Genomic DNA, 57098 nt, shown 5'->3' with positions numbered 1-57098 from the left:
GCGCTGGGGCGTCGTCCTCACCCCGACCTCCCCGAACTCGAGTACGTCGAGGTGGCCACGGAGCCGGTCGTCGTGCAGCAGATGGACGCCGGCGGCCTGGCGCTCGCGATCCTCGACGGTGAGGCGGTGCCCGCCGGCGGACTCGGGATCGCCAAGCAGATGAAGGACGAGATCCGCGACTGCCCGCCGCTGATCGTGCTCACCGGCCGTCCGCAGGACGCCTGGCTGGCCACGTGGTCGCGGGCCGACGGTGCGGTGCCGCACCCGATCGATCCGCTGCAGCTCGCCGAGACGGTGATCTCGCTGCTGCGCTCGCGCGTCCCGGCCTGATGAGCTGGCCCGACGTCCTCGGCGCCCTCGTCGCCGGGGAGGACCTCCAGCCTGCCCAGGCCCGCTGGGCGATGGGCGAGATCCTCGCGGGCGAGGCCTCGCCCGCCCAGATCGCGGGCTTCGTCGTGGCGCTGCGCGCCAAGGGCGAGACGGTCGCGGAGCTCAGCGCGATCGTCGAGGCGATGTACGAGGTGATGACGCCGATCAGCGTGCCGGGCCGCCTGCTCGACGTCGTCGGCACGGGCGGCGACCGCTCGTCGTCGGTCAACATCTCGACGATGTCGGCCATCGTGGCCGCCGGCGCCGGCGCTCGGGTGGTCAAGCACGGCAATCGCTCGGCGTCCTCGCAAGCGGGCACCGCCGACGTGCTGGAGAAGCTGGGCGTGCGCCTGGACCTGCCCGCCGAGCGGGTGGCGGAGGTGGCGCTGGAAGCCGGCATCACCTTCTGCTTCGCAGCCGCCTTCCACCCGGCGATGCGCCACGCGGCGGTCCCGCGCCGCGAGCTGGGCATCGGCACGGCGTTCAACGTCATCGGCCCGCTCGCGAACCCGACCCGCCCGGCGGCCCAGGCGATCGGCTGCGCCGACGCCCGGATGGCCCCGGTGATGGCCGGCGTGTTCGCCGGGCGCGGTGTCGACGCCTGGGTGTTCCGTGGCGACGACGGGCTCGACGAGCTCACCACCACGACGACCTCGCGGCTGTGGGTCGTCCACGGCGGCGAGGTCGTCGAGACCACGCTCGACCCGTCGGACCTCGGGCTGGCCCGGGCCACGGCCGAGGACCTCCGCGGCGGCGACGCCAGTCACAACGCCGATGTCGTACGACGGCTTCTTCAGGGCGAGACCGGTCCGGTGCGCGACGCGGTGCTGCTCAACGCGGGCGCCTCGCTCGCTGTGTACGACGCCCCGGGCGAGCCGGTGCAGGAGGCGTTGGCCGCCGGTATCGCGCGTGCCGCTGAGGCGATCGATTCGGGCGCGGCACGGGCGACCCTCGAGCGGTGGGTCGCTGCGTCGTCCTGATCGAGCGGCGCAGGCGGCGCGGGCGGCTCAGCTGGCGGTGCCCTGCGGGGGCACCAGCAGGAGCCAGGTGCCAGCGCGCTCGGACGTGCGCCAGCCGGTCACGGTGAGGGCCTCGGTCAGCGGCGCGGTGCGGGGCAGCACCGCCACACGGGGGTCGAGCCCACGCAGGGTGGTCCGCCAGCCGGGCGCGAGGCGGGCGAGCGCGTCGTAGCGGTCGAGCTCGCGGTCGGTGTACATGTCGCCGTAGGCGTGGATCGCGACGTCGAGCCCGGGATGGGTGTGCAGCAGGATCGTGCCCGCCTCGCGGTCGGTGAGCACCCGGCTGCCGGCTGGCAGCGCGGAGAGCCGGGCGTCGAAGGGTCGGAGGGCGTCGGCCGGCGCCCCGCGCTGCGGGAGCAGGGGAGCGGCGACGACGACGGCTGCGACGAGTGCCAGCCCGACGAACGTCTCCCGGGGTCCGACACGCGGAGGCCCCGGATGCTGTCGGCGACGCTCGCGGGCGGCGAGCACCACCGTGACGAGCGTGAACAGGGCGAGCGGCAGGGTGCGCGTGGAGTAGACCGCCAGGCCACCGCCCAGCGCGAGGAGCGCGACCTCGTACGGCGGCACCGCGCGCTCGACCACGAGCGCCAGCACCGCGAGCGCGAGGACGAGGGCCACCGGCGCCCCCGTGGCCGAGAGCAGCTCGGGCGCGCGCCACTCGTCGAAATGGCTCGCCCGGCCGTTGACCGTGACCACCTGGGCGAGCAGGGCGGGCCCGGCAGGGGTGAGGAGGGCGACGGCTCCCGTAGCTACGGGCACCGCGACCAGGGCGCGGGTGTCGCGTCGGGTGAGGCCGGCGCCCCGGCGCTGGGCGGCGACTCCCACCGCCAGCACGACGCTCGCCCCGACGCCCACGATCCACATGCCGTGACACATCGCCCAGACCCAGGTGAGCGGGACCAGCCACCACAGGCGCGCCGTGGAGGTGGCGCCGAGCGCGACGCCGCGCCACAGCGCGAGCAGCAGCGCCGCGAACAGGTAGCTGAGGACCTGCGGGCGCAGGGAGAGGAACGGCAGCGAGCCGAGCACGACCACCGCGGTCGCGACGGCGGCGCCGGCGGGAGTGGTGATGCGGCGCAGGGTGAGGTGGCACACGAGCGCGTAGGCGCCGACGAGCAGCGCCAGCAGCGCGGACAGCCCGGGATCGCCGAGGTGGTCGTCGATCCAGGCCAGGGCGGCCTCGGGGAGCCACTGGGTCGGCACCCACGCGGCGGTGGAGGCGACGCTCGGCTGGCCGGGCGCGCTGATCGACCAGCGCCCGGTGAGGAACTCCTCGCCGAGGCGCAGGTGGAAGTAGGTGTCGACCGCCCGGAACGGCGAGCGCGCCAGGGTGAGGACCGCCGCCGCGACCACGAGGCCGACCAACGGCGCGACGGCGCGGGCCAGCAGGGGGAAGCGGGGCGAGGCGTCGTCCGCGGGGAAGGCGGGGGGCACGGCCGGGCGGCCAGGCTCAGTCGAGGCCGAGGGAGAACGCGGCCTCGAGGTCGTGGCGCGAGTAGGCGCGGTAGGCGATGTGGGTCTCGGTGTCGACGACCCCGTCGACCTTGTTGAGGCGGTCGGCGACCACCGTGGCGACGTCGTCGTGGTCGCGCACGCGGATGAGCGCGATGAGGTCGATGCGACCGGTGACGGAGTAGACCTCGCTGACGCCCTCGAGCGCGGCGATGGCCTCGGCGACCTCGGGGATCCGCGCGGTCTCGGCCTGCACGAAGACGATGGCGGTGATCATGCGCTCACCCTAGGCCACCGCGAGGACGCCGAGCGGCCGCTGCGAGCGGGTGCCGTGGCCTCGGCCAGCACGTCGAGGTGGCGGCCCGCGCCGGCCACCGGGCACGCCCACTCGCCCTCGACGTCGACCAGCCGCACGCCCGGCGACTCCAGCCAGCGCAGGATGCGTTCGGACTCCTCGGCGCTGGCCGCGGGGGTGGGGCCGATCGCCGGCAGCACCGTCTCGGCGCTCGCGCGCAGCTGGTCGGTGTAGGCGAGGGCGTCGTGGCCGGGCGGGATGACCCCGGCGGCCGCCAGTCGGCCGTGCCGCACCACGTGGACGGCCCAGCGGCCGTCGTCCTCGCGGCGGGCCGCGACGACCTCGGGGCAGGCGGTGAGTGCTCGCAGGCGTTGCGAGCGCGCGGCCGCCCGGACGAAGGCGGCGAGGCGGTCGCGTTGCTCGGCGGCCTCCTCGAAGCGCTCCTCCTCGGCCAGCGAGCGCATGCGTGCGGAGACGAGCTCGACGAGGTCGTCGGGACGGTGGAGCAGGTTGTCGCGCACCTGGCGCACGAGTGCGGCGTAGCTCTGGAGGTCGACGCTGCCGTCGCAGGGGGAGAGGCAGCGCTGCATCTCGGCCAGCACGCAGGCCGTGCGCCGGGGCGAGCGCCCCAGCCGGTCGGTGCAGCGGCGCAGGGGGAAGACGTCGTGCAGCGCGGCGACCGCCTCCTCGGCCACGCGGCGCGACGAGAACGGCCCGACGTAGTCGGCGTCGTCATCGAGCACGCGGGGGACCAGCGACAACCGCGGCCACGGTTCGCGGGTGAGCTTGAGCCAGGTGACCTTCTCGGGGAAGCGCGAGCGGCGGTTGTAGGGCGGTTTGTGCTGGGCGATCAGGCGCAGCTCGCGCACCGCCGCCTCGAGGGGGGTGGCGCACGCGATGCCGTGCACCTCGCTGGCGAGTCGCACCATCTCGCCCATGCGGCTGCGCTTCTCGGAGGCGGTGAAGTAGGTGCGCACGCGGGTGCGCAGGTCGCGGGAGGTGCCGACGTAGAGCACCCGCTCGCGCTCGTCGCGGAAGAGGTAGACCCCGGGGGCGTGGGGGAGGTGGTCGGCGAGGTGGCGCTTGCGGCGGGTGGCCGGCGCGACCTTGGCCGAGTAGCCCTGCAGCTCCTCGAGCGTGTGGACGCCGAGCGTGCCCAGGCGCCCGATGAGCCCGTGGAGGACGTCGACGGTGGCGCGTGCGTCGGCCAGCGCGCGGTGGTTGGGCGTGGTGGAGGCGTCGAAGAGGCGTGCGAGCGTGCCGAGCTTGTGGTCGCGCACCTCGTCGCGCCCCACGACGTGGCGGGCCAGCTTGACGGTGTCGAGCACGTCGGGCTCGGGCCAGGCGATGGCGAGGGAGCGGGCGGCGTGGCGCAGGAAGCCGACGTCGAAGCGGGCGTTGTGGGCCACCAGCACGCTGCCCGCGGCGAACTCGAGGAAGGCCGGCAGGGCTGCGTCGATGCGGGGCGCGCCCGCCACCATCGGGTTGGTGATGCCGGTGAGCACGGCGATGAAGGCCGGGATGGCCGCGCCGGGGTTGACGAGGGTCTGGAACTCCCCGAGCACCTCGCCGCCGCGGACCTTCACGGCCCCGATCTCGGTGATGGCGTCGCCGTCGGCCGGCGACCCGCCGGTGGTCTCGAGGTCGACCACGCAGAAGGTGACCTCGTGCAGGGGGCGGCCCAGGGACTCGAAGGTGCGCTGCTCCTCGAAGCGGCGATGGGCCGTGCTCATGGCGGTGACGTTAGGCGGGACCTCCGACGCAAGGTCGCAGGCGGGCGTCGGCGGGTCGCTGGCCGACGTCGTCCGCGCACTCGTGTCGGACTTGTGTCGGAGGGTGTCGGCAGGCTGCCCGCCATGACGACGAGGATCGATTGCGACAGCTGCGTGATGCGCTCGCTGGCCTGCCACGACTGCGTGGTGACGGTGCTGCTCGGGCCGCCGCCCGAGCTGATGATCGACGATGAGGAGCTCCGCGCGCTCGACGTGCTGGCCGAGGGCGGCCTGGTGCCGCCGCTGCGGCTCGTGCGACCCGTCGACGGGCCGCCGCAGGTCGAGTCCGCCTGAGCGACGGCTCCGGTCGTGGCGGCGTGTGGGGCCGTCGGGATCGGAGCCATCCCCCGCGAGGCTGGTGTGGCAGGTGGTGCTGCTGCGGCTGGCGGTGCTCGTGTGACGTGAGGATCCGTCCGTCGCGCGGTGTGGGCGACGACACGCCCGATGCGGGTTTGGACCGCTCGCAGGGCGCCGTTAGGCTCAGCCGCCAGGTGTCTCGTGGAAGTGGACCGACCGGTCCGCGCGAGCACCGCGCTGAGTCCTCTGGCCGTCCGCGGTCCGAGGAGCCGGGGAACCAACCTTCCTGGGGTCAATCCCGCACGAGGCGCGACCAGCAGGCCCCACCGGGCCCGTCGGCGTCGCGAGGAGTGCGGGACGGGCGATGTCGTGTCCGAACCCGTCAGCTCACCCGGTAGGCGTACGACGAGACCGAAGGGGACCGCCAGCTCGTGCTGAACGGCCGCAACCGCATCACCGCATCGCTCGCTGCCCTCGCTGTCGCCGGCTCCATCGCCGTCGGCGTCTCCTCGGTCGGCTCCCCGGCCCAGGCCGAGCCCGACGTCGCCACCGTGCGCGACCGCGTCGAGAAACTCTTCCACCAGGCCGAGCAGGCCTCGGAGCGCTACAACGACGCCCGGCTCGAGCTCGCCGACCTCGACCAGGAGCTCTCCTCGCTGCAGGCCGACCAGGACCGCCAGGCGCGTCGTCTCGCCGGCGTGCGCTCCGAGGTCGCCGACGCGATCGTCGGCCGCTACAGCGGCGGTGAGCTCGGCGCCGCAGGCGGGCTGCTGTCCTCCGACAGCAACGACTTCCTCGACCAGGTCACGACCCTCGACACCGTCGACGGACTCCAGGAGTCGCTCCTCGCCGACTACGGCGACGAGCTGAAGGCCTACGAGATCCGCCGCGACCAGACCGAGGAGCGCCGCGACCGCGTGGCCGACGTCAAGAGCGACCTCGCCGCCGAGAAGAAGTCGGCGGACGACAAGCTGGCCGAGGCCAAGGGGCTGCTCGAGCGGCTCGAGGCCAAGGAGCGCGAGGCCATCTTGTCGCGCGGCTCCGAGCGGGTCCCGCTGTCCTCCATCCCGGCCTCCGGTCGCGCGAAGGCGGCCATCGCCTACGCGATGGCCCAGGTCGGCGACGCCTACGTCTACGGTGCCGCCGGCCCCAACGCCTTCGACTGCTCCGGGCTCACGATGATGGCCTGGGGACAGGCCGGCGTCGGTCTCCCGCACTCCTCGCGCGCGCAGTTCGCCGGCGGTGCCAAGGTCGCCAAGAGCGACCTGCAGCCGGGCGACCTCGTCTTCTACTACAGCCCGATCAGCCACGTCGGCATGTACATCGGCAACGGCCTCATCGTGCATGCGGCCAACCCGGGTGCGGGCGTCAAGGTCTCCAGCGTCGACGAGATGCCGTACGCCGGTGCGGTCCGTCCGGGCTGACCCCTCCGAGCCTGCACCGCGGGCAGGTCGTGCCGCCGGGCGTCGCCTGGCGGCGCTCCCGCTCGCGCTGATCCTGGCCGTTTTGGCACCGATGGTGGCGGCGTGCTCCTCCGACGAGTACGTCGCGCCGGTGCCTGCGGCCGTCTCCTCCGACGGCGTGGACGCCGCTGCTGCGGCCGGCACGCTCGTCGGCCTGCAGCGGGCCTGGACGGCCGGTGACGCCGAGGCCGCACGATCGCTCGGTGTCGGGCCGGGCGCCGAGCTCGCCGCGGCGGTGGCCGACAACGTGACGCGCATCGGCCTCGGCGACGTCACCCTGCGCTACGTCACCGAGACCGGTCGCACGAGCGGCACCGGCGACACCGCCGGCTGGGACGCCCTCGTCGAGGTGACCTGGCGCGTCTCCGGCATCGACCGGGCCTCCGCCCGCGTCGAGGTGCCGTTCTCCTTCGCCGACGGCGGACGACGGGTGGCCGCGTTCGGAGCGAATCCCACCACCGCAGCGCCGTCGGGCCCGAGCAGCGGGGTCTCCGGTGCGCCGGGGTCGAGCGCGGGCGGTGCCGCGAGCCCGACGGCGCTCGCCACCGGTCGCGTCCCCCTGTGGCTCGCGGGAGCGGCTCGCGTCGTCCGCGTGCCCGACGGGGTGGTCTACACCAACGACCCCGGACTCGACCTCGCCGCCTACGGCCGCTGGGCCCGCACCGCGGTGCGCAGTGCGCGCGCCGTGGTGGGCGGCGACGCCGGTCTCGTGGTCGAGGTGCCGGCCGACGGCAGCCAGCTGGATCGCGCGCTCGGTGTCGGGCCGGGCGCCTACGACGGCATCGCCGCGGTCACCGCCCCGGTCGACGGCTCGCGCGCCCCGGGCAGCCCGGTGCACGTCTTCGTCAACCCCGACGTCTTCAAGGGCCTCGATCCCACCGCCGCGCAGGTCGTCATGACGCACGAGTCGGTGCACGCGCTCACCGCGGCGCCGCTGTCGACGTCCGCGCCGCTGTGGTTGGTGGAGGGCTTCGCCGACTACGTGGCGCTGCGCGACGTGCGGCTGCCCCCGAGCCGCACGGCCGGGCAGATCCTCGCCCAGGTGCGCGCCGACGGGCCACCGAAGACCCTGCCGCCCGACACCGAGTTCGACACCGTCGGCACCCACCTCGGCGCCGTCTACGAAGCGGCCTGGCAGATCACCGAGGTGCTCGCCGAGCGGCGTGGCGAGCGTGCGCTCGTTCGGCTCTACGACGACGTGCTCGGCGGTGCGAAGCTCGCGCCCGCGCTGCAGTCGGGGTTCGGGTGGAGCCAGGCGCAGTTGACCGCGGCCTGGCAGCAGCGGCTGCGGTCGCTCGCGGCCGTGACCGGCTGAATCCTCATCGACGCCTCAGGCAGGGGTGTCAGGCTGGGACCGTGGAGCAGGTGACGGGCCGTCGGTCGGAGCACGCGGCGCAGGGCCGAGGTTCGACGAACGACTCCTCCGTCACCCGCACGGTCGCCCTGGTGACCGTGGTCGTCGGTGCGATGGCCTTCGCCGTCATCGCCGCCCTGCGCGTGCCGTGGGACGTCGTGCCCGGACGCTTGCCCGACGTGCGGCCGGGGGAGGTGTTCACCTCCGCCCAGCTGCGCGAGGCCGACCACCTGGCTGGCTGGTCGAGGGCCTGGAGCTGGTCGTCGCTCGCCGTCTCGCTGCTCGTGGCGCTCTGGCTGGGCTTCGGACGTCGGGGGCGGGCGGCGGTCGAGCGCCTGCGTGGCCCGTGGCCCGTGCGACTGGTCGTGGCGGTCGTGGGTCTCACGCTCATCGGGACGCTCGTCACGCTGCCCTTCGGCATCGCGCTGCGCCAGCTGCGCCTCGACGCCGGCCTGGCCGCGGGCAGCTGGGCGGCCTGGGGGGTCGACGTCCTCACCGCCGACCTGGTGCGCGTCGTCGCCACGACCATCGGTCTCGCCGCGCTGATCGGGTGCGCTCGCGCGCTGCCGCGCCTGTGGCCGCTGGTGGCCGGACTCGGGGCGGCCGTGCTCGTCGTCCTCGGGTCGTTCGTGTACCCCGTGCTCGTGGAGCCGCTGAGCAACAACTTCGACTCGCTGCCCGAGGGCCCGCTGCGCCAGGACGTGCTGGCGCTGGCCAGGGCCGAGGGGGTGAAGGTCGATGATGTGCTCGTCGCCGACGCCTCGCGACGCACCACCACCCTCAACGCTTACGTGTCGGGCTTCGGCGACACGCGGCGCGTCGTCCTCTACGACACGCTGGTCGACGGCACGCCGCGGTCGGAGGTGCTCACCGTGGTCGCTCACGAGCTCGCGCACGCGCGCTACGACGACGTGCTCACCGGAACGGCCCTCGGGGCTGCGGGCGCGATGGCGGGGGTCGGACTGCTCGGCCTGCTGCTCACCGGGCGGCGGCGGGGGATGAGCCCAGCGGAGGTGGCCGCAGTGCCGCGTGTGCTGGCGCTGGTGGCCGCCGGTTCGCTGCTCGCGCTGCCGCTGCAGAACACGATCAGCCGCCAGCTCGAGATGCGCGCGGACCGCACCGCGTTGGAGTACACCCGCGATCCCGCGGCGTTCTCAGCGATGCAGGATCGGCTCTCGACGCGCGCCAAGGCCGACCCCACCCCGCCCGCGTGGTCGCAGTTCTGGTTCGGCTCCCACCCGACCGTGCTGCAGCGGATCGGGCTGGCTCGGCTCCTGGCGTCGTCGGGCGACGCCGGCGACTGACGAGGTGTGGCCCATCCGGGCACTGGAGAGGACGGGCGCTGTCCCTCCCGCTGATCGAGGAGGCGCGTCAGCGCCGTCTCGAGATCCGTCTGGCGAAGCGCGACCTGTCACCGGTCGGGCTTCGAGACGGCCGTGGCCGGCCTCCTCAACCACCGGTGGTGGCCCCCGTTGGTGGTCGAGGAGGCGCGCCAGCCGGGGTCCCTGCTGGTGGTCGCTACTGGTGGTCGAGGAGGCGCGCCAGCGCCGTCTCGAGACCCGGTGACCTGTCTAGGAACCTGCTTGTCCACAGAGTTCTGCGGGATGTTCGGGTTGTGTCGGAGGTCCGTGCCACCATCTTGATATGACTCTCGGGGATGGGTTCGACGACGTGAACGGTGGCGTGGACGACGGTCCGCACGCGCCGTTCGACGGCGTCGCATCGTCGGTGCTGTTGGGCGTGCTGGTGGGTGAGGAGCAGGCTCGTCAGGCCTCCGAGGTCCGCACCTGGCAGGGCATCGTGGCGTGGGCAGAGCGCAACCTCCACGACGAGGCTGAGAAGCCGGTCGAGGACGTCGTCGCCGCCCTCGACACCGGTGTCAGGCTCGCGGGTGACGGCGCGCCGTTGGTGGCGGAGTTCGCGCTCATGGAGCTGGTCGCGGTGCTGGGCCGCACCCCGGATGGTGGACGCCGTTACGTCGCGCGGATCCTGGAGTGCGCGTGGCGGCTCCCGCACGTCTACGCCGCTGTCGTTGCGGGCCGTTTGGCGCCGTGGCGAGCCGCGAAGATCGCCGAAGCCACCGTGCAGCTGAACGCGCAGGCCGCCGGATTCGTGGACCGGCAGCTGTTCGCCGCTCACAAGGTGTCGTGGGCCCAGCTGGACCGGCTCATCGATGAGGCGATCAAGCGTTTCGACGCCGAGCTGGCTGAGGCGCAGCGTCAGCGTGAGTGCGAGCAGCTGGGGGTGCGGTTCTCCGACCCGACGCCGGACGGCATCGCCTACCTCGATGCCACCCTCGACGCCGGCGATGCCGCCGACCTCGAAGCCGCTGCGAAGCGGCGGGCGGCGACGCGGGCGCAGTTCGGCGATGAGTCCTCCCACGACGTCCGCATGGCCAGATCACTCGGCGACATGGCGCGTGCTGATCTCGAGCTCGACCTGACCACGGTCGATGAGGGCACCGGCGAACTCATCACCGCCTCCGTGGGCAGGAAGGCCGAGGTCGTCGTCCACGTCACCCCCGAATCCTTCACCGGCGACAACCCGGTGGGGCGCTGCAACAACCGCCCCGTCGCCACGGCACAGATCAGGGAGTGGTTGCAGCAGGCTTCTCACATCACCGTGCGCCCTGTGGTTGACCTCGCCGGGTGTGACCACGTGGATGCCTACGAGATCCCGGACCGCCTGCGCCGCCACACCACCTGGCGTGACCACACCTGCCGCTTCCCCGGCTGCACCATCCCCGCCACCAGCTGCGACCTCGACCACCGCGACCCCTACGACCAGGGCGGCGCCACCTGCCCCTGCAACCTCACCCCACTCTGCAGACGCCACCACCGGGCCAAGACCCACAGCCGCTGGCGCTACACCGCACTCGCGCCCGGCATCTACCGGTGGACCAGCCCCCTCGGCCACCGCTTCCTCGTCACACCCACCGGCACCTACCCCCAGCGCGAATAGCCACGCCCCGTCACCGGTCGTTGAGGAGCCTGCTCCGCAAGCGTCTCGAAACGCCCCCGGGCTCACTGCCGCCTGACACCACGGGGGTCTCGAGACGGCGCTGGCGCGCCTCCGCGCCCACCGGTCCCGGCGACCCACCGGTCGGGGAGGAGGCCGGCCACGGCCGTCTCGAAACGCCCCCTGCTCGCTGCTCGCCTGACACCACACGGGTCTCGAGACGGCGCTGGCGCGCCTCCTCGACCGCTCGTTCCGGTTGCGCGCTGGCGCGCCTCCTCGACCGCCGGAGGCGCTAGCGCGCCTCCTCGACCGCCGGAGGCGCTAGCGCGCCTCCTCGACCGCTCGTTCCGGGGCTGACCACTGGTCGTTGAGGAGGCCGGCCACGGCCGTCACGAAACTCCCCGGTTCACTGTCATCGATTGCTCAACCGGACGGCACGGTTGCGCCGGGTCAGAAGTCGACGGTGGAGAACAGGCTGACGACGTCGCCGCCGAAGGCGATCACGACGCCGACGATCACGGCGGCGATGAGCGAGACGAGGAGGGCGTACTCGACGGCAGTCGCGCCTCGTTCGCTGGGGTGGGCGAGGAGGTCATCGAGGGGGAGGGTCACGGCTGACTCCGTTCAGGGGGTGGGAGCAGGAGGTGCACGCGCCGCGACCGCGTCGCCCGAGGTGGGCGACGCGGTCGCGGGTGGTGGGTCAGGTCGGGATCATCCGGCGTCGGTGCCGATGCTGTTCTCGACCGAGTCGAAGGCGTTCTTCACGTCGGTGCCGAGGAAGCCGACGATCGCGATGATCGCCGCGGCGATGAGGGCGACGAGCAGGCCGTACTCGACCGCCGTGGCGCCGCGCTCATCACGCTGACGGGCCCGCTCGGGACGTGCGGCGTCGAGCAGGATGGCGAGGTAGGTGATCACCTGGAGATCCGAACGTTCTCGAGGTCTTGATCAGCCCTGGCTGCCGCCGATGCTGTTCTCGACCGAGTCGAAGGCGTTCTTCACGTCGGTGCCGAGGAAGCCGACGATCGCGATGATGGCGGCGGCGATGAGAGCCACCAGGAGGCCGTACTCGACAGCCGTCGCGCCGCGCTCGTCGCGACGGTCGAAGCGGGCGATCTGGGCGTCGAGCAGGATGGTGAGGTACTGGATCATCGGGGTGTGCTCCCTAGGAAGTGAGGTGTGCCGTACGTGTCCCCGGGGATGTCTCCCCTTCGAGGAGAACTCTGCCGTTCGCACGGACCACGGCGGATCGGGAAGTCGTCTCCTCGCCGTTAGTCACTTCGGACTAGCCGTGAACCTCCCCGGGGAGGACCCGTCCCAGGGCCCCGCCACCCCGGGTGGTCCAACGCCGACGAGGCCCGACCGACAGCGTCAGTCGGGCCTCGTCCGGGCCGGTGTTGGGGGCCCTCAGCGCGCCGAGGGCTGCACCGTGGAGAGCAGGCCCACCCGCATCGCGGTGACCAGCGCCTGAGCGCGGTTCGCGGCGCCGAGCTTCTGGTAGATGCGGGCGATGTGCGACTTGGTGGTCGACTCCGAGAGGTAGAGCTTCGCGCCGATCGCGGCGGCATTGAGTCCCTCGGCCAGCAGCAGGAGGACGTCGTGCTCGCGTTCGGTGAGCGCGGTCGACTCCGCCGACTGTCGGCGCATCATCGCGCCCACGAGGCCGGCGCACACGAACGCCTTGGGGGAGACCGCCGCGTGGCGAGCGGCCTTGATGACCTCGGTGGAGGGGGCGTCCTTGCCGACGAAGCCGGAGGCGCCGGCCTGCATGGCGGCGAAGATCTGCTCGTCGCCCGAGTGCATCGTGAGCACGATGAGACCGATCTCGTCGCTCTCCTTGCGCAGGGTGCGGACGACGTCCAGGCCGGTGCCGTCCTGCATCTGCAGGTCGGTGATCACGACCTGGGGCCGCACCTCGCGCGCCTTGGCGATGCCCTCGGCCACGGAGCCAGCGGTCGCGATGACGGTGAGGTCGTCCTCAAGGTCGAGGACGGCGCCCAGGCCGTCGCGGATGAGCTCGTGGTCGTCGATCAGCAGAACGGTGATCTGGTCGCTCATCGCGATGCATCCTCCTGGGAGCTGAAGGCAGCCGAGCTGCCGGACGTACGGGTGCTGCTGGCGCTGCTACTGGCACTGCTGGTGACGCTGGTGCTGGCCCGCGGGATCTTGACCGCCACGGAGACGGTGAGTCCACGGCTGGCGTTGTCGCGGACGACGAGGTCCGCTCCGATCAGTCTCGCACGCTCGCGCATGATCTTGAGGCCGTGCGAGTCGGTGCGCGCCGACTGCAGGCCGACGCCGTCGTCGGTGACGGTGATGACCGCCTCCGGCGCGTAGACCTGGCAGCGGACGTCGATGGCGGTGGCACGGGCGTGCTTGACCGCGTTGGTCATCGCCTCCTGGGCGATGCGGAACAGCTCGGCCTCGACCTCGGGGCGCAGGCGAGCCGGCTGCTCGTCGAGCCGCACCCGGATCGGGATGCCCGACGACTCGGAGAGGTGGCGGGCAACGGTGCTGATCGCGGCGCCGAGGCTCTCGGCCTCGCCGATGCTCGTGCGCAGGTTCATCACCGAGCGCCGCACCTCGGCCACCACGGTCGACACCCGCTCGCGCAGCATCGCCAACGCCTTCGCCTGCGCCTCGTCGGCCGGACGAGCGGCGAGGGCGTCGATGATGTAGCCGAGGGATGCGATGTCCTGGGCGACGCCGTCGTGCATCTCACGGGCCAGGCGGTTGCGCTCGTCGGCGGTGGCGGCATCGCGGAACTGGGCGAAGAGCAGCGCGGCGTCCAGCTTGACGGCGTTGTCGTCGAGCTCCATGGCCATCGCGGAGAGGTCGAGGCTGACGGTGGAGTCGCTGTCGGCGGGCCGGAGCCCGGCCACGATCGCGTGCTCGCTCACCCGGAAGGCGAAGCCGTGCCCGATCTCGACGCTGGCCGGGGCGGCCCCACTGCGCGCCCGCACGTCACCCGCGAGGGTCTCGCAGGCGGCGCTGTCAGCGGTCGAGAGCTCGACCGTGGAGGCGACGGGCGTGAGGGTCTCGCCGCGCGGCACGTAGAGCACGAGACCGCGGTTGGGGATGCGGTCGCTGACCTCGCTGAGCAGCTCGCCGCCGAGGGCGCCGACGTCGAGGCCCGAGCTGAGGCTGCCGGCGAGGTCGAGCAGCTGCTTGAGGTGCTGCTGGGCGTCGCGGTAGGGGGCGAGGGGGTCGATCACGCGCTCAGTGGCGAAGGTGACGCTGGCGATCATGCTGAGGCCGATGCCGGCCATCACCCAGGTGAAGATCGAGACGGACTGCTCGGAGGTGATGTCCTCCCACCACATGAGGGCGAGGGCGATCACGGTGATGGCCTCGACCAGGATCGTGCGCACCATCGTGCGCAGGCCCGCCGTCGCCGTGGCGTAGAGCGGCGGGACGACGAGCGCGGCCAGAATCGAGGGGGAGTAGTCGAGGGCGAGCGCGCATACGATGCCGACGACCGCGGCCTCGGTGGTGGGACTCAGCGCGAGCTGCAGCTCGCGGCGGGTGGCGGTGACGCCCTGGTAGATCCAGAGCGCGCTGAGGGTGAGGAGGGCGAAGACGCCCTCCTCCTGGTGCGCCCACAGGATGGGGCCGCCGATCGCGAGCAGCGCGAAGAACCGCGCGGCGCCGACCACCGCGTAGTTCTGGCTGCTGAGCATGGACATGAGCCTATGTCGTGTCGATCGATCGTGGAGGTGTGGACGCGCAGGTTCTTCGTCGAATCGCGTCCGTGAGAGCGCTCAGCCGAAGGCGTCCATCGCGTCGAGCACCGCGGGGCCGATGACGACGACGAACAGGCACGGCAGGATGAAGAGCACCAGCGGGATCATGATCTTCACCGGCACCTGCTGGGCCTTCTCCTCGGCGTACTGGCGGCGCTTGAGGCGGATCTCGGAGGACTGCACCCGCAGCACCTGCCCGATCGGCACGCCGAACGCGTCGGCCTGCACCATCGAGCCGACGAAGGTGTGGAGGTCGTCGACGTTGCTGCGCTCGCCCATCGCCCGCAGGGCCTCGCTGCGCGACATGCCCAGCTGCATCTCGCGCAGCACGCGCGAGAGCTCCTCGGCCACCGGGCCCTCGGTGTTGCGCGCCACCTGCTGCACGGCGGCGTCGAAGCCGAGACCGGCCTCCACGCTGATGGTGAGCAGGTCGACGGCGTCGGCCAGGGTGCGCCGCACCTCGTCGGCGCGCTTGGCGGCGCGCTGATACAGGTAGAGGTCGGCGCCGAAGAAGCCGATGGCCGCGCCGGCGAGCGCGAGTCCGATCAAGGTGGTCGGCGCGAAGCCGAGCAGCAGGCCGTACAGCACGAAGGCCACCGGCAGCCCGACCGCGCCGAGCACCTTGAGTGAGACGACGCGGTCGACCGTCCAGCCGTGGGGATTGCCGGCGAGGTCGAGCCGGCGGCGGATGCTCTCGGCCTGGTCGGCGCCGGTGATGCGTCGTCCGACCGTGAGGGCGCGCCCCTGCAACGGCTCGAGCACGCGCTCGGAGAAGGAGCGGTCGACCTGGGCGTCCACGTCGGCGGCGCTCACGCCCTGCTTCTCGAGGGCGTCGAGGGCACGGGCCAGGCCGTCGGGGCGCTCGTCGCGCACGGTGGCGGCGGCGAGCGCTCCCACGGCGCCGAGGAGCAGGACGGCAGCGAGCAGCAGGATCATCAGATCTCCACCTTCACCAGGCGCGACATCCAGAAGACGCCGATCGAGAGCCACAGGACGCCGAAGCCGGACATGATCATGCCGCGCACGTCGCTGTAGAGCGGCTGCAAGAACTCGGGGTTGGTGGCCAGCAGGTAGAGCAGCACCCCCGGCGGCAGGCCGCACAGGATCATCGCCGACATCCGACCCTCGGCCGAGAGCGCCCGCACGTGGCGGCGCAGCGAGGCGCGGTCGCGCATCGTGGCGGCCACCGTGAGCAGGAGCTCGGCCAGGTTGCCGCCGACCTGTCGCTGGATGCGGATGGCCATCACGGCCCACGCGAAGTCGCGGCTGGAGTAGCGCGTCGCCACACCCTCGAAGGCGTCCTCGAGGGAGACGCCGATGCGGGTCTCGACGAGCACGCGCTTGAACTCCGAGGCGATGGGCTCGGGCCCCTCGCGCACGATGGTGTCGACGGCCTGGGCGAGCGACAGACCGGCGCTGAGGGCGCCCGCGAGCATCTGCAGGACGTCGGGCAGGTTGTCCTGGAAGGCCTTCACGCGGCGTCCGGCCCGGATGCGCAGGAAGATCTCGGGCACGAGCGCGCCGAGGACGACGAACAGCAGACCCAGCGCGAGATTGCCGCCGCCGACGAGCAGTCCCAGCACAGCGGCCCCGATCACGGACCCGACCTGCACCAGCAGCCACTCCGAGGGCTTCATCTCGCTGCCGGCGGCGGCGAGCTTGCGGCCCAGCTTCTCGTCGTAGCCGCGGTTGCGCTCCAGCAGCCCGGCCGCGGCCGCGCGGGCCTGGTCGAGCACCGGCTCGGACGCCGCCTTCGAGACGACCTCGGGCGTGCGGGTCGTCGTGCGGCTGTAGGCCTCCACCCGCTCGGCGATCGTCATCGGTGCCGGGCGACCGGGCACCGCCAGCACCGCGACGCCCATCGCGCCCAGCGCGAGGACGGCGAGTCCCGCCGTGAGCACCCAGCTCGGCGCGGTCCATCCCTCCGCGGAACGCACCGTGGCCGCGGCTGGCGCGGTGTCGGCGTCGGTCTCGGAGGTTGAGCCCGGCGCCGCCTGCTGAATCGGGGCGAGGGCGCGCGCCACCACCGGCTCACCGGCCGTGGGCAGCGTGATCTCGACGCTCGCCTGCTGGCCGGAGAAGGCCGGGGGGAGCGGTGCGCTCACGAGCACCTGCGTGGCGAGCACGTCGGCCTCGCGGCGGAAGGTCGCGGCCAGCGCGGTGCCGCTCGACTCGATCACCTGGCCCTGACCCGCCCGGGCGAGCGAGCCGAGGGACGCCAGCGCCTGCCCGCTCTGACCGAGGCTGACGACGTCGACGAGGACGCCGGCGTCGCGCAGCTGCGAGGTGACCATGCCGAGGCGGGCGGAGCTGCCGGAGTCCGCGCCGTCGCTGATGAGCAACACGCTGCGCTGACCGTCGGTGCCGGTGGCTCGCACGGCCGCGGCGACGCCGTCGTAGAGCTTCGTGCCGCCCGCCAACGTCAGGCCTTCGACCACCTTGCGAGCCGCAGCCCGGTCGTCGGTGGGTGCCAGCGCGACGTCCACGTCACCGTTGAAGGTGACCACGCCGATGCGGACGTCGTCGGGGGCGGCGTCCAGGAAGGTGGCGGCCGCGGCCTTGGCAGCGGTGAAGCGACCCTCCTGCGCCATCGAGTCGCTGGTGTCGATGGCCAGCACGGTGGTGCGCAGCACGGAGGCCCCGTCGGCCGCCGACTCCGCGGAGGCGTCGAGGCTGGTGCCGTCGAGCGTGGCCTTCACGCCGGTGAGGTCGACGTCCGAGCCCTCCGGCACCGACACGAGCACCTGCAGGCTGCGGCCGTCCGACTGCACGTGGGCGATCTGGCCGTCGGCGGCGTCCGCCGCACCCACGGGCAGCAGGACGACGAGGGCGGCCGCGCCGGTGGCCGCCAGCAGTCGCCGCACGCCCGTCATGCCGCACCTGTGCGGAAGACGGCCGGGTCGACGGCGACGTTGGCGTAGGCGAGCTTCTCGAGGAACTTCGGGCGCAGCCCTGTGGCGCGCAGGCGCCCGAGCACCCGGCCGTTCTCGTCGAAGCCGGCGGTGTTGTCGAAGACGAAGATGTCCTGCAGCGTGATGATGTCGCCCTCCATCCGCTCCACCTCGGTGATGTGGGTGATGCGGCGCGAGCCGTCCTTGAAGCGGCTCTGGTGCACGATCAGGTCGACCGCGGAGGCGACCTGCTCGCGGATCGCGCGGATGGGCAGGTCCATGCCGGCCATCAGCACCATCGTCTCCATGCGCGAGAGGGTGTCGCGGGGGCCGTTGGAGTGCAGGGTGCAGATGGAGCCGTCGTGGCCGGTGTTCATCGCCTGCAGCATGTCGAGTGCCGAGGCGTCGCGGACCTCGCCGACGACGATGCGGTCGGGGCGCATGCGCAGGCTGTTGCGCACGAGGTCGCGGATGGTGATCGCGCCCTTGCCCTCGATGTTGGAGGGGCGCGACTCCAGGCGCACCACGTGCTCCTGCTTGAGCTGCAGCTCGGCGGCGTCCTCGATGGTGACGATGCGCTCGTCGCGCGGGATGAAGGACGACAGCACGTTGAGCGTGGTGGTCTTGCCCGCACCCGTGCCGCCCGAGACGATCACGTTGAGCCGACCGCGCACGCAGGCGTCGAGGAAGTCGGCCGTCTGCGGGCTGAGCGAGCCGAAGTTGATGAGGTCCTGCACCGTGAGCGGGTCGGTGGAGAACTTGCGGATGGTGAGCGCCGAGCCGTCGATCGCCAGCGGCGGCACGATCGCGTTGACACGGCTGCCGTCGGGCAGGCGGGCGTCGACCATGGGGGAGGACTCGTCGACGCGACGGCCGATGCGCGAGACGATCTTGTCGATCGTGCGGCGCAGGTGCGCCTCGTCGGTGAAGTAGGCCTCGGCCTTGGTGAGCCGACCGTTGCGCTCGAGCCACACGCTGTCGTGGCCGTTGACCATGACCTCCGAGACCTCGGGGTCGCGCAGGTAGGGGTCGATCGGGCCGTAGCCGAGGATGTCGTCGGTGATCTCCTGGGTCACCCGGGCGCGGTCGGCGGCGCTCAGCGGACGGTCCTGCGATCCGAGCACGTCGCTGAGCACCGTGCGCACGGTGTCGTCGAGCTCCGACTGGTCCATGTCGGCGTCGTAGAGGTGGGGCCCCAGCTGCACGAGCAGCTCGCTGTGCACCTTGCCCTTGAGCTCCTCGATCCGGTCGCCCTCGACACCGCCGGCGCTGCGGCGCGCGCCGCCGCGGGCCTCGGCCGCCGCTGCTCCGGCCGCAGCGGCGCGAGCGGCCAGCGGTCCTGGTGCGGCGGGTGCGGTCGGTGCCGCGGGCGCCTCCGCCGCGGTGGGGCCGGCCGCGGGCGGCGCGCCGGCGTCGTCCACGCTGGGGGAGGAGGGCGCCGGTGCCGCCGTGTGCGCGGCGTGCGCCGCAGGTGCGGCGGACGACGAGGGACCCTCGGTGTCGCCGTCGGGCGCGCCGGCGTGGCGACCGGCAGCGGCCGCGTCACGCCGTGCCGCGGCGAGGCGTTCGGACAGGCTGCTCACGAGGACCTCCCGCGACGGAAGAAGCTGCGCGAGCGCTGGGGCTCGCCGGAGGTGTCGCCCGCGGACGCGCCCGGGGCCGCCACCGGGTCGCCGGCCACGGCTGCAGCGAGGCGGCCGTAGGCGAGGCTCGCCGGGTGCTGGGGCTTGTGGGTGACGATCGGCGTGCCGGCGTTGGTGGCCGCGGCGATCTCCATCGCGCTGGCGACCTGCGCCGAGACCGGCATCGAGAGGATGCTCTCGACCTTCTCGACGCTGATCCCGACCTCCTCGTCGGCCCGGTTCAGCAGCAGGTGCCGGTGACCCCGGGCGATGCTCAGCATGTCCATCGTCTCCAGCGCCACCTTCACGTTCTTCAGGGTGGGCACGTCGAGCGTGGCGATGATGACGCACTCGTCGGTCTCGTCGAGTGCCGTCAGCGTGGCGTCGTCGAAGGAGGGCGAGGTGTCGACCACCACGAAGTCGAAGCCCTCGCGCAGCGCCCGCAGGATCCGCGAGATGAGCAGCGGGCTGATGCGTTCGCGCACGTCGGGGTGGGCCGGAGCGGCCAGCACGGTCAGCGCGGCCGTCTCGTGAGGTGTCAGCAGCGTCTCGAGCATCGCGAGGTCGACCGACTCCTCGGCCCCGACGGCCTGCTCGATCGAGTGGGTCGGGAAGAGCTGCATCGTGATCGCGACGTCGCCGAACGCGAGGTCGAGGTCGACCAGGCACACCTTGCGCGCCCCGCCGTCGGCCAGGGCGAGCGCGAGGTTCACCGACGAGGTGGTCTTGCCGACGCCGCCCTTGGGCGAGAACACGGTGACGATGCGGCCGAGCTGGCGGGCTCCGGTGGGTCCGCGCAGCGCCTGGTAGAGCTGGTGCGCTCGCTCGACGGCCCGCGTCAGGCTCTTCTCGTCGTCGCCGGCCACGACCACGTCGCGCACCCCGGCGTGCATGGCCCGGGTGAGCACGTCGGTGTCGAAGTGCTCGCGCAGCAGCACCACGCTCACCGTCGGGCGCTGGATGCGCAGCTCCTCGGCGGTGCCGAGGGCCACCTCGAGCGGCACCGACGACCCGAGGACGACGACGTACTCGTCGCCGTGCTGGTCGACCCAGGCCACCGCGCGGTCGACCGAGCCCACCGCCTGCGAGCCGGTCGGCATGGCCCCCAGCAGCTGGGGGACCAGGGACGCGTCAGTCTCGACCAGGACGGGCATCTGCACTCACCTCCCGGGTGGGGCTCACTTGAACAGGTTGGAGCCGGAGACGCCGTCGTCGCGCTTGACGGTGCTGCCGTCGTTGAGCAGGGCGATCGACAGGTTGCCGTCGCGCTCGGCGAAGCGGACCTTCTCGGCGTCGCGCTGGCTGACGGCCACGGTGATGAGGCGGCCCAGGGTGGCGTCGTCGGCGGCGTTCCCGCTGCCCTCCTCGGCCGCGGTGCCGTCGGGCACCGAGGTGCGCACGCCGTCGGCGAGCACCGTGACGCGGTCGAGCAGCACGCGGCTCTCGATCGGGGCGCCGTCCTTCGGGCGGGTCAGGATGATCGCGACCTCGGCCCCGGCGCGGATGAAGGCGCCGACGCGGGCGTCGTCCTCGACGGAGATGGAGATGGCGAGCTTGCCGGCCGGGATCGGCAGCACGGCGGCGGCCTCCACCTGGTCGGCGCCGCCGAACTTGACGGGCACGAGCTGCTCGCCCGGGTAGATGGTGGTGAGGGCGACCTTGCCGCGCAGCGGGCCGGCGTCCTTGCCCGCGCCCTCGAGCATCTGGGCCTTCGCCACGCGGGTCAGCGTGACCTTGCCGGCGGTCAGGGCGTCGTCCACGCTCTCGCCGGGGGCGATCTGCTGGGTGGCGGTGAGCACCTCGACGGCGTCGAAGCGCTCGGCGGCGCGAGCATCGGCACCGCGCGCGTACACGAACACCAGCGCCACCCCGAGGGCGGCGATCACCGCCGCCGCGACGAGCAACAGTCTCCGTCGGTCCACCAGAAGCCCTCCGCTCCCCATGTGGGGCCCCGGTGCCCCGCTCGACGCACCCGACCCGACGTCGGACGCTGTCGCGCCTCTGCCCTCCCCGCATCGGCGCGCTGCGACGCTAGCGAAGGAAAAACGCCACGGTGGAGCGATTCGAGCAACCCTGACCGATCGGACCAGGGGGACTAGGCGGGGGTCCTAGTCACCCCGTCGCCAGGGCGGGCGGTCAGCGGTAGAGCGCCTCGACGTCCTCGCGGAAGTCGCGCATCACCACGGCCCGCTTCAGCTTGAGGCTGGGTGTGACGTGGCCGGCCTCCTCGGTCCAGTCCTGCGGGAGGACGGCGAACTTGCGGATCGCCTCGGCCTTCGAGACCGCCTTGTTGGCCTCGTCGACCGCCTCCTGCAGCTCGGCGAGCAGGTCGGGGTGCTGCAGCAGGTCGGCCGGCTTCGCGCTGGTGCCGTGCTGCTCGGCCCACAGCGGCAGGGCCTCCTCGTCGAGGGTGATGAGGGCGGCGATGAACGGTCGACCGTCGCCGACCACGAGGCACTGGCTGACCAGCGCCGCCGCGCGCACCCTGTCCTCCAGCACCGCCGGGGCGACGTTCTTGCCACCCGCCGTCACCAGGATCTCCTTCTTGCGCCCGGTGACCCGCACGAAGCCCTCGTCGTCGACCTCGCCGACGTCGCCGGTGTGCAGCCAGCCCTGGGCGTCGCGCACCTCGGCCGTGGCCTCGTCGTTGTTCCAGTAGCCGTCGAAGACCTGCGGCCCGCGGAAGAGCAGCTCACCGTCGTCGGCGATCCGCACGCCGGTGCCCGGCAGCGGGCGCCCCACGGTGCCGACCTTCTGGGCGTCGGGGAGGTTGACCGTGACCGCCCCGGTGGTCTCGGTCAGGCCGTAGCCCTCGAGCACCGTCACCCCGATGCCGCGGTAGAAGTGGCCCAGTCGCTCGCCGAGCGGCGCCCCGCCGGACACGGCGAAACGGCAGTGGCCGCCGAGGACGGCGCGCAGACGGCCGTAGACCAGGCGCGAGAGGATCGCGTGCTCGGCGCGCACCCGCACCGGGATCCGCCCGGCGTCGATGCCGCGGGAGTAGGCGATCGCCACCTCGACCGCTCGGTCGAAGGCGCGCCCCCTGCCGTCGGCCGTCGCGCGCTGGGAGGCGGTGTTGAAGACCTTCTCGAAGATGCGCGGCACGGCGAGGACGAAGGTCGGCTCGAGCGCGGCGAGCTGGGGGAGCAGCCGGGCGACGTCGCTGCTGTGCGCCAGGCGCGTGCGGGAGGCGATGCAGCCGATCTGGATGATCCGCGCGAACACGTGGGCCAGCGGCAGGAACAGCAGCGTGGAGGCGTCGTCGCCATCGAAGAGATGGTCGAGCTCGCGCACCGCCACACCGAGCTCGGCCATGAAGTTGCCGTGGGTGAGCCGGCATCCCTTCGGACGGCCCGTGGTGCCGGAGGTGTAGATCAGGGTCGCGAGGTCGCCCGGCCCCGCCGCGGTGCGCCGGGCCTCCACCTCGTCGTCGCCGATCCCGGCGCCCAGCTCGGTGAGGGTGGCGATCGCGCCGTCGGCCAGGCACCACACGTGCTCGGGCCCCGGCGAGGCGGTGGCCTCACGCAGGCGGGCGAGGTGGCCGTCGTCCTCGAGGACGACGGCGCGCGCACCGGAGTCCTCGAGGATCCAGCGGATCTGCTCGGCCGAGGAGGTCTCGTAGACCGGCACCGTGACGGCGCCCGCGAACCAGATGGCGTAGTCGAGCAGCGTCCACTCGTAGCGGGTGCGCGACACGATCGCCACGCGGTCGCCCGCGGCGATGCCCGCGGCCACCAGGCCGGCCGCGACGCGGCGCACCTCGCGCTCGAAGTCGGCGCAGGTGACCTCGTGCCAGCCGTCGGTGGCCGGGTCCGGGCGCATGAACTGGACGGCGCCGGGTGCCTCGGCCGCGTTGCGCACGACGTCGTCGGTGAGATTGCCGGACGTCGGGGCGGGCAGCGTGGGCGGCGTGGAGTACTCGCGCACCGTGCCTCCTCTCAGGGCTCGGGTCGAGCGAAGGCTATCCCGCCGGTGACAGGTGTCCGGGGTCGCGGCGCAGCGCGCAGGAGGTCCGGTAGCCTTCCGGCCATGGCCGAACAGACGTCCTCGTCGATCGTCGTGGACGCTTCCGCGTCCGCCGTGATGGCCGTGATCGCCGACTTCGAGTCCTACCCCGCCTGGGCCAAGGGCGTGATGCGGGCCGAGGTCCGCTCGCGCCATGCCGGCGAGCCGGCCCGCGCCCGCGAGGTGTTCTTCGCCCTGGACGTGCCGCCCATCAAGGACGAGTACACCCTCGCCTACACCTGGGACGCCGATCGCGCCGTGACCTGGACCCTCGTCGAGGGCAAGATGCTGCGCTCGCTGGAGGGCGCCTACGTGCTGCGCGAGCTCGGCCCCGGCTCCACCGAGGTCACCTACCGCCTCGCCCTCGACGTGAGCATCCCGCTGATCGGCATGCTCAAGCGCAAGGGCGAGAAGATCCTCATCGACACCGCGCTCAAGGGATTGAAGAAGCGCGTCGAGACCGGCGCCTGAGCGCGGCGTGCGGATCATCCTCTTCACCGGCAAGGGCGGTGTCGGCAAGTCGTCGGTGGCCGCGGGCACCGCGGCCATGGCGGCGGCGCGTGGACGACGCACCCTGGTGATCTCCACCGACACCGCCCACTCGCTCGCCGACGCCTGCGACGCCGAGGCCCCGGCCCGCGCGGCCGAGCCGGTCGAGGTGGCGCCGCACCTCCACCTGCAGCAGGTCGACCCCCAGCTGCGCTTCGAGCAGTCGTGGGCCGACATCCAGCGCTACCTGCTGAGCGTGCTCGACGCCGCCGGGATGGACCCGGTCGCAGCCGAGGAGATGACGGTGATCCCCGGCGCCGAGGAGGTGCTGGCGCTGCTCGAGCTGCGGCGCCAGGCCCGCTCGGGCGCGTGGGACGTCATCGTCGTCGACTGCGCGCCCACGGCCGAGACCCTGCGCCTGCTGGCGCTGCCCGAGGCGCTGGGCTGGTACATCGAGCGACTCCTGCCGATCCAGCGGCGCCTCGTGCGGGCCCTGCGGCCGGTGCTGAACCGGGCCGCCGGCGTGCCGATGCCGGGCGACGGCGTCTTCGACGCGGTCACCCGCCTGCACGCCGAGCTCGACGAGGTCCACGCGCTGCTCACCGGGCCCCGCGCCAGCGTGCGGCTGGTGCTCACACCCGAGCAGGTGGTGCTGGCCGAGGCGCGCCGCGCCTTCACCAGCCTGTGCCTCTACGGCTACCGCGTCGACGGGGTCGTGGCCAACCGCGTCTTCCCGCGCGAGGCCACCGACCCCTGGGTCGCCGGCTGGGTGCGCGCGCAGGACGCCGTGCTCGCCGAGGTGGCCGAGAGCTTCACCGACCTGCCGGTGTGGACGTCGGCCTATCGCGCGCAGGAGCCCGTCGGCGTCGATGCGCTGCGCGAGCTGGCCGAGAGCCTGTACGTCACCGACGACCCGCTCGCGCCGCCGTCCGGCGAGGGACCCTTCCAGGTGGAGCGCCTCGACGGGGGCGGCGCGCTCGCGCGTCTCGCCCTGCCGTTCGTCAGCCGCGCCGAGGTCGACCTCGCCCGCAACGGCGACGAGCTCGTGATGACCGTCGGCTCCCACCGCCGGCTGCTCACGCTTCCACCGGGTCTGGCGCGGCTGCGGGTCGCCGGGGCCCGGGTCGTCGACGGCGAGCTGCAGGTCCGCTTCACTGAACCCGCAGGGTCGGTCGAGCCCGCTGAGCCCGGCAGGCTCACCGGAGCCACCGGGGCCACCGGCGTCGTCCGGAGCGGGGGACGCCGATGAGCGACGAGCGCGAGACCCCCGGGGCGGGGCGCGACGCCGGTCCGGACGGCCCGGACGGCCCGGACCGCCCGACGGGGACCCCGGGCGCCGACATCGGCAGTGTCGGCGAGGAGGCGATGAAGCTGTTGGGCGTCTTCGCCGACCTCGCCCGCCAGCACGGTGGCGACGCCGCCTCGGCCGCGGGGGCGATGGCCGGCCAGGCGTCGTCCTTCGCCCAGGAGATCAATGACCACCTCGCCACGGACGCGGCCGAGTGCCGCTACTGCCCGATCTGCCGGGTCGTGCACGCCGTGCGCCAGACCTCGCCGGACGTGCGCGCCCACCTGACGAGTGCGGCGTCCTCGCTGCTGCAGGCGGCGGCCGGTCTGCTCGAGACCCTCCCGCCCCCGCCGGGCGACCCGTCCGGCGCGGACGGCGCGTCGACGTCGCCTCGTGGACCCTCGGTCGAGAGGATCGACCTGGACGACGGCGGCCCCTGGGACTCCCCGCCGCACCGCCCCGATCCCCGCGAGCCCGAATCTCACGAGCCCGAATCTCACGAGCCCGGCCCCGAACGACCAGGAAGCACGCCATGACCACCACCGGAGCCGCCGCCGGCGCCCTCACCTGCGGCATCGACATCGGCGGCACCAAGATCGCCGGTGCCGTGGTCGACGCCGACGGCACCGTGGTGGCGGAGGCGCGGGTGACCTCGCCGGCCACCGACCCCTCGGCGATCGAGACCGCGGTGGCCGGGCTCGTGGCCCAGCTGACCGCCGACCACCCGGTCGAGGCCGTGGGCGTGGGGGCGGCGGGCTACATCGCCTCCGACCGCTCGACGGTGCTGTTCGCGCCCAACATCGCCTGGCGCAATGAACCGCTCGGTGCCGACCTGGCCCGGCTGATCGGTCTGCCCGTGGTGGTCGAGAACGACGGCAACGTCGCGGCATGGGGCGAGTTCCGGCACGGAGCCGGTCGCGACCACGACGACCAGCTGATGGTCACCGTCGGCACGGGCGTCGGCGGCGGCGTCATCGCCTCGGGGCGCCTGCTGCGGGGAGCCCATGGCGTCGCCGGTGAGATCGGCCACCTGCGACTCGTGCCGAACGGTCGACTCTGCGGCTGCGGCAACCACGGCTGCCTCGAGCAGTACGGCAGCGGCACCGCCCTTGTACGTGACGCCCGCGCCGCGGTCGCGGCGGGGGAGGCCGGCTCGGCCGCGCTGCTGGAACGGGCGGGCGGCGACGTGGAGAAGATCGACGGCCCGCTCATCACGACCGCTGCGCACGACGGCGACGCCTTCGCCGTCGCCGCCCTCGCCGCGCTCGGCGACGCCCTCGGGCAGGGCGTGGCCTCGCTCGCGGCGGTGCTCGACCCGGGGGTGGTCGTCGTCGGCGGCGGCGTCAGCGATGCCGGCGACCTCTTGCTCGGCCCGCTGCGCGAGGCCTTCGAGCGCGAGCTCACCGGGCGCGGAGTCCGCCCCGAGGCCGAGATCCGCCCGGCTGCCATGGGCAACCGGGCGGGCATGGTGGGTGCGGCCGACCTGGCCCGGAACTGAGCGCGAGGCCGCCGTGACCACGACCGCGGGCACCGGGTGCCACGTCGGCGTGGACGTCGGCGGCACCAAGGTGCTCGCGGTCCGCCTCGCGGCGGAAGGCTCGGGCGGCGCGGTGACGGACCATCCCGGGGAGGCGGCGGTCGCCGCGGTGGCCTACCGCCCGATGCCGGGACGCGAGGCGCCCCCCGAGGCGGTCGAGGTCGCGGTGGCCGAGGCGGCGCTGGAGGCCGCCGGCGGCCGGCCGATCGCCGCGATCGGCGTGTCGGCCGCCGGCCTGGTCGACCGGGCCGGCGACACCTACCTCTTCGGCGCCCACCTGCCGTGGCGCGACGCCCCCGTGCGCGCCCGACTGGAGCAGCGCACCGGGGTGCGCGTCGTCCTCGACAACGATGCGAACTGCGCTGCCTACGCCGAGGTGCGCGCCGGCGCCGCGCGAGGCGTGGACGACGTGGTGCTGGTGACCGTGGGCACCGGCATCGGTGGGGCGCTGGTGCTCGGGGGGCGCGTCGTCCGCGGTGCGCACGGGCTGGCCGGGGAGTTCGGCCACGTCCAGGTGGTGCCCGACGGGCTGGCGTGCGAGTGCGGGCTGCGCGGCTGCTGGGAGCAGTACTGCAGTGGCCGGGCGCTCGAGAGGGTGACCCGGGTGGCGCTGGGACGCCACCTCGACGGCCCGGAGGTGGCCGCCCGGGCCCGGCGCGGGGACGGCGTGGCGCGCGAGGCGTTCGGCTCGGTGGGCACCTGGTTGGGCGTCGGCGTGGCCGGCCTGGTGTCGGCCTACGACCCCGAGCTGGTCGTGGTCGGCGGCGGAGTGGCGAGCGTCGGCGACCTGTTGCTCGAGCCCGCCCGCGTCGCCCTGCGCACCTCACTGCAGGGCACCGACCACCGCCCGGTGCCGCCCCTCGTGCCGGCCGCGCTGGGCCCTGAGGCGGGCGCGATCGGCGCCGCGCTGCTGGCGCGCGACGGACGAGGCTGAGCCCCAGGTCAGTGCGGCCAGTGCGGCCTCAGAGCTGCGCGCCGTCGTCCCAGGGGTCGCGAGGGGCCGAGGGCATCGTGGCCACCAGGTAGCCGAAGCCGATGAGGAACCAGCCGACCAGCCCCGTGATCACCAGCTGCGAGAGGTCGATGCCGAGCACCACCAGGACCAGCAGCGCAGCGGGGGCGCCGAGCACGCCGCCCCAGGCCAGGAGACGATCGGGCGTCGGGCGTGGGACGGGCGGGGGCGTCGGCGGCACGAAGCGGTCGTCGTCGGCGGTGGCGAAGGGATCGAGGTCGGGGTCGACCGCGTCGTCGGCGTCGCGCGGGTCGACGGGGCGGAACAGGCGTCGCAGCCGCGCGGCGTCGGCTGCCGTCGGCTCGGCCGCGGAGGTGTCGCCGGTCGCGGCCGCCTCGGCGGGCGAGTCGGCCACGGGGCCGAGCACGGAGTCGCCGTAGTTGGCCACGATGGCCGCCCAGGCGGCGTCGTGGTCGCCGTCGGGGGATGGGCCCGAGTCGGCTGCGTCGGCGGACGTGCTCGCGTCGGCGGCGTCGGCTGCGTCGCCGGGCTCGACCGCGCGGTCGGCCTCGGGGTCCTCCGGGTGCTCCCGTGTCACTCCGTCAGCCTAGGCGCTCGTCCCCAGCCCGGCCACCCGGGCGATGAAGGCCGCCGACTCCTCGTGGATGCGCGCGGCGTCGTTGTCGAGGGTGGCCACGTGGTAGCTGTCGGGCAGCTCGACGCGGGTGATGTCGGTCGTGGCCACGCCACGCATCACCAGCGGCTCCGTGGAGTCGTCGACGACGTGGTCCTCGGGCGAGCGGAAGTAGAGCAGGGGGGAGGTGACGCCGCCGAGGTCGGTCACCAGCCGGGGCCACGCCTGCATCATCGAGTGGACCGCCTTGAGCGGGGTGCGGTCGTAGCCGTGCTCGACCACGCCCGGCTTCTTGATGTCGCCTGCGATGGCCGGGAACGAGGCGACGACGTGCTTGAGCACGGGCAGCAGCTTCACGTCGAGGCGGCGCGTGGCCAGCGCTGGGTTGACCACCATGACACCGGCCAGGTCGGCGCCCACGTCGGCGGCCAGGCGCAGCACGAGGGCGCCACCCATCGACAGCCCTCCCGCCACGACGACGTCGTGCTCGGCCCGCAACGCGTCGTAGGCGCGGCGCACCTCCCCGGACCAGTCGGCCCATCGATGCCGGTTGAGGTCCTGCCACGAGGTCGCGTGTCCCGGGAGCAGGGGGACCCGCACGCCGTAACCGAGCGCGGCGAGGTGCTCGCCCCACGGGCGCATCGAGAAGGGCGAGCCGGTGAAGCCGTGGCTCAGCAGCACGCCGACGCGTCGTCCACCGGTGAGCTCGGGGCGGGCGGCGACGATGAGGGGTGAGGTCGGCGAGTCGGGTGCGGTGGCCATGGCGCGATCATGCCCGACGCGGCGCCTGCAGGGGCGACCGCGACCGCCTCCAGGCACTAGGCTGCTCACGGCGACGTCGCCTGCGGCGTGGCCGGCCCGACCGGCCTTCGCGGACGGGTCCCGACTCGGCCGGGGCTGGCCCCCACGGAAGGTGCGCATCCGTTGCTGTACTGGTTCCTGAAGTTCGTGGCACTGGGTCCGCTGCTCAAGGTGGTCTTCCGCCCGCGCGTCCAGGGCGTCGAGAACCTCCCGACCGACGGGCCGGCGATCCTGGCGAGCAACCACCTCTCCTACGCCGACTGGCTGTTCCTCCCGCTCGTCTCCCCGCGCAAGGTCACCTTCGTGGCCAAGGCCGAGTACTTCACGACCCCCGGCTTCAAGGGCTGGCTGCAGAAGCAGTTCTTCAGCGGCACGGGCAACATCCCGATCGACCGCGAGAGCGCCAACGCCGCCGCCGGCGCTCTTGTCTCGGCCAAGCGCGTGCTCGGCGAGGGCGAGCTGTTCGGCATCTACCCCGAGGGCACCCGCTCGCACGACGGCCGCCTCTACCGCGGCAAGACCGGCGTGGCCCGCCTGGCGCTGGAGACCGGCGTGCCGGTGATCCCCGTGGCCGTGGTGGGCACCGACGTCGTGGCGCCCCCGGGCAAGAAGATCGGCCGCTGGACCCGTCCGGCCGTGCGGATCGGCGCACCGCTCGACTTCAGCCGCTACGCCGGCCTCGAGAACGACCGCTTCATCCTCCGCTCGGTCACCGACGAGATCATGTACGAGATCATGCGGCTCTCGGGCCAGGAGTACGTCGACATGTACGCCGCCAAGGCCAAGTCCGAAGCCAAGCGCGCCGCGCGGGGCGAGGACGGCGACGGCGACGCCCGGCCGCTCGCGTCCTGACCGCTCCGCCGGTGTCCGACGCAGCGCCGGGGCCCCGGCCGAGCGCCGCCGACGGCACCCGCGCCGCGCTCGCGGTCGAGGACCGGCTCTTCGCCGCCCTCGCGGTGGTGCGGGTGGTGGTCGTCGTCTACACCGTCGCGGTCACGGCCTACCGCAACAACTTCGACCATCCTGTCGCCGGATGGGCCTGCATCGCCGCGATGGTCGTGGCCAGCGTGGTGCTGCCGGCCGTGTACGCGTCCTCCCATCGCCGGGTGCCTGCGGTGCTGCTCGCCGACCTCGCGCTGGCCCTCGCTCTGCTCCTGCTGACGCCGGTCGTGAAGGGGCCCGGCTTCGCGGCGACCATCCCGGGCTTCTGGATCCTGTGCGCGATGCTCGCGTGGGCGGTGCGCTACGGCTGGCGTGGTGGGGCGCTCGCGGCCGCCGTGCTCGGTGCGGTCGACCTGCTCATCCGCTCGCGGATCGAGGAGAAGAACTTCGGCAACGTCTTCCTGCTGGTGCTGTGCGGGTCGATGGTGGGCTTCGTCGCGGAGTCGCTGACCCGGATGGCGGCCGAGCGCGACGCGGCTCAGCGCGCCGCCGCGGCGGCGGCGGAGCGGGCGCGGCTGGCGCGCGTCGTCCACGATGGGGTGCTGCAGGTGCTGGCGCTGGTGCAGCGACGGGGCAGCGAGCTGGGCGGTGAGGCCGCCGCGCTCGGACGACTGGCCGGAGAGCAGGAGCAGGCGCTGCGCACGCTGATCCGCACCCAGGCCTCGCCCCGGGTGCCGGTGCCGACCGCCGCCGGGCCCGAGGCGGGATCACTGCGTGCCGAGGCCGATCTCGCCGCAGAGTTGGCCGCGCTCTCCACGAGCACGGTGCAGGTGGGCGTGCCCGCCGGCGCGGTGCTGCTGCCGGCGGAGGTGACCGCGGAGCTCACGGCCGTGGTGGCGGCCTGCCTCGACAACGTGCGCCGCCACGTGGGGGAGCACGCACCTGCCTGGGTGCTGCTCGACGACCTCGGCGACGAGGTCGAGGTGTCGGTGCGCGACGCCGGGCCCGGCATCGCCCCCGGCCGCCTCGAGGACGCCGAGCGGCAGGGGCGTCTCGGCGTCAGCGAGTCGATCCGAGGGCGCGTGCGCGACCTCGGCGGCCGGGCGAGCCTCGACACCGGCGCCCACGGCACCGAGTGGACCTTCACCGTGGCGCGCGGGTCGGTCGCGCACCAGTGAGGCCCGCTAGGGTCGGCGCCATGACCGAGCCGATCCGGGTGATGGTGGTCGACGACCATCCGCTGTGGCGTGACGCCGTGGAGCGCGACCTGGCGGCGGCGGGCCTCGAGGTGGTGGCCACCGCCGGCACCGGCACCGAGGCCATCAACCGCTTCCGCGCCACGCAGCCGCAGGTGGTCGTGCTGGACCTGCAGATCCCGGAGCCCACGGGCGTCGAGGTCACCGCCACGGTGCTCGCGGAGGCGCCCTCGTCGCGTGTGCTGGTGCTCTCGGCCTCCGGCGAGCAGGACGACGTGCTGGCCGCCGTGAAGGCCGGCGCCACCGGCTACCTGGTGAAGTCCGCCTCCAGCGCCGAGCTCGTGGCCGCGGTGCGGCGCGTCGCCGCCGGCGACAGCGTCTTCACCCCGGGCCTCGCCGCGCTGGTGCTCGGAGAGTTCCGACGCATGACCGCGCCCGACCAGCCGCCGGCGCCGCCGGGGGAGCGGCTCACCGAGCGCGAGGTCGAGATCCTGCGCATGGTGGCCAAGGGGCTCTCCTACAAGCAGATCGCGGAGCGCCTCGTGCTCTCGCACCGCACCGTGCAGAACCACGTGCAGAACACCCTGCGCAAGCTGCAGATGCACAACCGCGTCCAGCTCACCCGCTACGCGATCGAGCAGGGGCTCGACGGCCCCGACGACGACTGAGGGACCGGCGCGGCGCGTGGATGGGATGAGCGACGGGGAGGGCGACGCCGCACTGAGCAGCACGCTGCTCGCCGTCGCCGACGAGCTCTACGCCCTCGCGCCGGGAGAGTTCACCGCGGCCCGTGACGCACGCGTGCGGGAGGCACGAGGAACTCCGCTGGCCGCCCGCCTGAAGGCGCTGCGCAGGCCGTCCAGCGCCGCCTGGGTGGTCGACCTGCTGGTGCGGCGCGACCCGGCGCAGGTCGAGCAGCTCATCAGCGTGGGTGCCGCCCTGCGAGAGGCGCAGGAGGCGATGGCGGCCGGTGAACTGCGCGCACTCACCCGCCAGCGCCGGCAGGTGACAGCCGCGGTGACCACGGGTGCACGCCGGCTCGCGGCCGCCGAGGGGCTGCGCGTCACCGAGGCGGTGGCCGAGCAGGTCGAGGCCACGCTCACGGCCGCGATGCTCGACGCCGGCTGCGCGCGCGCCCTCGCCAGCGGGCTGCTGGTCACGCCCCTGCGCACCACCGGGCTCACCCCCGTCGAGGACGCCGACCTGCACGCTGCGCTCGCCCTGCCCGAGGCGCTCGGTCACCACGCGACGCCCCGGGAGGCGCCCGAGGCTCCGGCCGGCGGGCAGGTGCCGGCGCTGCGCGTCGTCCACGACCCCGGGGCCGCCCTACGGCGACTCGAGGCCGCACGTGAGCGCGTGGAGACCGCCACCGAGCGCGACGCCGGGGCGGCCGCCGCGCTGGCCGAGGCCACCGACGAGGTCGAGCGGCTCGCCGCGCGGTCCCTGCAGATCGAGGCCGAGATCGACGAGCTGCGCCGGCGCCTCGCCGAACTCGAGGACGACGCCGAGGCGCTCGAGGAGGAACAGGCGGAGGCGGAGGAGGCCCAGGAGGCGGCCGGGGCCGAGCAGCGCACGGCGGCGGCCGAGCTCGCCGCGGCGCGGGCGGCGCTCGAGCGTCTGGAGCAGGCAGACCGCCCCGACTGAGCGGGTGGGCCGCGAGGTCAGCCGGCGCGCACGATGGCGAGGATGCGGCGGTCGATCCAGGCCAGGTCGGCGGCCACGCGCATCTCGTAGTTCTCCGTGCCCACCCAGGTGGTGAAGTCCGGGTGGCCGGCGGCCTCGGCGAAGGCGGCGAGCTCGGCGCGCAGCGCGTCGTCCACGGGCACCCGCTCGGTCTCGGTGGAGGCCACGAGGTAGAGCTCGTGCAGGTCGAGCAGGCGCGCGAGCTCGTCGATCGGTGCCGGGTGGTCGTCGACGCGCAGGTCGGCAGCGATGTCGTCCAGGCCGCCGTAGCCCGCCTCGTCGCGGACGACGAGCAGCGCCGCCGACTGTCGACCGCGCTTGTCGCCGCCGGCCTCGTCGCCGGCCCGCAGCGCGGCCAGCAGGCGGCCCTGCAGGGGCGCCTCCGGGTCGCTGCCCAGCCAGGCGGCCTCCATGGCCTCGACGACCTCGGGGCCGGCGAGGCAGTTGCCCTGCACCGCGTAGCCGTCGCCGGTGCGACCGCCGGCCCACGGGATGCAGGCCTGGCCGGTGTGGCTCGCCGCGCCACCGTCGACGTCGACGATGCCCACCTGGCGGTGGTCGCGCCCGGGGTCCTCCTCGAGGAGGCGGTCGAGGGCGATCGGGGCCGTCGCGCCGTCGTCCAGGTGGGCCAGCGCGAGGCCCTTGTAGGCCACGTTGGCGTCGGCCTGCGTCGCGATCGCGCCCACGCCGGCCACCGCGGCCGGCACGGCGGAGCCGACGGCGAGGAACTTGGAGGCGACGGCGACGCCCCAGGTGCTGCCGTCGGAGGAGCGGGCGACGATCGAGAAGGTCATGGCGCCACGGTAGTGCCGCTCGCCCGAGCAGCCGATCGGGCGGGGGCGTCGATCGGCGAGCACGACGACCCGTCCGGACACCGCACATCGGGACCTTGGCCTCTGGTCGACCTCCTCAGGGCCGCCTCCTCGTGGCCGATGCCTTTGGTTGCTCGGGTGGATGAGCGGTGCCTCTGCACCGCCGACACGGCACGCGCCGGCCCTGGGGGGGACCGGCCGGTAAGCGAAGGGATGAGCGCCATGACCTTGACCTCCGACCGCTCCGACGAGACGGCGGCCAGCAACGCACCGATGAACGGCACCAGCGCCGCCACGACGGGCTCGAGGAAGCAGGGCTCGGTCGACCTGCGCAGCCTGCCCGACGTGCTCGACCAGATCCCCGGCCGCGTGATGCTCGCCGACCGCGACCTCGTCATCACCTACGTCAACCCCGCCTCGCTCGAGGCCCTGCGCTCGCTCGCCGACTGGCTGCCCGTGGCGCCGGACAAGGTCGTGGGCTCCACCATCGACATCTTCCACAAGAACCCCGCCTTCCAGCGTGGACTTCTCGCCGACCCTGCGAAGCACCTGCCGCGCCAGTCCCACATCCAGGTTGGCCCCGAGACCCTGGATCTGCGCATCACCGCGCTGCACGACGACCGCGGCCGCTACGTCGGCGCGATGGCGACCTGGGACGTCATCACCGAGAAGCTGCGCCTGGCCGCCGAGGTGGGCCGGATGACCTCGATGATGGAGCAGGCGCCCACCAACATGATGTACGCCGACCGCGACTTCGTGATCACCTACATGAACCCGCGCTCGCTCGAGACCCTGCGCGGACTCGAACAGCACCTGCCGGTGAAGGCCGACGAGGTCGTGGGCTCGAGCCTCGACATCTTCCACTCCAACCCGGCCTACCAGCGCGGTCTGCTCGCCGACCCCGCGAAGCACCTGCCGCGGCGCGCCAACATCAACGTCGGTCCGGAGGTGCTCGACCTCAACGTTTCGGCCATCACCGACGCCGATGGCACCTATGTCGGCGCCATGGCCACCTGGGAGGTGGTCACCGAGAAGCTGCGCGCCGAGAAGGCCCTCGCCGAGGCGGCCCGCGACGCCGCAGCGGTCAACCGGGTGCTGAGCGCGGTGAACGCGGCGGACAGCATCGAAGACGCCGCCCGCCGCGCGCTGGAGGCCGTGCGCGAGGAGTTCGGCTGGGCCTACGGCTCCTTCTGGCGCATCGACCCCGAGACCAACGCGCTCCGCTTCGCCGAGGAGTCCGGCGACGCCGGTCCGGAGTTCCGGCGCGTCACCTTGGAGGCCACCTTCGCCCGCGGCGTCGGACTCTCCGGTCGCGCCTGGGCGAGCCAGGACCTCGTCTTCGTCCGCGACCTCGGCGAGATGACCGACTGCGTGCGAGCGCCCGTGGCCCAGCGGGTCGGCGTGAAGTCAGGCGTGTGCTTCCCGATCACCGCTGGCGGCGAGGTGATCGGCACGATGGACTTCTTCGTCACGGAGATGATCGAGCCCGCCGAGCAGCGCCTGGAGTGCCTACGCAACGTGGGCCGGCTGGTGTCGGCGAAGATCACCAACCTGCTGCGCGAACAGGCCGAGCAGGAGGCCGCGGAGGCGGAGCGGGCCACGGCAGCGCAGCTCGCGGAGCGGGTCGACCTGATCCTGGCGACGGTCGAGCAGGCCGCTGCCGGCGACCTGACGGCCACCGTCCCCTTCACCAGCGACGACGCCACGGGCCGTGTCGCGGAGGCCTTCAACGGCTTCCTGCAGACCCTGCGCGGCAGCGTCACCGAGATCGGCTCCACGGCGCACACCCTGGCCGTCGCCGCCGAGCAGCTCACGGGCCTGGCCCGCTCCATGGAGGACGGCGCCGGCGCCACCGCGATCCGCGCGTCGTCGGCCTCGGACGCCTCCCAGCAGGCGAGCGCCGCGATCTCGTCGGTGGCCTCCGCCGCCGAGCAGATGACCGCCTCGATCCGCGAGATCGCGCAGAACGCCACCGAGGCCGCCACCGTCGCCACGGGCGCGGTGCACACGGCGTCCTCCGCCCAGGGCACGGTGTCGAGCCTCGGCGAGTCGAGCGCCGAGATCGGCCAGGTCATCAAGGTGATCACCTCGATCGCCCAGCAGACCAACCTGCTCGCGCTCAACGCCACCATCGAGGCCGCACGCGCCGGCGAGGCGGGTCGGGGCTTCGCGGTCGTGGCCAACGAGGTCAAGGAGCTCGCCAAGGAGACCGCGCGGGCCACCGAGGACATCGGCCGCCGCATCGAGGCCATCCAGGGCGACACCTCCAACGCGGTCAGCGCCATCAGCGAGATCGCCGACGTGATCGGGCGCATCAACGACATCCAGTCGACGATCGCCTCCGCGGTGGAGGAGCAGACCGCCACCACCAACGAGATCGCCCGCAACGTCACCGAGGCGGCCGGCAGTGCCACCGCGATCGACGCCGACGTCAACACCCTGTCGGGCTCGGCGGAGGAGACCCGCGTGGGTGCCCAGGACACCGCACGGTCGGCCACCGAGCTCGCCTCGCTGGCGGCGGCGCTCCAGGCGCTGGTGGAGCGGTTCACCGTCTGAGATCAGGGGTAACGGGGGTGGGTCCGAGCTTCGGGCCCACCCCCGCTGCTTCCCCTTCCGGGGCAGGTGCGACAAGGTGGAGCCGCACCGAACCCACGCCGCTCGGGCAGGAAGGGAATCATGTCGACCGACACCACCGGAGCCACCGCTCACCAGCACGACCAGCAGCCGTCACTCAAGAGGGTCCTCGGCCCGGGGCTCCTGCTGCTCTTCATCGTGGGCGACATCCTGGGCGCCGGCGTCTACGCGGTCACCGGTCGCCTCGCCGGACAGGTGGGCGGCGTGGCCTGGCTGCCGTTCGTGGTCGCCTTCGCGATCGCCACGCTCACGGCCTACTCCTACCTCGAGCTGGTCACGAAGTACCCGCAGGCGGCGGGGGCCGCGCTGTACGCGCACAAGGCGTTCGGCGTCCACATCGTCACGTTCCTGGTGGCCTTCACCGTGGTGTGCTCGGGCATCACCAGCGCCTCGACGTCCTCGGGCCTGCTCGCCTCGAACCTGCTCATCGGCTTCGGCGTGGACGAGCCGGGCAACGGCCTCGTGCTGGCCGTGGCCCTCGGCTTCATGCTGCTGCTCGCCGCGATCAACCTGCGCGGCGTCGGCGAGAGCGTGAAGTTCAACGTCGTGCTCACGCTGGTGGAGATGACGGCGCTGGCGATCGTGATCATCATCGGCTTCGTCGTGATCGGCCAGGGCGACGGCGACCTCTCGCGCGTCACGGTCTTCGAGAGCGCCGACGACAAGAACCTCTTCATGGCCGTCACGGTGGCCACCGCCATCGCCTTCTTCGCGATGGTGGGCTTCGAGGACTCGGTGAACATGGTCGAGGAGACCAAGGACCCCCAGCGCATCTTCCCGAAGATGATGTTCACCGGCCTCGGCATCGCCGTGATCATCTACATCCTCGTGTCGATCTCGGTCGTGGCGGTCATCCCGGCCGACCGGATCGCGACCCCCACCAACGCCGAGGCCGGCATCCTCATCGACGTCGTGAAGACGGGCGCACCGGACCTCCCCATCGACAAGATCTTCCCGTTCCTCACGGTGTTCGCCGTGGCCAACACCGCGCTCATCAACATGCTCATGGCCAGCCGCCTCATCTACGGCATGGCGCGACAGAACGTGCTCCCGCCGGTGCTCGGCCGAGTGCTTCCGAAGCGGCGCTCGCCCTACGTGGCCATCGCCTTCACCACGCTGCTGGCGTTCGCGCTCATCACCTACGTGCGCCTGGCCTCGGAGAGCACCATCGTGGCTGCCCTGTCGGGCACCACCTCGCTGCTGCTCCTGGTGGTGTTCACGATCGTCAACGTGTGCGTGCTGGTGCTGCGCCGCGAGCCCACCACCGGCTTCCGCGCGCCGATCCTGGTGCCGATCTTCGGCGCGCTCGCCTGCGCGTACCTGCTCGGGCCGTGGGCCCGCCTCGAGGCCGACCTGATCCAGTACAAGATCGCGGGGGGCCTGCTCCTGCTCGGCCTCGTGCTGTGGGCCGTCACGCGCCTGTTCCACAAGCCCGAGGGCGGCCACTTCGCCGACATCGAGCACATGGACATCGACCCCACCGACGACCACCTCCCCGACGGGAGCGGCACCCCGCGCTGATCGCCGCGGGCCGCGGCGTCCACACCCACCGGGGCGAGGACGCCGCGAGCCCGCGCGCGCCGTAGGCTGGGAGTGTGAACATCCCGTCCCTCGAGCAGCTGCACGCCATCGGAGCGAAGCAGCAGCCCACCTACGACGATCCCGCGGCCGTGGCCGCCGTCGTCGAGCGGCTGCGCACCCTGCCTCCGCTGGTGTTCGCCGGCGAGTGCGACGGCCTGAAGCAGAAGATCGCCGCGGCCAGTCGCGGCGAGGCGTTCCTGCTCCAGGGCGGCGACTGCGCCGAGACCTTCGTCGACGCCACCGCCGACAACACCCGCAACAAGCTGCGGGTGCTGCTGCAGATGGCGGTCGTGCTCACCTACGCCGCCTCCGTGCCGGTGGTCAAGGTCGGTCGCCTGGCCGGCCAGTACGCCAAGCCGCGCTCGTCCGACGTCGAGACCCGGCAGACCCCCGAGGGCCCGGTCACGCTGCCGGCCTACCGCGGTGACGCCGTCAACGGCTTCGACTTCACCCCCGACTCGCGCCGCCCCGACCCGCAGCGCCTGCTCGACGTCTACCACGCCTCCGCGTCCACGCTGAACCTCGTGCGCGCCTTCACCACCGGCGGCTACGCCGACCTGCGCCAGGTGCACACCTGGAACTCCGAGTTCGTGCGCAACTCGCCGGTCGGCCAGCACTACGAGGCGATGGCAGCCGAGATCGACCGCGCGCTCACCTTCATGAAGGCGATCGGCGCCGACCCCGTGGAGTTCCACCGCGTCGACTTCTACTCCTCCCACGAGGCGCTGCTGCTCGAGTACGAGCACGCGATGACGCGCGTGGACTCGCGCACCGAGAAGCCCTACAACGTCTCGGGCCACATGGTCTGGATCGGTGAGCGCACCCGCCAGCTCGACGGCGCGCACGTGGAGTACTTCAGCCACATCTCCAACCCCATCGGCTGCAAGCTCGGCCCCACCGCCACCGCGGACGACGCGCTGGCCCTCGCCGCGAAGCTCAACCCCACCAACGAGCCCGGCCGCCTCACCTTCATCACCCGCTTCGGTGCCGGCAAGATCCGCGACGGTCTGCCGCCGCTGGTCGAGAAGGTCACCGCGGAGGGCGTCGACGTGGCCTGGGTGTGCGACGCGATGCACGGCAACACCTTCGAGGCGTCCAACGGCTACAAGACCCGTCGCTTCGAGGACGTCGTCGACGAGGTGCAGGGCTTCTTCGACGTCCACCGCGCGCTGGGCACGGTGCCCGCAGGCATCCTGGTCGAGAACACCGGCGACGACGTCACCGAGATCATCGGCGGCGGCGAGGAGCTCGACGAGCAGGGGCTCGCGCACCGCTACGAGTCGGTCGTCGACCCGCGCCTCAATCGCGTTCAGTCGCTCGAGCTGGCCTTCCTCGTGGCAGAGATGCTGCGCCGCGCCTGACGGCCCCTGCCGTGCCTCGCGGCGGTGCTGCGAGGATGACGCGGTGATCGATCTGCGCTCGGACACCGTCACCCGCCCCACCTCCGCGATGCGCGCGGCCATGGCCGCCGCCGAGGTGGGCGACGACGTGTACGGCGAGGACCCGACCGTCCGCCTCCTGGAGGAGCGGGTGGCCGACCTCCTGGGCCACGAGGACGCACTGTTCACGCCCACGGGGTCGCTCGCGAACGTGCTCGCGGTCGGGTTGCTCGTCGAGCCGGGCCAGGAGGTGCTGTGCGAGGCGCGCGCGCACATCGCCCGCGCCGAGCTGGGCGCGCACGGGGCGATCACGGGCCTCACCATGCGCACCTGGATCGACGCGGGCGGGGGAGTCGACACCGACGTCCTCGACGGGCTCGTCGCGCCCGACCTCGGGCCCTTCTTCGTGCGCACCGCGGCGATCTCGCTGGAGAACACCCACAACTTCGCCGGAGGCACCGTGCTCGGCCTCGACGCCCTGAAGGCAGTGCGTGCCCTCGCCGACCGGCACGGGGTCGGGGTGCACATCGACGGCGCACGCCTCTGGAACGCGCACGTGGCCACCGGCACGCCGCTGCGCGAGTACGGCGCGGTCGCCGACGTCCTGGCGGTGTGCTTGTCGAAGGGCCTCGGGGCGCCGGTGGGCTCGCTCGTGGTGGGCTCACGCGAGCACATGGCCACCGCCCGGGTGCGGCGCAAGCGGCTCGGCGGAGGGCTGCGGCAGGCCGGCATCCTCGCCGCCGGGGGACTGCACGCGCTCGAGCACCACGTCGAACGGCTCGCCGAGGACCACGACCACGCGCAGCTGCTCGCCAGCGCCTGCGGGGTCGATCCCGCCCGGGTGCACACCAACATCGTGGCCTTCGAGCACCCCGACGCCCCCGCGCTCGTGGCGGCGGCCCGCGAGGCGGGCGTGCTCATCGGCACCGTCGGCGCTCGCACCGTGCGGCTGGTGACCCACCTCGACATCGACGCCGACGCTGCGCGCCGCGCCGCCGACGTCCTGCACGGACTGCTGCAGGCGGGCCGGGTCGACGGTTGAGATCGGCCGTCAGGCCGGCGCGCCGAGCAGGCGCACCTCGCTGATCGCGGTGAAGTCGCGCCCGCGGCTGCCCTCGCCGGGCGCGCTCACCTCGAGCAGTCGCAGCCGCACCCGCGAGGTCTCGACGGGGTCGATCGGCAGCGACTGCAGCGTGCGACGCTCCGTGAGGTCCTGGGTGACCGTGCGGCCGTCGTCGAACTCCCAGCTGACCTTGAGCACCCGTCGGTTGGAGGGATACCAGTCGTTGGGCCCGTCGACCTTGGCGTAGCCGTTGAGCAGGCCGACCTCGGTGAGCACCGTGTCCTCGGGCAGGCGGAACGTGATCGTCTGGCCGCTGGCGTCGCCAGCGGTGCGCCAGCAGGTGCGCGCGTCGCCGTCCCACATGTTGCGGGCGCGGAAGGTGACCGGCCTACCCTTGCTGTCGCGGCTGGCCGGCGCGGTGCCCGGCACCCGCGCCCGGACGCCGGGCGTGACGTCGACGATGTCATCGGGATCCGGGGCCGCGACGTCGCTCGCGTCGTCGCCGGGGTCGTCGCTGTCGGCCCCCTCGGGGCCCGCCGAGGAGCCGTCGTCCGTCGCCGAGGCGGTCGAGGACGACGAGGCGCGGTCGCGGGCGCTGTCGGCCTCCTCGCCGTCGTCGCCCCCGGCGAGCAGGACGGCGCCGAGCCCGGCGAGCACGGCGACGGCGGTGCCACCGGCGACCCAGGGCAGCCAGGGGCGGCGTCGGCCACCGGGTGGCGGGGCATCCGCCCCGCCGGTGCGACCGATGCCCGGCAGCAGGTCGGCCTCGTCCGTGCGGGCCGGGGCGGGGTCGACAGGGGCGGGGGGAGCGGTGGGCTCGTCGGCGTAGAGCGGGTAGCGGGCGGGTGGCGGCGTGCTCCCCGGGTGGAACGTTCCGGGCACGCCGGCGGGCGGACCCGCCTCGGGGTGGCGACCGGGCACCGGCCTGCCGCAGTTGGTGCAGAACCGGCCGATCCCGAGGAGGTGTCCGCAGGCCTCGCAGAACGACGGGGAGCTCATGGCGGGGCTCAGGTTACCGCCCGAGGGCGTCGCGAGCCGCCCCGAGCACTCGCTGGCGGCCCAGGCGGAGGGGGCGTCCTCAGACGGCCAGGTGCGTGACCTCGGCCTCGATCCGGCGGCGCCGACGCGGCAGCAGCTCGACGAGCAGCATGGCCGCGACGACCATCGAGCCGCCCAGGAGCAGGCGCGGCGTGACGCCCTCGCCGCCCAGGGCAACGGCGAATCCGGCCGCGAACACCGGTTCCATGCTCATGATGATCGCGCTGCGGGTCGGGGGCAGGTGGGCCTGCGCCCAGGTCTGGGCGACGATCGCCACGGCCCCGGCCACCAGCGCCATGTACACCAGGGAGAGCCAGTCGCTCGATCGCTCGGGCAGCACCACCCCCGCGCGGCCGGTGGTCGCGGCGGCGGCCATGCAGATGGCCGCAATCACGAGCAGCTGCACCACCGAGAGGCCCACCGCCGCCCCCGGCTGCGACCACGCGCCGAGACCCACGATGTGCAGGGCGTAGAGCACGGCGGCCACCAGCGTGATCGCCTCGCCGTAGCCCACGGAGAAGCCCTGCAGGGTGAGGACGCCGAGCCCGAGGGCCGCGAGGGCCACCGCGGCCCAGGTGGCCCCGCCGATGCGCGTGCGGAGGATCGCCGCCGCGAGCAGCGGGGTGGCCACCACGTAGAGGCCCGTGACGAAGCCGGACACGCTCGCCGGGGTGTGCGCGAGACCCGCGGTCTGCAGGATCTGCGCGACCCCGTAGAGCCCGCCCAGCACCACCGCGCGGCGCAGCACCGGGCGGGGGAGCGCCAGCACCGACCGGTGGGCGACGACCAGCATCGCGAGGCCGGCGATGGTGAAGCGCACCGCGAGGAAGTCCACGGTGGGGACCCGGTCGAGGAGGTCCTTGATGAGGAAGAACGTCGAGCCCCAGCTCGCCGTCATCGCGAGCAGGGCGAGGGTGGCCAGCAGCGCCACGCGGCGCTCGTCGGGGGCCCTCACACGACGAAGAGGACGACGGTGCTGCCCTTGCGCACGCGCTTGCCGGGCTTGGGGTCGGTGTCCCAGGCCACCTGACCGGTGAGGTAGATCGGCGCCCGCTCGGTGCGCACCTCGAGACCGAGCTTCTCGAGCCGGTCGATGGCGCTCGAGGTGGAGGAGTAGCGGACCGACGGGATCGTCACGAGCTCGGGGCCGCGCGAGACCACGAGCTCGACGGTGTCGCCCCGGAAGAGCTGCGTGTCGGAGCCGGGCTCCGGCTGCTGGCTCACGATGTCGCCGGCCGCGACCTCGTCGCTGAAGACGCGGTCGCTGATCTCGACGACGAGGCCCTTGGCGCGCAGGGCCTTCACGATCTGCTCGGCGTCGCGTCCGGTCCAGTCGCGCACGGGGATCGGCTCGCGCCCGCGGCTCACGACGAGGCCGATGGCGGTGTCGACCGGGAGCGCCTCGGCCTCAGCGGACCCGAACGCCGGGTCGGAGCGAATGACCCGACCCTCGGGAACGGTCTCGGAGAAGGCTTCGGCGCGTCGTCCGACGACCATCTTGACCTCCTCGAGCGCAGCGGTGGCCTGCTCGAGGGTCAGGCCGCTGAGGTCGGGGACGTCGTAGCGCTCGGGGCCCCGCGAGACGGTGAGCCCCACGGTGGCATCGGGCAGGACGCGGTCGCCCGGCGCGGGGTCGGTGGCCACGACCTGACCGGCCTCCACGCTCTCGGAGTACACCCGCTCGCGCACCTGCGCGCCCAGGCCGGCGTCCTCGAGGGCGGCGATCGCCGCGGTCTGCTCGAGTCCGACCACGCTCGGGGTGGAGGTGTAGCGACCCCAGCCGAACCAGTAGCCGGCCGAGCCGAGCGCGCCGAGGAGCACGACCACCACGAGGGCGAGGATCCAGCGGCCACGCCGACGAGGACGACGGTCGCGGCCGGTGTCGGCGGACGCCGGGTCGAGTCGGCGCGGGGGCGGCGGGCCCGGCGTGATCACGGCGGTGCGCTCGGTGCGCTCAGGAAGCTCGGTGCGCTCGCGCAGCAGCGTGGTGGCGCTTTCGTCCACGCCCGCCCACAGGCTCGACACGGGCTCCGGGGTGGTGTCGCCGGCGCGGCCGCTGCGAGCTCCCGGCAGGAGGTCCTGGACGAGCTCGGCGTCGCTCGTCAGCCCCTCGCGCAGCGCGTGGACGACGCGGCGCACGTGGTGCAGCAGCACGCCGGCGTCGGCCGGGCGGAGCGTCACGTCGCGCACCGTGGCCCGGGCCACCAGCGCGTCGACGTAGTCGGGGATGCCGGCCACGCGCAGCGAGGGCGCCGGCACGTCGTGGTGCACGTGGCGGTAGGCCACGGCGATCGGGGTCTCGGCGTCGTGCGGCTTCTCGCCGGTGAGCAGCTCGTAGAGCATCACGCCGGCCGCGTAGACATCGACGCGCGCGTCGGCCTCGGCCTCCACGACCAGCTCGGGAGCCAGGTAGGACACCGTGCCGATGAGCACGCCGGCCGTGGCGGTGTGCTGGGTCTCCGCGCCGACCGCGCGCGCGAGGCCGAAGTCGGCGACCTTGACCCGGCCGTCGTCGGCGATAAGGACGTTCTCCGGCTTCACGTCGCGGTGGACGACGCCCGCGCGGTGGGCTGCGGCGAGGGCGGAGAGCACGGGGTCGAGGAGCGCCAGCGCCCGCTCGGGCGACATCGGCGCCTCCTTGGCCACCACGTCGCGCAGCGTGTGGCCGGGCACGTACTCCATGACGAGGTAGACCGTGCCGTCGCTCGGGTCGCGGCCCTGGTCGTGCACCGCCACCACGTTGGGGTGCGAGAGCTGGGCGGCGGCGCGCGCCTCGCGCACGAACCGCCTGGCGAAGGACTCCTCGGCGTCGCGGGTGGCGTCGCCGAGACCGGGGTGCATGATCTTCACCGCGACCGTGCGGCCGAGCCGCTCGTCGACGGCCTCGTAGACGCCGGCCATGCCGCCGCGGGCGATGCGCTGACCGATGCGGTAGCGGCCCTCGAGCAGGCGGCCGGCCTGATGGTCCTCGGTCCCTCGGTCCGGCACAGCGACCCTCCTGTGCGCTCGATCGATGCCGGCCGGGGAAGTGGCCGGAGCGTCCATGGTACGGCGCGGGTGCGTCGTCCTCGGGCAGCGGCGCGCGGGGCGCGGCGCGCGGCGCGGCCCCTCGATGGGCCAGGATGGAGCCATGACCGAACCGCGTCTCGCCGATCACGACCTCGCCGCCCTCGTCGCCGACTGGCTCACCTGGGACGAGGCCGGGCGCGAGCTGGGTGTCACCCCGGCCAAGGTCCGCACGATGGTGCGCGACCACCAGCTCGCGGCCGCCAAGCCCGCCCCCGACCGCCCCCAGGGCGTGCCCGCGCTGTTCCTCGTCGACGGCGAGCCGGTGAAGGGCCTCCCGGGGCTGCTCACCCTGCTGCACGACAGCGGCTTCGACGACCGCGAGTGCATCGCCTGGATCTTCCTCGACGCCGATCTGCCGGGCCGACCGATCGACGCGCTGCGCGAGAACCGCGGCTCGGAGGTCAAGCGGCGCGCCCAGGCGCTGGCGCTCTGATCGCCGCCGGGCGCCCCGGTCAGTGCGCCCCGGTCAGTGGGCGCGGTCGGTGGCGGCCGCCGCCAGCTGCTCGAGGACGCCGATCGCCCGCTCGTCCCAGTGCTGCTCGCCCGCACCGCGGTGCAGCGCGGCCACGGCGTCGTCCGCGAGGCGCTCGATCAGCGTCTCGACGCGCTCGCGTGCGCCCGAGCGCTCGATGAGCTCGCGCAGCCGGGCCACCTGGGCGTCGTCCAGCTGGGTGCCGAGTGCCGCGTCGAGGTGGGCGGCCTCGGCGGCGGAGGCGTGCTCGAGGGCGAGGGCGACGAGCACCGTGCGCTTGCCCTCGACGAGGTCGTCGCCCGCGGGCTTGCCGGTGGTGGCCGGGTCGCCGAAGACGCCGAGCAGGTCGTCGCGCAGCTGGAAGGCCTCGCCGAGCGGTAGGCCGAACGCGGTGAGGGCGGCCAGATCGGCGGCGCCGGCTCCGGCCAGTGCCGCGCCGACGTGGAGCGGACGCTCGATGGAGTACTTGGCCGACTTGTAGCGCAGCACCGTCATGGCCTGCTCGACGCTCGCGACACCGCGCGCCTGCACCGACACGTCGAGGAACTGCCCGGCGATGACCTCCGAGCGGCACAGGTCGAAGACGTCGAGCGCCGCGGCGACCGTCGTCCACCCGAGGCCGCAGCGGCGCACCAGCTCGTCGGCCCAGGTGAGCAGCAGGTCGCCGAGCAGGATCGCGGCGGCGGCGCCGTACTGGTCGGGATCGCCGCGCCACCTGTCGCCGCGGTGCTCGGCCGCGAAGCCGCGGTGGGTCGCGGGACGACCCCGTCGGGTGTCGGAGGCGTCCATGAAGTCGTCGTGCACGAGGGCGCTGGCGTGCAGGAGCTCCAGCCCCGCGGCCGCGCGGACGACGGCCGCCTCCTCCTCGCCGCTCGGCAGCCCCGCCACCGCGGCGAACCCGCCGTGGCAGAAGGCGGCGCGGAAGCGCTTGCCGCCGCCGACGACGGCACGCGCCTCGGCGAGCAGCCGGTCGGCGTCGGCGCCCAGCGGAGCCAGGCGCTGCTGCTGGTCGTCGAGGAAGGAGTCCAGCGCCCCCTGGACCCGCTCGCGGAAGGTCACGGGATCCCAGGCCGGTTCGCTCACCCCTCGAGGGTAGTGATGCGGTGCACTTGCGAGACCGCCGGGCCGGACTCGGTGAACGGACCTACACTCACCGCCATGACTACCGGTGCAGGCCGCTCCCTCGGTGAGATCATCCGCGAGGGTTCCCGGTCCTTCTCGTTCGAGTTCTTCCCCCCGAAGGACGAGGCCGGCGAGGCTCAGCTGTGGGACGCCATCCGCACGCTCGAGGCCTACCGCCCCACGTTCGTCTCTGTCACCTACGGCGCGGGTGGCAGCACCCGCGACAAGACGGTCGACATCACGGGCCGCATCGCCCGTGAGACCTCGCTGGTGCCCATGGCCCACCTCACGTGCGTCGGCCACACGCGCGAGGAGCTCGAGGGCATCCTCGACTCCTACGTGGAGGCCGGGGTCAACCACGTGATGGCCCTGCGCGGCGACCCGCAGGCCGGCCCCCGTGCCGAGTGGACCCCGACCGACGGCGGCCTCAACTACGCGATCGAGCTGGTCGAGCTCGCCCGCACGCGCGGCGACTTCCGCGTCGGCGTGGCGGCCTTCCCCGAGGGCCACCCGTCGGCGGAGTCGCTCGACCACGACGCCGACGTGCTGGTGGCCAAGGCCAAGGCCGGTGCGGAGTTCGCCGTCACCCAGATGTTCTTCCGTGCCGAGGACTACTTCGGGCTGGTGGAGCGCGTGCGGGCCCGTGGCGTCGACCTCCCGATCCTGCCGGGCATCATGCCGATCCTGAACCTCAGCGCGATCCGCCGTCAGGGCGAGCTGATCGGCACGAGCGTCCCCGACGAGATCGTCGATCGCATCAGCGCCTTCGACGGCGACCCCGCCGCCGTGCGGGCCGAGGGCATCCGCCTGGCCGCCGAGCTCTGCGACGAGCTGCTGGCCGGGGGCGCGCCGGGCCTGCACTTCTACACGCTCAACCGCTCCAAGGCGACGCTCGAGATCTTCGAGGCGCTGCAGATCACGGCCTGAAGCGACCCCGCGGCGCCTCGCGCCGGGCACCGAGCCCGGCCCGGGGCGCCGCAGTGCGTCAGGCGGGGCCGATCAGCTGGGCGGCGAGCGCCGCCGACTGAGCCACGAACGGGACGCCCGACCCCGGCGCGGCGTGCGCACCGACGGCGTAGACGCCCGGGATCGGGGTGCGGGGTCCGAGGCGGCGGTACACGGTGCCCCGCCCCTGCCAGAGGACGCCGAGGGGCGAACCGTGCCACTGCTCGACCAGGTCGCGCGGGCTCAGGTCGACGCGGGTGACGAGGTGGTCGCGCACGTCGATGCCGTGGCGGGCCAGCGCCACGAGCACGTCCTCGGCGATCTTGCCGCGACCGTGCAGCGTCCAGGCCGTGCCGCCGTCGGGTGCGATACCTCCGGGTCGCACGGTGATGAGCGGCTCGGCGTGGAAGACCACCTCGTGCTCCAGCTGCGGGGCGCCGGCGTCGAGGCCGATGTGGCACACGACCGGCGGGATCGCCGGCATCGTGCGCTCGACGAGCCCGGCGAGGGTCGGCAGACGCCGCGGATCGATCGCGACGACGACCACGTCGGCGTCCACCTCGCCCTGCGCGGTGCGGACGCCGACCGCGACCCCCTTGGCCGTGACGAGGTCGAGCACGGGCAGGCCGGTGCGCACGACCACGCCACGGGTGGACAGCCGCGCGGTGAGGAGGTCGGCCACGCGGTGCATGCCGCCGGGCACCCGCCAGCCACCGAAGCGCTGTTCGAGGTAGGCCTCCACCCCCACCCACGAGGGGACGTTGCGCAGGTCGTGGCCGGCCGCGATGGCCGCGTGACCGGCCACCAGCGCGAGCCGCTCGTCGCGGAAGGATCGACGCAACCGCTTGTGCAGGGTCTCGCGGATGCCGAACAGCTGCTCGAGATCGCCGGGCACGGCACCCTTGGTCAGCGGGTCCCAGGGCGCCTCGACGTAGTGCTGGCGCAGCACCTCCCACACCTCGGCGTAGAGGTCGACGTGACGCGCCCACATCTCGCCCAGGCCGGGCCCGAGCTCGTCGAAGCCCTCCATCTGGCGCGCCCGCGAGCCGCTGGCCAGGCGCACCGACGTGCGATCGGCGAAGCGGTGCTCGCGCAGCACGTCCATCGGCACGAGGTCGGAGCCGATCTCCTTCTCGAGCGGCCGGCCGCTCTTGCGGAACAGGTCGCGCAGCGCGGCCGGCATCAGGGTCCAGGCCGGTCCGGCGTCCCAGACGTGGCCCTCGTGCTCGACGGGCGCGAGCGCGCCTCCGAGGTGTGGACCGGCCTCGAGGAGCGCCACCTCGTGGCCCTGCTTGGCCAGGCGCACGGCTGCGGCCATGCCGCCCAGACCTCCGCCGACCACGACGATGCGGGACATCGGTTCTCGGGTACTCCTCCTGCTCGGTCCCGCGGGCCGCTCGGCCGGCAGGTGGGTCGGGCACAATGGCGGGCGACCTGGGCCGACCCTAGCGCCGCCCCACCACCGCCCGAGGGAGACCTGCGTGACCAAGCGACCCCCTGCTGTCGACATCGCCTGCTGGATGCTCTGGATCCAGGTCGTGGCCGGGGCCGCCGTCTGCGTGATGGTGGTGCTGCGTCGCGACGACCTCGGTGCGGTCTGGTCGCCCGTGCAGGTGGGTGACAGCACCGTGCAGCCGGTCGAGTTCGTGCCGGTGATCCTCGTGCTCTACTCGGTCACCGCGATCCTGGCGCTCACGCTGATCGCCCTGTTCCGCAGCGGGCACCGCTGGGCGAGGCACGGCCTCGGCTCCATCGCGGTCGGCATCTTCCTCGTCTCGCTGGGCACCGTGCGCACCGATCCTCCGCTGCTCGTCGACTGGACGGCGGTGCTCGCCGCGGTGCTGAGTGCCGTGAGCCTGGTCTTCCTGTGGCACCCGCAGAGTCGCCGCTGGGTCGGGGCCCCGTCGACCTGGGGCCGACCGCGCCGGGCCGAGGACCGCGACGCCGATCGCGGATCCGCTCCTACGGCCGGCGCCGGCGCCCGTTCCGAGTGACCTTCCCTCGTCGCGGACCTCTGGCATGTGTCGGAGGGCGGGTGTAGCGTGGTCGATGTTCGAACAGATGTTCGAACGCGACACCGAGGAGGCACCCCGTGGCCCAGACTCTCCCCATCCCCGCGCCGTCGTCCCCCGGGCCGCACCTGCTGCCCGCCACGACGCACAGCTACCTGATCCGCGCCACCGAGTCGCTGCGCGAGGCGGTGCTCTCCCGCGAGCCGGCCACCCGCTACGCCTGCGCGCACGTCGCGGCGCTGCGGGCGGCGGCCGCCCTGCTGTCGGCCCGTGCCCGCCCGGCGACGAGTCGGCGTCCCCAGCGCAACGCCTGGGTGCTCCTGGCCGAGGTGGCGCCCGAGCTGGGGGAGTGGGCCACCTACTTCGCGGCCGGGGCGGCCAAGCGGGCCGCCGCCGAGGCCGGCTCCACCCGCGCGGTCACCGAGCGTGAGGCCGACGACCTCGTGCGCGATGCCGATCGGTTCCTCGCCCTGGTCGAGCAGGGCCTCGGGCTCATGCCCCACGCCGACGTCCTCGAGATCGCGTTCGGGCTCGACGAGCAGCCGGACGCGGGCTCGCCCGGCGTCGTGCGCCGTGCGGCGGGGTGAGGGGCGCGACCCCCGCCGTCCGTCTCGCCGTCCCTCGCACGCGTTAGGGTGCGCGCCATGGTCAGTCGCGAGCGGACGCCGGTCCGCACCGCCGTGGTCCGCGAGGCGCTCGAGTCGGCGATCGGATCCGAGCCCCTCGACGTCGTCGACCTCGGCGGCGGGACGGGCGGGTTGGCGGTTCGCCTGGCCGAGGCCGGTCACCGGGTGCGCGTGGTCGACCCCAGCCCCGACGCCCTGGCGGCGCTCGCCCGCCGCGCCGACGAGGTCGGGCTCTCGGTCACGGGCCTGCAGGGCGACGTCACCGAGCTCGTGTCGGTGGTCGGCGCCGGCAGTGCCGACGTGCTCCTGTGCCACGGCGTCCTCGAGGTCGTGGAGCCGGAGGCGGCCCTCGCGGCGATCACCGAGGTGCTGCGCCCCGGCGCCCTCCTCAGCCTCGTCGTCGGCCAGCGCCACGCCGCCGTCGTCGCGCGGGCCATGGCGGGGGCCTTCACCCAGGCGCGGGACCTCCTCGACGACACCGCGCCCCTCGATCCGCGCACCGGTCGTCGCTACACGCGCGGCGAGGTCGAGGACCTCCTCGCCGCGGCCGGCCTGTCCGTCGTCGAGGTGCAGGGCGTGCGGGTCTTCACCGATCTGGTGCCCGCCGCGCTGCTCGACCTCGAGCCGGGGGCCTCGGCGGCGCTGCTCGACCTCGAGCGCGCGGTCGCCGCGCGTGCGGAGTACCAGCCGCTCGCCACGCAGCTCCACGTGCTCGCCCGGCGTTCCTGACCCGGCGACTCCGGCGACTGCGGCGACTCCCAGGCCCCCCGCGACGCTGCCGCGCCGCTGCGTGGCGCGATGAGCCGTGAGACCGGCGCCGACCCGTGCCGGCTGCTGCACGTCGACATGGATGCCTTCTACGCCTCCGTGGCCGTGCGGGCCCGCCCGGAGCTGGCCGGGCTGCCGGTGATCGTCGGCGGAGGTCACCGCGGGGTCGTCCTCGCCGCGAGCTATGCCGCCCGCGCCCGCGGGGTGCGCTCGGGAATGTCGGGGGCCGAGGCTCGGCGGCGCTGTCCCGAGGCAGTGTGCGTGCGCCCCGACTTCCCGGTGATCCTGGCGACCTCGCGCGCGATCATGGCGACGCTGCGCACATTCTCGCCGGAGGTGGAGGTGGCCTCGCTCGATGAGGCCTATCTCGACGTCGGTGGCGTGCGGCGCCTGCACGGCACCCCGCTCGAGATCGCCGCCGCGCTGCGGGAGCGCATCGCCTCCGAGCACGCGCTCACCTGCTCGGTGGGCATCGCCGCGTCGTGTCCGGCCGCCAAGCTCGCGAGTCGCCTCGCCAAGCCCGACGGGGTCGTCCGCCTGCCGCCGGAGGAGTTCGCCGCGCGCGGGGGCGGTCTCGACGTCGGTGTGCTGCACGGCCTGGGTCCCGCCACCCGCGAGCGGCTGGCTCGGCTCGGCGTGCGCACGGTGGCCGACCTGGCCGGATCGCCGCGCGAGGTGCTCGAGCCGGCCGTCGGACAACGCGCCGCCGCATGGCTGCGCGAGCTCGCCGCCGGGCGCGGACGTGATCGTCTGGCGCCCGCTGGAGCCGGCTTCTTCGGGCTCGGCGAGGGCGACCCCGAACGCAGCGCCGGTGCCCAGCGCACCTTCGCCGCCGACCTGTCGACGGAGCCCGACGGCCGGGCGGAGCTGCACCGCGAGCTCCTGGCGCTGGCCGAGGGGGTGTGTCGCCGGGTGCGCCGGATGGGCCGCGAAGGTCTCGTCGTCGCGGTTGACGTGCGCTTCGACGACTTCTCCAGCCGTCAGCGTCAACGTCGTCTCCCACGCCCGACCGCCCGCACGGGCGAGGTGCACGACGTCGCCACCGACCTGCTCGACAGCCTCCTCGACAGCCTCCTCGACACCCTCCCTGCCGCCCACGTCCACGCTGGCCTGAGCGGCTCGCCGGGAGTGCGTCGCCTCGGAGTGCGCCTCGGCGACCTGCGCGAGCCGCGGGGGTTCGAGCGTCAGCGCACCCTCGACGAACCCGAGCTCGGCTGGGGCCAGGTCGAGTCGGTGGCCGACCGGGCCGTGGCCAGGTTCGGCCGCGATGCGCTGGTTCCCGCCAGCCTCCTGCGAGCCGGTCGGTCGCAGGCGGGCGAGCGTGACCGACCGCCCGGGTGGCCCGATCAGGCCATCGCGGCGGACCGCTCGGCCAGATTCGGCGACGATTCGGTGACGATCTCCGACTAACCGCCGAGACCACCTTCCTCGCGTTGTGCTCGCCTGCCTACACTGGGGCAAAGGCCACTGGGCGGAGAAGCCCCGTACGTGTCGGAGGATCCGGTGCCACTCTCTGAAGAGGAGCTGCGACTGCTCGAGCAGATGGAGCGCGCCCTCAGCGAAGAGGACCCGAAGTTCGTCTCCACGCTGCGCGGCACCTCGCTGCGGCAGGTCGCACGACGTCGTGCGATCGCCTCGGGCGCGGTGTTCGTCGTCGGCGTGGCCGTGATGATGGGCGGTGCGGTCTCCAGCTACTGGCCCGTCGGCGTCGCCGGCTTCGTGGTCATGCTCGCCTCAGCCACCGTCTTCATGACGGCCCTGCGGCATCGAAGCGCACCCGAGACCGCGATGGTCAGCCATCCCTCGGGGCTCGGCGTGATCAGCGGGGGGCGCGCCGCGAAGGCGGGTCGCCCGGCACGATCCGGCCGCGGTGGTCGCTCGTCGCACGGGTTCATGGACACCCTGCGCTCGCGCTGGCGCCGTCGTCGCGAGAGCGGCGGCTACTGACGCCGCACCGTCAGAGTTCCTGAGATCCCCGGTCCGCAACGGACCGGGGATCTCTGCGTTGGCGGCCAGCGCCTCGCCGGAGGGACCGGACACCCTGTCGCATCCGCTGGCGCGAGGGGCCCCGCCGGCGAGGCCCAGGGACGCCCGGGGAGGCCCGGGGAGGCCCAGCGAGGCCCTGCCGGCGCGGGCGCGCTCAGTCGCGTCGCCAGACCGACCGCGGAGCCCACGCCGCACGACGCTGCGCGCGGGGACCGGCACCGGCCGCCAGGGAGGCAACGACGAGGTCGAGGTCGTCGGTCAGGCTCGCGGTGCGCTCGAGGACGGCGCGACGGCCCGACGAGCCCGCCGCCGGTGCCGCCGGGGTGTCTGTTGCCTGCGGTCGTGCGTAGCGCTCACGCTCGACGGCGAGCACGAGCGACTCCAACGCGGCCGCCGCGCGAGGGGCGGCGTCGGGGCCGGTGCGAGGACGCTCGACCTCTCCTCGGGCGTCACCGGCCTCCTCGGCCCCGGGGCCGTCCGGGTCGCCCAGGTGCTGCATCAGCACCGTCCCGACCTCGCGTGGGGAACGGTCCTCGGGCCAGGGGAGCGCGAGGTCGAGGGCGGTCGCCCGGAGCTCGGCCCAGGCCCCCTCGGCGCCGCCGGCGCTCCGTCGTCCTCGGCGGGCCGTGGCGCGCAGCGACCGCGGGAGCCAGGCGAGGACCCCGGCGAGGGCGAGGACGGCGAGTCCGACCAGGCCGAGCACGAGCAGCCGGCCCGGACCGGACCCGGCGCCCTGCTCGGCGGCGGCCTCGTCGACGCGCTCCTCGGGCGCGGTGCTCGGGGCGGTGCTCGAGGGCCCGGTGGGGGCGGTCGAGGGTGCTGCGCTGGTGGCGTCCTCGGGAGCCTCCTCGGCTCCCTGCACCCGCACGCGGGAGTAGTCGGGGGTCTCGGCGGCGCGGCCGGCGGGCGTGGGTTCGAAGCGCACCCAGCCGGCACCGGCGAAGAAGAGCTCGGGCCAGGCGTGCAGGTCGTGTGCGCTGTACTGCCAGGTGCCGTCGTCGAGCTGCTCGGGTCGCAGGAAGCCGACCGCGATGCGGGAGGGGATCCCGAGGACGCGGGCCATCACGGCCATCGCGGAGGCGTACTGCTCGCAGTAGCCGACACGTCCGGAGGGGGAGAGGAAGGACTCCAGGGTGTCGTTGCCCATGCCGTCGGGCGCACTCGCGAGGTCGTAGGTGAAGCCGCCGTCCTGGCGGAACCAGCGCTGGAGGAGCAGGGCGCGCTCGTAGTCGTTGTCGGCACGCTCGGTGACGCTGCGGGCCAGGTCCTCCACCAACTGCGGCACCTCGGGCAGCGTGCGCACCTCCGCGCTCGTCTGCCCCGAGGCCGAGTCGCGGAAGAAGCGGCCGTCGGTGCCGTACTGAGGTCGCAGGGCGGTCATCGAGTAGGTCAGCCCGCTCGTGGTGAGTCCGTCCTTCGCGGCGAGGACGTCGAGCGTCGCGGGGTCGAAGCGCCAGTCGCCGCGCGCGTCGACCGCGGCGGCCGGGTAGGAGGTGGGTAGCCACGTGGAGTCGAAGCGGCGGCTGACCGTGACCCGGTAGTCGTAGGGCTGCACCGGCACCGCCTCGTCGAGACCGGCGGCGCGGGGCAGCGGGCCGTCGGCGCGGTCTTCGCTCGCGACGTCGCGGTCGCCGCTGCTCCACTGCTCACCGGTGTAGCGGTTGAGCACCGAGATCCGCAGGTAGGACGGATCGGGATCGTCGGTGTCGACCTCGATCAGGGGGATGTCGGCGCCGCGCTCGAGATCGCGCTTCATGTCGGCCACGGGCTTGCGGATGCGGATGTCGTCGTTGCCGCTGCCGGAACCGACGTCGAAGAGCTGGAGCCCGATCTGCGGCACCGCCACCGGCACCGCCACCGCCACCACCACGGCGGCGACGGCGATGCGCGAGGCCGTGCCGAGCGACCCCCCGACGGCCGAGCCCCACGATGCCGGCCGGTCGTCGGCAGGACGTGCCACGCGACGGCCCCACCGCGACCCCGAGTCCAGGTGGTCCAGGTAGAGCAGTGCGGCGAAGCCGAGGGCCGCCAGCACGAACCCCCACACCCCGGCGCTCTCGTCGGTCAACCCGCTGGGCACGGCGTAGACGGCGAGCAGCACGAGACCGGCCCCCGCCACGCGGTGGAGGCTGCACGCGACGAGGTCGACGATCAGCAGCGCAGCAGCGCCGGACACGACCAGCAACGGCCAGATCGGCGGCGCGCCCGGCCCGATGGGGGCGGCGAACTCGCGCGAGACCGCGACCGCCACGTCGAGCGAGCGCCCCACCGCCCCGGGTGCGAACGGTGAGCCGGTGATCACCGTGCTCACCACCACGAAGCTGACCATCGTCTGGGCGATCGCGACCACCGCGAACGGCGCGTCCAGGGCGCGCAGCACACTGCCGACGAGCACCAGGGCGAGCGCCACCGCGGCCAGCCGCGGCAAGAAGGTGGTCGCGTCGGTGACGAAGGGGGTCCACGCGGTCAGCGCGCACCAGGTGGTCAGGGCGGCCACCGCTGTCAGCAGTGCGGCGCGGGTCGGGGAGGATGCGCGTTCGGTGGTCATCGAGTGGTGCTCCCGGAGCTGTGGGCATGGCTGCGGCCGAGCTCGCGCCATGCGGTGTCGAGGCGGTCGCGCGGGCCGACGGTGCGTGCGCGCCAGCCGAGGCCGGCCAGCACCGCGGACGGATCGGTGCGCTCGACGCCGCGGGCGGGCGTCGTCCACGCATCGACGTCGAGGACGACGGCCAGGGCCGTGCCGGCCTCGTGGCGCAGCCGACGCAGGGCTGCGGTGTCGTCGGCAACGGGCGCCCCGAGCACGGCGATGAGGACGCCGCCGCGCAGCTGCTCACCCGCCCACGCGACCTCCAGGCCTGATCGCGCGGAGGGCTCGAGGGCCGCGAGATGACGCATCGCCGTCGGTGCACCCACCGCGACGGGACCGCCCGCGGTCGCCAGCCGCACGGTGTAGCCGTGCTGCTCGAGGTGGGTGACGACCGAGGCCGCGGCGACCACCGCCGACTCCAGGCTGGACGCCGCCCCCTGGCCACGGTGGGCGAGCAGACGATCGTCCATCAGGACGACGGCCTGCGCCTCCCAGGGCTGCTCCTCGCGTCGCACCATCAGCTCGCCGAGGCGTGCCGAGGAGCGCCAGTGCACGCGACGCAGGTCGTCGCCGCGCCGGTACTCCCGCACGCTGGCGTCCTCGGAGGAGCCGGCGGCGAAGGACTGCGGTCGGTGCTCGCCGCCCCCCTGCCACCCGCCGGTGAGCGGGATGGCCGGCAGGGGCAGCACCCGAGGGGTGACGACAAACCGCGTCGTGCCCCCCGCGTCGGAGCGCTGCTCCACCAGTCCGAACGGGTCGGTGGCGCGCAGCTGGAGCGGTCCGAGCTCGTAGACCCCCCGCAGCTCGGGGCGCACCTGGTAGACGAGGTCGCGACGCCAGGCGCCGGTGAGTCCCTCGAGCAGGTAGCGCGGGCGGGCGCCGAGCGCGTAGGGGAGGGTCTCCTCCGCATGCAGCTCGGCCCCGCCCCCGCGGCCGGAGAGCGTCATCCGCACCTGGGCGATCTCGCCCACGCGGCCGGTGGCGGGGGCGACGACGCGCTGCACCTGCGGGGCGACGGTGCGGCGCACGACGAGCAGCGAGGCGATCAGGGGCAGCGCGAGCACGAGCACGCCCACCCGGGTGAGGGCGTCCTGGCCGAACACGATCGCGCAGACCACCGCGGTGATGCCGGCCGCCACGAAGGCGCGGCCCCGCAGCGTCAGTGCCCCGAGGCGTCGGCGCATCGCGCCGCGCGCGCGGCGTGGTCGCAGGGGCGCGGCGTCGCTCACCGGGCCCTCACCCCGTGCTCGCCCGCCGGCCGCCGCCCATCGCCGGTCACCGTGCCGGCGACGGAACGGGCACCCGCGCGGCGATGTCGTCGAGCACGGCCGCGACGTCGCGGCCGTTCATCGCAGCCTCCGAGCTGGGCAGCAGGCGGTGGGCGAGCACCGGCTGGAGCAGCGAGACGAGATCGTCGGGGATCACGTAGTCGCGGTGCTCGAGCGCGGCCCTCGCCTTGGCGGCGCGCACCAGGTGCAGGGTCGCGCGCGGCGACGCGCCGAGCACCAGCTCCGGGTGCTCGCGCGTGGCCGACACCAGCTCGACCGCGTAGCGCTGCAGGGGTGCGGCCACGTGGACGGCGGCCACCACCGAGCACAGCTTGCGCAGCTCCTCGGTGGTGGTGACCGCCTCCAGCTCGTCGAGCGGGTTCGCGGCCCCGTGCTGGGAGATCATCGCGATCTCGGCCGTCGGCACGGGGTAGCCCACGGACAGCCGCGCCATGAAGCGGTCGCGCTGCGCCTCGGGCAGGGGGTAGGTGCCCTCCATCTCCACCGGGTTCTGGGTGGCGATGACCATGAAGGGGCTCTCGAGCGGGTAGGTGACGTTGTCGACCGTGACCTGACGCTCGGCCATGCACTCCAGGAGCGCCGACTGCGTCTTGGGCGATGCTCGGTTGATCTCGTCGCCGATGACGATGTTGGCGAAGACCCCGCCGGGGCGGAACTCGAAGCTCCGCGTGCCCTGGTCGTACACCGACACGCCCGTCACGTCGGAGGGCAGCAGGTCGGGAGTGAACTGGATGCGCCGCACGCTGGCGTCGATGCTGCGTGCGAGCGCCTTGCTCAGCAGCGTCTTGCCGACACCCGGCACGTCCTCGAGGAGCAGGTGCCCCTCGGCGAGCAGCACGACGACCGCGGAGGTGATCACCTCCGACTTGCCCTGCACGACCTTCTCGACGTTCGCGCGGATGCGGGCGGCGGCGCGGGCCACCGTCTCGATGTCGGCGTCGGCGGGTGGAGCCCACCCGGGCGAGGTCGGGGCTGACGGCGCGGGCTGGTGCGCCGGGGACGGCGGGCTG

General features: G+C 73.8%; 52 protein-coding genes and 1 riboswitch (2 of these 53 cut by a window edge). Of the genes, 27 read left to right on the top strand and 25 right to left on the bottom strand.

From position 1 onward, the window contains the following. Together ACERUN_RS00530 and trpD are read left to right on the top strand one after the other, a co-directional pair. On the top strand, window positions 1-330 hold the 3' portion of the coding sequence (locus tag ACERUN_RS00530; RefSeq protein WP_370287585.1) for a hypothetical protein. 72 nt of this gene lie to the left of the window's left edge; only the last 330 of its 402 coding nucleotides appear in the window; the start codon falls outside the window, past its left edge; the stop codon is at window positions 328-330. Beyond that, the gene (trpD, locus tag ACERUN_RS00525; protein ID WP_370287584.1) at window positions 330-1349 is read left to right on the top strand and encodes an anthranilate phosphoribosyltransferase; all 1020 of its coding nucleotides are present in this window, start codon (window positions 330-332) and stop codon (window positions 1347-1349) included. Before ACERUN_RS00530 ends, trpD begins: the two co-directional genes overlap by 1 nt. A 27-nt stretch (window positions 1350-1376) precedes the next feature. Here trpD and ACERUN_RS00520 read toward each other — a convergent pair whose 3' ends face one another. The 3 genes from ACERUN_RS00520 to ACERUN_RS00510 are packed head-to-tail and all read right to left on the bottom strand — an operon-like array spanning window position 1377 to window position 4871. Beyond that, a complete protein-coding gene (locus ACERUN_RS00520; RefSeq protein ID WP_370287583.1) occupies window positions 1377-2825 on the bottom strand; it encodes a hypothetical protein in 1449 nt (482 codons plus the stop codon). Window positions 2826-2841: 16 nt separating this feature from the next. Continuing rightward, window positions 2842-3120: an Lrp/AsnC family transcriptional regulator gene (locus ACERUN_RS00515; RefSeq protein WP_370287582.1), complete on the bottom strand. Its 279-nt coding sequence runs from the start codon at window positions 3118-3120 to the stop codon at window positions 2842-2844. Further along, the gene (locus ACERUN_RS00510) at window positions 3117-4871 is read right to left on the bottom strand and encodes a DEDD exonuclease domain-containing protein (protein ID WP_370287581.1); all 1755 of its coding nucleotides are present in this window, start codon (window positions 4869-4871) and stop codon (window positions 3117-3119) included. The genes ACERUN_RS00515 and ACERUN_RS00510 overlap by 4 nt, the downstream gene beginning before the upstream one ends. 123 nt (window positions 4872-4994) lie before the next feature. Between ACERUN_RS00510 and ACERUN_RS00505 the strand changes: the two genes are divergently transcribed. The 5 genes from ACERUN_RS00505 to ACERUN_RS00485 all read left to right on the top strand — a co-directional run bounded on the left by ACERUN_RS00505 (window position 4995) and on the right by ACERUN_RS00485 (window position 10985). Further along, a complete protein-coding gene (locus ACERUN_RS00505; protein ID WP_370287580.1) occupies window positions 4995-5204 on the top strand; it encodes a hypothetical protein in 210 nt (69 codons plus the stop codon). A gap of 228 nt (window positions 5205-5432) precedes the next feature. Further along, a riboswitch (cyclic di-AMP (ydaO/yuaA leader) is annotated at window positions 5433-5624 on the top strand. 14 nt (window positions 5625-5638) lie between these two features. Further along, on the top strand, window positions 5639-6631 hold the full coding sequence (locus ACERUN_RS00500; RefSeq protein WP_370287579.1) for an NlpC/P60 family protein: 993 nt from the start codon (window positions 5639-5641) through the stop codon (window positions 6629-6631). An 82-nt stretch (window positions 6632-6713) separates the two neighbouring features. Beyond that, window positions 6714-7985: a hypothetical protein gene (locus tag ACERUN_RS00495; RefSeq protein WP_370287578.1), complete on the top strand. Its 1272-nt coding sequence runs from the start codon at window positions 6714-6716 to the stop codon at window positions 7983-7985. Between the two features lie 41 nt (window positions 7986-8026). After that, the gene (locus ACERUN_RS00490; RefSeq protein ID WP_370287577.1) at window positions 8027-9328 is read left to right on the top strand and encodes a M48 family metalloprotease; all 1302 of its coding nucleotides are present in this window, start codon (window positions 8027-8029) and stop codon (window positions 9326-9328) included. 340 nt (window positions 9329-9668) lie between these two features. After that, window positions 9669-10985, top strand: a complete 1317-nt coding sequence (locus ACERUN_RS00485) for a hypothetical protein (RefSeq protein ID WP_370287576.1) — start codon at window positions 9669-9671, stop codon at window positions 10983-10985. Between the two features lie 447 nt (window positions 10986-11432). On the opposite strand, the gene ACERUN_RS00480 is transcribed toward ACERUN_RS00485, so the two are convergent. The 11 genes from ACERUN_RS00480 to ACERUN_RS00430 all read right to left on the bottom strand — a co-directional run bounded on the left by ACERUN_RS00480 (window position 11433) and on the right by ACERUN_RS00430 (window position 23165). Continuing rightward, window positions 11433-11594: a Flp family type IVb pilin gene (locus ACERUN_RS00480; protein WP_370287575.1), complete on the bottom strand. Its 162-nt coding sequence runs from the start codon at window positions 11592-11594 to the stop codon at window positions 11433-11435. A gap of 99 nt (window positions 11595-11693) precedes the next feature. After that, window positions 11694-11900 (bottom strand): Flp family type IVb pilin, encoded by a 207-nt coding sequence (locus ACERUN_RS00475; RefSeq protein ID WP_370287574.1) that lies wholly within the window; start codon window positions 11898-11900, stop codon window positions 11694-11696. Window positions 11901-11930: 30 nt separating this feature from the next. Continuing rightward, entirely contained in the window at window positions 11931-12134 is a 204-nt protein-coding gene (locus ACERUN_RS00470; protein ID WP_370287573.1) for a Flp family type IVb pilin, read from the bottom strand. Between the two features lie 255 nt (window positions 12135-12389). Then, on the bottom strand, window positions 12390-13040 hold the full coding sequence (locus tag ACERUN_RS00465; protein WP_370287572.1) for a response regulator: 651 nt from the start codon (window positions 13038-13040) through the stop codon (window positions 12390-12392). Beyond that, window positions 13037-14662: a sensor histidine kinase gene (locus ACERUN_RS00460; protein ID WP_370287571.1), complete on the bottom strand. Its 1626-nt coding sequence runs from the start codon at window positions 14660-14662 to the stop codon at window positions 13037-13039. The genes ACERUN_RS00465 and ACERUN_RS00460 overlap by 4 nt, the downstream gene beginning before the upstream one ends. A gap of 81 nt (window positions 14663-14743) precedes the next feature. Beyond that, entirely contained in the window at window positions 14744-15661 is a 918-nt protein-coding gene (locus tag ACERUN_RS00455) for a type II secretion system F family protein (RefSeq protein WP_370287570.1), read from the bottom strand. Next, window positions 15661-17598: a type II secretion system F family protein gene (locus tag ACERUN_RS00450; RefSeq protein WP_370287569.1), complete on the bottom strand. Its 1938-nt coding sequence runs from the start codon at window positions 17596-17598 to the stop codon at window positions 15661-15663. Before ACERUN_RS00450 ends, ACERUN_RS00455 begins: the two co-directional genes overlap by 1 nt. Beyond that, window positions 17595-19199 (bottom strand): CpaF family protein, encoded by a 1605-nt coding sequence (locus ACERUN_RS00445; RefSeq protein WP_370287568.1) that lies wholly within the window; start codon window positions 19197-19199, stop codon window positions 17595-17597. The genes ACERUN_RS00450 and ACERUN_RS00445 overlap by 4 nt, the downstream gene beginning before the upstream one ends. After that, window positions 19196-20392: a CpaE family protein gene (locus ACERUN_RS00440; protein ID WP_370287567.1), complete on the bottom strand. Its 1197-nt coding sequence runs from the start codon at window positions 20390-20392 to the stop codon at window positions 19196-19198. The genes ACERUN_RS00445 and ACERUN_RS00440 overlap by 4 nt, the downstream gene beginning before the upstream one ends. Before the next feature lie 24 nt (window positions 20393-20416). Continuing rightward, window positions 20417-21160, bottom strand: a complete 744-nt coding sequence (gene cpaB, locus ACERUN_RS00435) for a Flp pilus assembly protein CpaB (protein WP_370287566.1) — start codon at window positions 21158-21160, stop codon at window positions 20417-20419. 214 nt (window positions 21161-21374) lie between these two features. Next, a complete protein-coding gene (locus tag ACERUN_RS00430; protein ID WP_370287565.1) occupies window positions 21375-23165 on the bottom strand; it encodes a long-chain fatty acid--CoA ligase in 1791 nt (596 codons plus the stop codon). A 102-nt stretch (window positions 23166-23267) separates the two neighbouring features. Here ACERUN_RS00430 and ACERUN_RS00425 point away from each other — a divergent pair, with 102 nt between their 5' ends. The 5 genes from ACERUN_RS00425 to ACERUN_RS00405 are packed head-to-tail and all read left to right on the top strand — an operon-like array spanning window position 23268 to window position 27491. Next, window positions 23268-23714 (top strand): SRPBCC family protein, encoded by a 447-nt coding sequence (locus ACERUN_RS00425; RefSeq protein WP_370287564.1) that lies wholly within the window; start codon window positions 23268-23270, stop codon window positions 23712-23714. A gap of 7 nt (window positions 23715-23721) precedes the next feature. Next, window positions 23722-24981 carry an ArsA family ATPase gene (locus ACERUN_RS00420; protein ID WP_370287563.1) on the top strand — a complete coding sequence of 420 codons (1260 nt, stop codon included), beginning with the start codon at window positions 23722-23724 and terminating at the stop codon, window positions 24979-24981. Continuing rightward, window positions 24978-25556, top strand: coding sequence for a hypothetical protein (locus tag ACERUN_RS00415; RefSeq protein WP_370287562.1), 579 nt, complete (start codon window positions 24978-24980; stop codon window positions 25554-25556). The genes ACERUN_RS00420 and ACERUN_RS00415 overlap by 4 nt, the downstream gene beginning before the upstream one ends. Beyond that, entirely contained in the window at window positions 25553-26518 is a 966-nt protein-coding gene (locus ACERUN_RS00410; RefSeq protein ID WP_370287561.1) for an ROK family glucokinase, read from the top strand. Before ACERUN_RS00415 ends, ACERUN_RS00410 begins: the two co-directional genes overlap by 4 nt. A 13-nt stretch (window positions 26519-26531) precedes the next feature. Further along, on the top strand, window positions 26532-27491 hold the full coding sequence (locus tag ACERUN_RS00405; protein WP_370287560.1) for an ROK family protein: 960 nt from the start codon (window positions 26532-26534) through the stop codon (window positions 27489-27491). Window positions 27492-27519: 28 nt separating this feature from the next. Here ACERUN_RS00405 and ACERUN_RS00400 read toward each other — a convergent pair whose 3' ends face one another. Continuing rightward, entirely contained in the window at window positions 27520-28107 is a 588-nt protein-coding gene (locus ACERUN_RS00400; protein ID WP_370287559.1) for a hypothetical protein, read from the bottom strand. A gap of 9 nt (window positions 28108-28116) precedes the next feature. After that, complete coding sequence (locus ACERUN_RS00395; protein ID WP_370287558.1) at window positions 28117-28905, bottom strand: alpha/beta hydrolase; 789 nt, start codon at window positions 28903-28905, stop codon at window positions 28117-28119. Between the two features lie 162 nt (window positions 28906-29067). Here ACERUN_RS00395 and ACERUN_RS00390 point away from each other — a divergent pair, with 162 nt between their 5' ends. From ACERUN_RS00390 to ACERUN_RS00375, 4 genes are read left to right on the top strand one after another with little or no spacing between them, the layout of a single operon-like run. Continuing rightward, the gene (locus ACERUN_RS00390; protein WP_370287557.1) at window positions 29068-29796 is read left to right on the top strand and encodes a lysophospholipid acyltransferase family protein; all 729 of its coding nucleotides are present in this window, start codon (window positions 29068-29070) and stop codon (window positions 29794-29796) included. A gap of 11 nt (window positions 29797-29807) precedes the next feature. Next, complete coding sequence (gene macS / locus ACERUN_RS00385; RefSeq protein ID WP_370287556.1) at window positions 29808-31004, top strand: MacS family sensor histidine kinase; 1197 nt, start codon at window positions 29808-29810, stop codon at window positions 31002-31004. A 20-nt stretch (window positions 31005-31024) separates the two neighbouring features. Then, window positions 31025-31690, top strand: coding sequence for a response regulator (locus tag ACERUN_RS00380; RefSeq protein WP_370287555.1), 666 nt, complete (start codon window positions 31025-31027; stop codon window positions 31688-31690). A gap of 25 nt (window positions 31691-31715) precedes the next feature. After that, window positions 31716-32666, top strand: coding sequence for a hypothetical protein (locus tag ACERUN_RS00375; protein ID WP_370287554.1), 951 nt, complete (start codon window positions 31716-31718; stop codon window positions 32664-32666). A gap of 17 nt (window positions 32667-32683) precedes the next feature. Here ACERUN_RS00375 and ACERUN_RS00370 read toward each other — a convergent pair whose 3' ends face one another. After that, complete coding sequence (locus tag ACERUN_RS00370) at window positions 32684-33499, bottom strand: DUF1028 domain-containing protein (protein WP_370287553.1); 816 nt, start codon at window positions 33497-33499, stop codon at window positions 32684-32686. Between the two features lie 240 nt (window positions 33500-33739). Here ACERUN_RS00370 and ACERUN_RS00365 point away from each other — a divergent pair, with 240 nt between their 5' ends. The 4 genes from ACERUN_RS00365 to ACERUN_RS00350 all read left to right on the top strand — a co-directional run bounded on the left by ACERUN_RS00365 (window position 33740) and on the right by ACERUN_RS00350 (window position 40153). Further along, window positions 33740-36073, top strand: coding sequence for a methyl-accepting chemotaxis protein (locus ACERUN_RS00365; RefSeq protein WP_370287552.1), 2334 nt, complete (start codon window positions 33740-33742; stop codon window positions 36071-36073). Window positions 36074-36193: 120 nt separating this feature from the next. Further along, window positions 36194-37672, top strand: a complete 1479-nt coding sequence (locus ACERUN_RS00360) for an APC family permease (RefSeq protein ID WP_370287551.1) — start codon at window positions 36194-36196, stop codon at window positions 37670-37672. Between the two features lie 74 nt (window positions 37673-37746). Continuing rightward, the gene (locus ACERUN_RS00355) at window positions 37747-39093 is read left to right on the top strand and encodes a class II 3-deoxy-7-phosphoheptulonate synthase (protein WP_370287550.1); all 1347 of its coding nucleotides are present in this window, start codon (window positions 37747-37749) and stop codon (window positions 39091-39093) included. A gap of 43 nt (window positions 39094-39136) precedes the next feature. Beyond that, entirely contained in the window at window positions 39137-40153 is a 1017-nt protein-coding gene (locus ACERUN_RS00350) for a low specificity L-threonine aldolase (protein ID WP_370287549.1), read from the top strand. A gap of 9 nt (window positions 40154-40162) precedes the next feature. Here the strand turns inward: ACERUN_RS00350 and ACERUN_RS00345 are convergent, their stop codons facing one another. The 3 genes from ACERUN_RS00345 to pknB form a co-directional block, all read right to left on the bottom strand. Beyond that, the gene (locus tag ACERUN_RS00345) at window positions 40163-41173 is read right to left on the bottom strand and encodes a hypothetical protein (protein ID WP_370287548.1); all 1011 of its coding nucleotides are present in this window, start codon (window positions 41171-41173) and stop codon (window positions 40163-40165) included. Between the two features lie 79 nt (window positions 41174-41252). Beyond that, window positions 41253-42167, bottom strand: a complete 915-nt coding sequence (locus tag ACERUN_RS00340) for a DMT family transporter (RefSeq protein WP_370287547.1) — start codon at window positions 42165-42167, stop codon at window positions 41253-41255. Beyond that, complete coding sequence (gene pknB, locus ACERUN_RS00335; protein ID WP_370287546.1) at window positions 42164-44200, bottom strand: Stk1 family PASTA domain-containing Ser/Thr kinase; 2037 nt, start codon at window positions 44198-44200, stop codon at window positions 42164-42166. The genes ACERUN_RS00340 and pknB overlap by 4 nt, the downstream gene beginning before the upstream one ends. 142 nt (window positions 44201-44342) lie before the next feature. On the opposite strand from pknB, the gene ACERUN_RS00330 reads away from it, so the two are divergent. After that, window positions 44343-44714: an Rv2175c family DNA-binding protein gene (locus tag ACERUN_RS00330; RefSeq protein ID WP_370287545.1), complete on the top strand. Its 372-nt coding sequence runs from the start codon at window positions 44343-44345 to the stop codon at window positions 44712-44714. A 33-nt stretch (window positions 44715-44747) separates the two neighbouring features. On the opposite strand, the gene ACERUN_RS00325 is transcribed toward ACERUN_RS00330, so the two are convergent. Continuing rightward, window positions 44748-45836, bottom strand: coding sequence for a polyprenyl synthetase family protein (locus tag ACERUN_RS00325; RefSeq protein WP_370287544.1), 1089 nt, complete (start codon window positions 45834-45836; stop codon window positions 44748-44750). Window positions 45837-45911: 75 nt separating this feature from the next. Here ACERUN_RS00325 and metF point away from each other — a divergent pair, with 75 nt between their 5' ends. Next, window positions 45912-46802 (top strand): methylenetetrahydrofolate reductase [NAD(P)H], encoded by an 891-nt coding sequence (gene metF / locus ACERUN_RS00320; RefSeq protein WP_370287543.1) that lies wholly within the window; start codon window positions 45912-45914, stop codon window positions 46800-46802. A 58-nt stretch (window positions 46803-46860) separates the two neighbouring features. Here the strand turns inward: metF and ACERUN_RS00315 are convergent, their stop codons facing one another. After that, a complete protein-coding gene (locus ACERUN_RS00315; RefSeq protein WP_370287542.1) occupies window positions 46861-48177 on the bottom strand; it encodes a phytoene desaturase family protein in 1317 nt (438 codons plus the stop codon). 124 nt (window positions 48178-48301) lie between these two features. Here ACERUN_RS00315 and ACERUN_RS00310 point away from each other — a divergent pair, with 124 nt between their 5' ends. From ACERUN_RS00310 to ACERUN_RS00290, 5 genes are all read left to right on the top strand, one after another. Further along, the gene (locus ACERUN_RS00310) at window positions 48302-48814 is read left to right on the top strand and encodes a hypothetical protein (protein WP_370287541.1); all 513 of its coding nucleotides are present in this window, start codon (window positions 48302-48304) and stop codon (window positions 48812-48814) included. Window positions 48815-48912: 98 nt separating this feature from the next. Then, entirely contained in the window at window positions 48913-49419 is a 507-nt protein-coding gene (locus tag ACERUN_RS00305; protein WP_370287540.1) for an SAV_6107 family HEPN domain-containing protein, read from the top strand. A gap of 57 nt (window positions 49420-49476) precedes the next feature. Next, window positions 49477-50187: a methyltransferase domain-containing protein gene (locus tag ACERUN_RS00300; protein WP_370287539.1), complete on the top strand. Its 711-nt coding sequence runs from the start codon at window positions 49477-49479 to the stop codon at window positions 50185-50187. Between the two features lie 69 nt (window positions 50188-50256). Next, entirely contained in the window at window positions 50257-51636 is a 1380-nt protein-coding gene (locus ACERUN_RS00295) for a DNA polymerase IV (protein ID WP_370287538.1), read from the top strand. 93 nt (window positions 51637-51729) lie between these two features. After that, a complete protein-coding gene (locus ACERUN_RS00290; RefSeq protein ID WP_370287537.1) occupies window positions 51730-52173 on the top strand; it encodes a DUF3040 domain-containing protein in 444 nt (147 codons plus the stop codon). A 193-nt stretch (window positions 52174-52366) separates the two neighbouring features. Here the strand turns inward: ACERUN_RS00290 and ACERUN_RS00285 are convergent, their stop codons facing one another. The 3 genes in view from ACERUN_RS00285 to ACERUN_RS00275 are tightly spaced (at most 46 nt apart) and all read right to left on the bottom strand, a layout consistent with a single transcriptional unit that may run on beyond the window. After that, on the bottom strand, window positions 52367-54760 hold the full coding sequence (locus tag ACERUN_RS00285; RefSeq protein WP_370287536.1) for a transglutaminaseTgpA domain-containing protein: 2394 nt from the start codon (window positions 54758-54760) through the stop codon (window positions 52367-52369). Continuing rightward, complete coding sequence (locus ACERUN_RS00280) at window positions 54757-56028, bottom strand: DUF58 domain-containing protein (protein WP_370287535.1); 1272 nt, start codon at window positions 56026-56028, stop codon at window positions 54757-54759. The genes ACERUN_RS00285 and ACERUN_RS00280 overlap by 4 nt, the downstream gene beginning before the upstream one ends. 46 nt (window positions 56029-56074) lie before the next feature. Further along, window positions 56075-57098 carry the 3' portion of an AAA family ATPase gene (locus ACERUN_RS00275; RefSeq protein ID WP_370287534.1) on the bottom strand. 11 nt of this gene lie beyond the right edge of the window, so 1024 of the gene's 1035 nt are visible here — the last part of the coding sequence; its start codon lies off the right edge, out of view — the gene reads right to left on this strand; its stop codon occupies window positions 56075-56077.

The sequence above is a fragment of the Nocardioides sp. genome (genome assembly GCF_964229035.1).
GTDB lineage: Bacteria > Actinomycetota > Actinomycetes > Propionibacteriales > Nocardioidaceae > Nocardioides.
The sequence above is the reverse complement of the archived record's forward strand: the minus strand, read 5'-3'. Positions and strand labels throughout refer to the sequence as shown.

Bases quoted from the DNA above. Each gene is read 5' to 3' on its own strand.
- ACERUN_RS00515 (WP_370287582.1), bottom strand. From the start codon at position 3,120: ATGATCACCGCCATCGTCTTCGTGCAGGCCGAGACCGCGCGGATCCCC.
- ACERUN_RS00485 (WP_370287576.1), top strand. From the start codon at position 9,669: ATGACTCTCGGGGATGGGTTCGACGACGTGAACGGTGGCGTGGACGAC.
- ACERUN_RS00295 (WP_370287538.1), top strand. From the start codon at position 50,257: ATGAGCCGTGAGACCGGCGCCGACCCGTGCCGGCTGCTGCACGTCGAC.
- ACERUN_RS00505 (WP_370287580.1), top strand. From the start codon at position 4,995: ATGACGACGAGGATCGATTGCGACAGCTGCGTGATGCGCTCGCTGGCC.
- ACERUN_RS00360 (WP_370287551.1), top strand. From the start codon at position 36,194: ATGTCGACCGACACCACCGGAGCCACCGCTCACCAGCACGACCAGCAG.
- ACERUN_RS00375 (WP_370287554.1), top strand. From the start codon at position 31,716: ATGAGCGACGGGGAGGGCGACGCCGCACTGAGCAGCACGCTGCTCGCC.
- ACERUN_RS00380 (WP_370287555.1), top strand. From the start codon at position 31,025: ATGACCGAGCCGATCCGGGTGATGGTGGTCGACGACCATCCGCTGTGG.
- ACERUN_RS00460 (WP_370287571.1), bottom strand. From the start codon at position 14,662: ATGCTCAGCAGCCAGAACTACGCGGTGGTCGGCGCCGCGCGGTTCTTC.
- ACERUN_RS00440 (WP_370287567.1), bottom strand. From the start codon at position 20,392: ATGCCCGTCCTGGTCGAGACTGACGCGTCCCTGGTCCCCCAGCTGCTG.
- ACERUN_RS00365 (WP_370287552.1), top strand. From the start codon at position 33,740: ATGACCTTGACCTCCGACCGCTCCGACGAGACGGCGGCCAGCAACGCA.
- ACERUN_RS00370 (WP_370287553.1), bottom strand. From the start codon at position 33,499: ATGACCTTCTCGATCGTCGCCCGCTCCTCCGACGGCAGCACCTGGGGC.
- ACERUN_RS00300 (WP_370287539.1), top strand. From the start codon at position 49,477: ATGGTCAGTCGCGAGCGGACGCCGGTCCGCACCGCCGTGGTCCGCGAG.
- metF (WP_370287543.1), top strand. From the start codon at position 45,912: ATGACTACCGGTGCAGGCCGCTCCCTCGGTGAGATCATCCGCGAGGGT.
- ACERUN_RS00450 (WP_370287569.1), bottom strand. From the start codon at position 17,598: ATGACGGGCGTGCGGCGACTGCTGGCGGCCACCGGCGCGGCCGCCCTC.
- ACERUN_RS00510 (WP_370287581.1), bottom strand. From the start codon at position 4,871: ATGAGCACGGCCCATCGCCGCTTCGAGGAGCAGCGCACCTTCGAGTCC.
- ACERUN_RS00455 (WP_370287570.1), bottom strand. From the start codon at position 15,661: ATGATCCTGCTGCTCGCTGCCGTCCTGCTCCTCGGCGCCGTGGGAGCG.
- ACERUN_RS00425 (WP_370287564.1), top strand. From the start codon at position 23,268: ATGGCCGAACAGACGTCCTCGTCGATCGTCGTGGACGCTTCCGCGTCC.
- ACERUN_RS00285 (WP_370287536.1), bottom strand. From the start codon at position 54,760: ATGACCACCGAACGCGCATCCTCCCCGACCCGCGCCGCACTGCTGACA.
- ACERUN_RS00465 (WP_370287572.1), bottom strand. From the start codon at position 13,040: ATGAGCGACCAGATCACCGTTCTGCTGATCGACGACCACGAGCTCATC.
- ACERUN_RS00315 (WP_370287542.1), bottom strand. From the start codon at position 48,177: ATGTCCCGCATCGTCGTGGTCGGCGGAGGTCTGGGCGGCATGGCCGCA.
- ACERUN_RS00330 (WP_370287545.1), top strand. From the start codon at position 44,343: ATGACCGAACCGCGTCTCGCCGATCACGACCTCGCCGCCCTCGTCGCC.
- ACERUN_RS00410 (WP_370287561.1), top strand. From the start codon at position 25,553: ATGACCACCACCGGAGCCGCCGCCGGCGCCCTCACCTGCGGCATCGAC.
- ACERUN_RS00415 (WP_370287562.1), top strand. From the start codon at position 24,978: ATGAGCGACGAGCGCGAGACCCCCGGGGCGGGGCGCGACGCCGGTCCG.
- ACERUN_RS00470 (WP_370287573.1), bottom strand. From the start codon at position 12,134: ATGATCCAGTACCTCACCATCCTGCTCGACGCCCAGATCGCCCGCTTC.
- ACERUN_RS00395 (WP_370287558.1), bottom strand. From the start codon at position 28,905: ATGGCCACCGCACCCGACTCGCCGACCTCACCCCTCATCGTCGCCGCC.
- ACERUN_RS00345 (WP_370287548.1), bottom strand. From the start codon at position 41,173: ATGAGCTCCCCGTCGTTCTGCGAGGCCTGCGGACACCTCCTCGGGATC.
- trpD (WP_370287584.1), top strand. From the start codon at position 330: ATGAGCTGGCCCGACGTCCTCGGCGCCCTCGTCGCCGGGGAGGACCTC.